54 protein-coding genes (2 of these 54 only partly in view) are annotated in these 57,671 nt (G+C 51.2%); 17 read left to right on the top strand and 37 right to left on the bottom strand.

The genetic code is table 11. The annotated features are described in order from the left end of the window. Both glpK and ACX1C1_RS10095 read right to left on the bottom strand, forming a co-directional pair. A protein-coding gene (gene glpK / locus ACX1C1_RS10100) for a glycerol kinase GlpK (protein ID WP_458956949.1) crosses the window boundary here: on the bottom strand, positions 1-25 show its 5' end (the start). 1,469 nt of this gene lie to the left of the window's left edge; the window shows 25 of its 1,494 coding nt (coding positions 1-25); the start codon lies at positions 23-25; its stop codon lies beyond the left edge, outside the window. 38 nt (positions 26-63) lie between these two features. Next, a complete protein-coding gene (locus ACX1C1_RS10095) occupies positions 64-618 on the bottom strand; it encodes a glycerol-3-phosphate responsive antiterminator (protein ID WP_458956948.1) in 555 nt (184 codons plus the stop codon). A 171-nt stretch (positions 619-789) separates the two neighbouring features. Between ACX1C1_RS10095 and udk the strand changes: the two genes are divergently transcribed. Beyond that, positions 790-1,407 carry a uridine kinase gene (gene udk / locus ACX1C1_RS10090; RefSeq protein WP_458957649.1) on the top strand — a complete coding sequence of 206 codons (618 nt, stop codon included), beginning with the start codon at positions 790-792 and terminating at the stop codon, positions 1,405-1,407. A 253-nt stretch (positions 1,408-1,660) separates the two neighbouring features. On the opposite strand, the gene ACX1C1_RS10085 is transcribed toward udk, so the two are convergent. The 7 genes from ACX1C1_RS10085 to aroC form a co-directional block, all read right to left on the bottom strand. Then, the gene (locus ACX1C1_RS10085) at positions 1,661-2,143 is read right to left on the bottom strand and encodes a DsrE/DsrF/DrsH-like family protein (RefSeq protein WP_458956947.1); all 483 of its coding nucleotides are present in this window, start codon (positions 2,141-2,143) and stop codon (positions 1,661-1,663) included. A 153-nt stretch (positions 2,144-2,296) separates the two neighbouring features. After that, on the bottom strand, positions 2,297-2,560 hold the full coding sequence (locus tag ACX1C1_RS10080) for a metal-sensitive transcriptional regulator (RefSeq protein WP_458956946.1): 264 nt from the start codon (positions 2,558-2,560) through the stop codon (positions 2,297-2,299). A 125-nt stretch (positions 2,561-2,685) separates the two neighbouring features. Further along, positions 2,686-3,813, bottom strand: a complete 1,128-nt coding sequence (locus ACX1C1_RS10075; RefSeq protein ID WP_458956945.1) for an MBL fold metallo-hydrolase — start codon at positions 3,811-3,813, stop codon at positions 2,686-2,688. Positions 3,814-3,863: 50 nt separating this feature from the next. Next, positions 3,864-4,448 (bottom strand): sulfurtransferase TusA family protein, encoded by a 585-nt coding sequence (locus ACX1C1_RS10070; protein WP_458956944.1) that lies wholly within the window; start codon positions 4,446-4,448, stop codon positions 3,864-3,866. A gap of 300 nt (positions 4,449-4,748) precedes the next feature. Then, entirely contained in the window at positions 4,749-5,009 is a 261-nt protein-coding gene (locus ACX1C1_RS10065; RefSeq protein WP_458956943.1) for a hypothetical protein, read from the bottom strand. A gap of 145 nt (positions 5,010-5,154) precedes the next feature. Next, entirely contained in the window at positions 5,155-6,606 is a 1,452-nt protein-coding gene (locus ACX1C1_RS10060) for an FAD/NAD(P)-binding protein (protein WP_458956942.1), read from the bottom strand. Positions 6,607-7,362: 756 nt separating this feature from the next. Beyond that, positions 7,363-8,418, bottom strand: coding sequence for a chorismate synthase (gene aroC / locus ACX1C1_RS10055; RefSeq protein ID WP_458956941.1), 1,056 nt, complete (start codon positions 8,416-8,418; stop codon positions 7,363-7,365). Positions 8,419-8,535: 117 nt separating this feature from the next. Between aroC and ACX1C1_RS10050 the strand changes: the two genes are divergently transcribed. Next, the gene (locus ACX1C1_RS10050) at positions 8,536-9,417 is read left to right on the top strand and encodes a LysR family transcriptional regulator (RefSeq protein WP_458956940.1); all 882 of its coding nucleotides are present in this window, start codon (positions 8,536-8,538) and stop codon (positions 9,415-9,417) included. Between the two features lie 128 nt (positions 9,418-9,545). Here the strand turns inward: ACX1C1_RS10050 and ACX1C1_RS10045 are convergent, their stop codons facing one another. Further along, the gene (locus tag ACX1C1_RS10045; RefSeq protein WP_458956939.1) at positions 9,546-9,833 is read right to left on the bottom strand and encodes a hypothetical protein; all 288 of its coding nucleotides are present in this window, start codon (positions 9,831-9,833) and stop codon (positions 9,546-9,548) included. Between the two features lie 96 nt (positions 9,834-9,929). Between ACX1C1_RS10045 and ACX1C1_RS10040 the strand changes: the two genes are divergently transcribed. The 4 genes from ACX1C1_RS10040 to ACX1C1_RS10025 all read left to right on the top strand — a co-directional run bounded on the left by ACX1C1_RS10040 (position 9,930) and on the right by ACX1C1_RS10025 (position 13,910). Further along, the gene (locus ACX1C1_RS10040) at positions 9,930-11,732 is read left to right on the top strand and encodes a helix-turn-helix domain-containing protein (protein ID WP_458956938.1); all 1,803 of its coding nucleotides are present in this window, start codon (positions 9,930-9,932) and stop codon (positions 11,730-11,732) included. A gap of 98 nt (positions 11,733-11,830) precedes the next feature. After that, positions 11,831-12,262 carry a hypothetical protein gene (locus ACX1C1_RS10035; protein ID WP_458956937.1) on the top strand — a complete coding sequence of 144 codons (432 nt, stop codon included), beginning with the start codon at positions 11,831-11,833 and terminating at the stop codon, positions 12,260-12,262. Then, positions 12,256-12,846, top strand: a complete 591-nt coding sequence (locus ACX1C1_RS10030; RefSeq protein WP_458957648.1) for an ABC transporter substrate-binding protein — start codon at positions 12,256-12,258, stop codon at positions 12,844-12,846. Before ACX1C1_RS10035 ends, ACX1C1_RS10030 begins: the two co-directional genes overlap by 7 nt. Next, on the top strand, positions 12,846-13,910 hold the full coding sequence (locus tag ACX1C1_RS10025; protein ID WP_458956936.1) for an NAD(P)/FAD-dependent oxidoreductase: 1,065 nt from the start codon (positions 12,846-12,848) through the stop codon (positions 13,908-13,910). The genes ACX1C1_RS10030 and ACX1C1_RS10025 overlap by 1 nt, the downstream gene beginning before the upstream one ends. Before the next feature lie 225 nt (positions 13,911-14,135). Here the strand turns inward: ACX1C1_RS10025 and ACX1C1_RS10020 are convergent, their stop codons facing one another. The 6 genes from ACX1C1_RS10020 to ACX1C1_RS09995 all read right to left on the bottom strand — a co-directional run bounded on the left by ACX1C1_RS10020 (position 14,136) and on the right by ACX1C1_RS09995 (position 22,194). Continuing rightward, positions 14,136-15,788, bottom strand: coding sequence for a transposase (locus ACX1C1_RS10020; protein WP_458955523.1), 1,653 nt, complete (start codon positions 15,786-15,788; stop codon positions 14,136-14,138). 174 nt (positions 15,789-15,962) lie between these two features. Beyond that, entirely contained in the window at positions 15,963-17,138 is a 1,176-nt protein-coding gene (locus ACX1C1_RS10015) for a response regulator (RefSeq protein WP_458956935.1), read from the bottom strand. After that, positions 17,135-18,973, bottom strand: coding sequence for a cache domain-containing sensor histidine kinase (locus ACX1C1_RS10010; protein WP_458956934.1), 1,839 nt, complete (start codon positions 18,971-18,973; stop codon positions 17,135-17,137). The genes ACX1C1_RS10015 and ACX1C1_RS10010 overlap by 4 nt, the downstream gene beginning before the upstream one ends. 9 nt (positions 18,974-18,982) lie before the next feature. Further along, positions 18,983-19,843 carry a carbohydrate ABC transporter permease gene (locus ACX1C1_RS10005; RefSeq protein WP_458956933.1) on the bottom strand — a complete coding sequence of 287 codons (861 nt, stop codon included), beginning with the start codon at positions 19,841-19,843 and terminating at the stop codon, positions 18,983-18,985. 16 nt (positions 19,844-19,859) lie between these two features. Then, complete coding sequence (locus ACX1C1_RS10000; protein ID WP_458956932.1) at positions 19,860-20,753, bottom strand: carbohydrate ABC transporter permease; 894 nt, start codon at positions 20,751-20,753, stop codon at positions 19,860-19,862. Between the two features lie 112 nt (positions 20,754-20,865). Further along, a complete protein-coding gene (locus tag ACX1C1_RS09995) occupies positions 20,866-22,194 on the bottom strand; it encodes an extracellular solute-binding protein (RefSeq protein WP_458956931.1) in 1,329 nt (442 codons plus the stop codon). Between the two features lie 329 nt (positions 22,195-22,523). Here ACX1C1_RS09995 and ACX1C1_RS09990 point away from each other — a divergent pair, with 329 nt between their 5' ends. Then, the gene (locus ACX1C1_RS09990) at positions 22,524-23,897 is read left to right on the top strand and encodes an IS110 family RNA-guided transposase (protein WP_458952756.1); all 1,374 of its coding nucleotides are present in this window, start codon (positions 22,524-22,526) and stop codon (positions 23,895-23,897) included. Between the two features lie 368 nt (positions 23,898-24,265). Here ACX1C1_RS09990 and ACX1C1_RS09985 read toward each other — a convergent pair whose 3' ends face one another. The 8 genes from ACX1C1_RS09985 to ACX1C1_RS09950 form a co-directional block, all read right to left on the bottom strand. Further along, on the bottom strand, positions 24,266-24,973 hold the full coding sequence (locus ACX1C1_RS09985) for a peptide-methionine (S)-S-oxide reductase MsrA (protein ID WP_458956930.1): 708 nt from the start codon (positions 24,971-24,973) through the stop codon (positions 24,266-24,268). Positions 24,974-25,008: 35 nt separating this feature from the next. Next, the gene (locus tag ACX1C1_RS09980) at positions 25,009-25,866 is read right to left on the bottom strand and encodes a patatin-like phospholipase family protein (protein ID WP_458956929.1); all 858 of its coding nucleotides are present in this window, start codon (positions 25,864-25,866) and stop codon (positions 25,009-25,011) included. 740 nt (positions 25,867-26,606) lie between these two features. Continuing rightward, positions 26,607-27,236, bottom strand: coding sequence for a glycerol-3-phosphate acyltransferase (locus ACX1C1_RS09975; protein ID WP_458956928.1), 630 nt, complete (start codon positions 27,234-27,236; stop codon positions 26,607-26,609). Continuing rightward, positions 27,233-28,330 (bottom strand): glycosyltransferase, encoded by a 1,098-nt coding sequence (locus tag ACX1C1_RS09970; RefSeq protein ID WP_458956927.1) that lies wholly within the window; start codon positions 28,328-28,330, stop codon positions 27,233-27,235. The genes ACX1C1_RS09975 and ACX1C1_RS09970 overlap by 4 nt, the downstream gene beginning before the upstream one ends. Positions 28,331-28,573: 243 nt before the next feature. Further along, positions 28,574-29,830, bottom strand: a complete 1,257-nt coding sequence (locus ACX1C1_RS09965) for an FAD-dependent oxidoreductase (RefSeq protein ID WP_458956926.1) — start codon at positions 29,828-29,830, stop codon at positions 28,574-28,576. A 355-nt stretch (positions 29,831-30,185) separates the two neighbouring features. Beyond that, positions 30,186-30,941, bottom strand: a complete 756-nt coding sequence (locus tag ACX1C1_RS09960; protein ID WP_458956925.1) for an arylamine N-acetyltransferase family protein — start codon at positions 30,939-30,941, stop codon at positions 30,186-30,188. A 38-nt stretch (positions 30,942-30,979) separates the two neighbouring features. After that, positions 30,980-32,215, bottom strand: coding sequence for an aminopeptidase (locus tag ACX1C1_RS09955; protein ID WP_458956924.1), 1,236 nt, complete (start codon positions 32,213-32,215; stop codon positions 30,980-30,982). Positions 32,216-32,431: 216 nt separating this feature from the next. Beyond that, positions 32,432-33,019, bottom strand: a complete 588-nt coding sequence (locus ACX1C1_RS09950; RefSeq protein WP_458956923.1) for a ribonuclease H-like YkuK family protein — start codon at positions 33,017-33,019, stop codon at positions 32,432-32,434. Positions 33,020-33,492: 473 nt separating this feature from the next. On the opposite strand from ACX1C1_RS09950, the gene ACX1C1_RS09945 reads away from it, so the two are divergent. The 5 genes from ACX1C1_RS09945 (at position 33,493) to ACX1C1_RS09925 (ending at position 38,657) form a co-directional block, all read left to right on the top strand. Continuing rightward, complete coding sequence (locus tag ACX1C1_RS09945; protein WP_458957647.1) at positions 33,493-35,019, top strand: spore germination protein; 1,527 nt, start codon at positions 33,493-33,495, stop codon at positions 35,017-35,019. A 5-nt stretch (positions 35,020-35,024) separates the two neighbouring features. Continuing rightward, a complete protein-coding gene (locus ACX1C1_RS09940) occupies positions 35,025-36,242 on the top strand; it encodes a Ger(x)C family spore germination protein (protein ID WP_458956922.1) in 1,218 nt (405 codons plus the stop codon). Between the two features lie 139 nt (positions 36,243-36,381). Next, a complete protein-coding gene (locus ACX1C1_RS09935) occupies positions 36,382-36,621 on the top strand; it encodes a hypothetical protein (RefSeq protein WP_458956921.1) in 240 nt (79 codons plus the stop codon). Between the two features lie 9 nt (positions 36,622-36,630). Beyond that, entirely contained in the window at positions 36,631-37,749 is a 1,119-nt protein-coding gene (locus ACX1C1_RS09930; protein ID WP_458956920.1) for a GerAB/ArcD/ProY family transporter, read from the top strand. 77 nt (positions 37,750-37,826) lie between these two features. Then, positions 37,827-38,657: a DUF2935 domain-containing protein gene (locus ACX1C1_RS09925; RefSeq protein WP_458956919.1), complete on the top strand. Its 831-nt coding sequence runs from the start codon at positions 37,827-37,829 to the stop codon at positions 38,655-38,657. 42 nt (positions 38,658-38,699) lie between these two features. Here ACX1C1_RS09925 and ligD read toward each other — a convergent pair whose 3' ends face one another. Next, entirely contained in the window at positions 38,700-40,007 is a 1,308-nt protein-coding gene (ligD, locus tag ACX1C1_RS09920; protein ID WP_458956918.1) for a non-homologous end-joining DNA ligase, read from the bottom strand. A gap of 198 nt (positions 40,008-40,205) precedes the next feature. On the opposite strand from ligD, the gene ACX1C1_RS09915 reads away from it, so the two are divergent. After that, positions 40,206-41,417 (top strand): patatin-like phospholipase family protein, encoded by a 1,212-nt coding sequence (locus ACX1C1_RS09915; RefSeq protein WP_458956917.1) that lies wholly within the window; start codon positions 40,206-40,208, stop codon positions 41,415-41,417. Between the two features lie 85 nt (positions 41,418-41,502). Next, positions 41,503-42,708, top strand: a complete 1,206-nt coding sequence (locus tag ACX1C1_RS09910) for an MFS transporter (protein ID WP_458956916.1) — start codon at positions 41,503-41,505, stop codon at positions 42,706-42,708. Between the two features lie 241 nt (positions 42,709-42,949). Here the strand turns inward: ACX1C1_RS09910 and ACX1C1_RS09905 are convergent, their stop codons facing one another. From ACX1C1_RS09905 to ACX1C1_RS09865, 9 genes are all read right to left on the bottom strand, one after another. Continuing rightward, a complete protein-coding gene (locus ACX1C1_RS09905) occupies positions 42,950-43,954 on the bottom strand; it encodes an SPFH domain-containing protein (protein ID WP_458956915.1) in 1,005 nt (334 codons plus the stop codon). A gap of 20 nt (positions 43,955-43,974) precedes the next feature. Next, positions 43,975-44,796: a TPM domain-containing protein gene (locus ACX1C1_RS09900; protein ID WP_458956914.1), complete on the bottom strand. Its 822-nt coding sequence runs from the start codon at positions 44,794-44,796 to the stop codon at positions 43,975-43,977. After that, positions 44,787-45,821, bottom strand: coding sequence for a TFIIB-type zinc ribbon-containing protein (locus tag ACX1C1_RS09895; RefSeq protein WP_458956913.1), 1,035 nt, complete (start codon positions 45,819-45,821; stop codon positions 44,787-44,789). The genes ACX1C1_RS09900 and ACX1C1_RS09895 overlap by 10 nt, the downstream gene beginning before the upstream one ends. A 46-nt stretch (positions 45,822-45,867) precedes the next feature. Beyond that, positions 45,868-46,548 (bottom strand): PspA/IM30 family protein, encoded by a 681-nt coding sequence (locus ACX1C1_RS09890; protein WP_458956912.1) that lies wholly within the window; start codon positions 46,546-46,548, stop codon positions 45,868-45,870. Positions 46,549-46,778: 230 nt separating this feature from the next. Continuing rightward, positions 46,779-47,414, bottom strand: coding sequence for a ThuA domain-containing protein (locus ACX1C1_RS09885; RefSeq protein WP_458956911.1), 636 nt, complete (start codon positions 47,412-47,414; stop codon positions 46,779-46,781). 94 nt (positions 47,415-47,508) lie between these two features. After that, positions 47,509-48,549: a tRNA 2-selenouridine(34) synthase MnmH gene (gene mnmH / locus ACX1C1_RS09880; RefSeq protein WP_458956910.1), complete on the bottom strand. Its 1,041-nt coding sequence runs from the start codon at positions 48,547-48,549 to the stop codon at positions 47,509-47,511. A gap of 33 nt (positions 48,550-48,582) precedes the next feature. Next, on the bottom strand, positions 48,583-49,629 hold the full coding sequence (selD, locus tag ACX1C1_RS09875) for a selenide, water dikinase SelD (protein ID WP_458956909.1): 1,047 nt from the start codon (positions 49,627-49,629) through the stop codon (positions 48,583-48,585). 105 nt (positions 49,630-49,734) lie between these two features. Then, positions 49,735-50,412, bottom strand: a complete 678-nt coding sequence (locus ACX1C1_RS09870) for a uracil-DNA glycosylase (RefSeq protein ID WP_458956908.1) — start codon at positions 50,410-50,412, stop codon at positions 49,735-49,737. Further along, on the bottom strand, positions 50,409-50,744 hold the full coding sequence (locus tag ACX1C1_RS09865; RefSeq protein ID WP_458956907.1) for an antibiotic biosynthesis monooxygenase family protein: 336 nt from the start codon (positions 50,742-50,744) through the stop codon (positions 50,409-50,411). The genes ACX1C1_RS09870 and ACX1C1_RS09865 overlap by 4 nt, the downstream gene beginning before the upstream one ends. Positions 50,745-50,844: 100 nt before the next feature. On the opposite strand from ACX1C1_RS09865, the gene ACX1C1_RS09860 reads away from it, so the two are divergent. From ACX1C1_RS09860 to ACX1C1_RS09850, 3 genes are all read left to right on the top strand, one after another. After that, entirely contained in the window at positions 50,845-50,973 is a 129-nt protein-coding gene (locus ACX1C1_RS09860) for a hypothetical protein (protein WP_458956906.1), read from the top strand. Between the two features lie 146 nt (positions 50,974-51,119). Next, complete coding sequence (locus tag ACX1C1_RS09855; RefSeq protein WP_458956905.1) at positions 51,120-51,440, top strand: ArsR/SmtB family transcription factor; 321 nt, start codon at positions 51,120-51,122, stop codon at positions 51,438-51,440. 94 nt (positions 51,441-51,534) lie between these two features. Beyond that, positions 51,535-52,644, top strand: a complete 1,110-nt coding sequence (locus ACX1C1_RS09850) for a saccharopine dehydrogenase family protein (RefSeq protein ID WP_458956904.1) — start codon at positions 51,535-51,537, stop codon at positions 52,642-52,644. Between the two features lie 537 nt (positions 52,645-53,181). Here the strand turns inward: ACX1C1_RS09850 and ACX1C1_RS09845 are convergent. The 3 genes from ACX1C1_RS09845 to ACX1C1_RS09835 form a co-directional block, all read right to left on the bottom strand. After that, on the bottom strand, positions 53,182-53,289 hold the full coding sequence (locus ACX1C1_RS09845) for a putative holin-like toxin (protein ID WP_458956903.1): 108 nt from the start codon (positions 53,287-53,289) through the stop codon (positions 53,182-53,184). A gap of 173 nt (positions 53,290-53,462) precedes the next feature. Beyond that, positions 53,463-56,621 carry a DUF3427 domain-containing protein gene (locus ACX1C1_RS09840; RefSeq protein WP_458956902.1) on the bottom strand — a complete coding sequence of 1,053 codons (3,159 nt, stop codon included), beginning with the start codon at positions 56,619-56,621 and terminating at the stop codon, positions 53,463-53,465. A gap of 57 nt (positions 56,622-56,678) precedes the next feature. Then, a protein-coding gene (locus ACX1C1_RS09835; RefSeq protein WP_458956901.1) for a DEAD/DEAH box helicase crosses the window boundary here: on the bottom strand, positions 56,679-57,671 show its 3' portion. It continues 504 nt past the right edge of the window; 993 of the gene's 1,497 nt are visible here — the last part of the coding sequence; its start codon lies beyond the right edge, outside the window — the gene reads right to left on this strand; its stop codon occupies positions 56,679-56,681.

Genomic DNA, 57,671 nt, shown 5'->3' with positions numbered 1-57,671 from the left:
CCAGCGACAGCATATACTTCTCCATCACATTTTCCCCCTCGTCCATTCCGTCCTTCTTATTGATCAATCCTGCCAAAGCTCGCTTCGCGAAGTCGTAATCGCCGCCGCTCCTGCCTCTAGCGCCTGCCGCACATGCTCCTTGGTCCTAATCAGACCGCCTGCAATAACCGGAACGCCCGTACGCGCTTTCACCTCGGCTATAATCTCCGGCATGATGCCCGGCAATACTTCCACATAGTCAGGCTGCGTCTTCTCGAGCAGCTTGTAGCTCTTCTCCAGCGCGTCCGAATCCAGCAGGAACAGGCGCTGAATTGCGATAAGCCCTGCTTGTTTCGTCCTCGCGATCACACCTGTACGAGTCGAGATCAAGCCTGCTGGCCGGATACTCTGACACAAATATTCAGCCGCATATTCGTCATTTTTAAGTCCGTCAATGAGATCGGCGTGGAGCAGCACTTTTTTGCCTCCGGCTTGCGCCAAATCGACGAGGCCCTTCACATGACCCAAGTGCCCGCCTAGCAGCACCATGTATGTATATGGCGAAGCGATCACTCTCTCCACTTCCTTCGGCTTGCGCGCAGCAGGAAGAATATGTTGTCCCGTCGTCAACAGCGGCATGACTGCCACCTCCCATTCTCACCTTAAGGTAAACGATGAGTTGTGTTTGTGCAAATGTCCAAATTGAGGATAACTCGCTATGCTGAATCGTGCAAGATGAAAGTTGTGTCCTGCTGTGCTACAATACGGAGATTGCAATCGCATATAGAAGCAGGATGGTGAAGCTTGCCCATGTTAATAATCGGAATCGCAGGGGGCACAGGCTCCGGGAAATCAACGGTAGCACGCTCTGTTATCGACCGGATTGGACCCGATAAAGTGACCTTTATTTCACAAGATAATTATTATAAAAATTTCCCTGAGCTTAGTATGTCAGAACGTGAGGGACTCAACTACGACCACCCTCTCGCTTTCGATAATGATCTTATGATCCGCGACCTCAAGCTGCTCCGCGAAGGCCGGACAGCGTACGCTCCTGTATATGATTTCTCGCTCCACGCACGCTCCGAGACGCAGCAGGCGGAGCTGTTGCCGAACCGTATCGTTGTGCTGGAAGGGCTTCTCGTATTAGCGGACGAGAAGGTGCGCGAGCTGCTCGATATCAAGGTATTCGTAGATACGGATCCCGATGTGCGTATCCTGCGCAGAGTGCTTCGCGATATCGAGGAGCGCGGGCGGACCATTCAGTCTATCCATGATCAATATTTGGGTACCGTGAAACCTATGCATGAGGCCTTTATCGAGCCCTCCAAAAAATATGCCGACCTAATCATCCCCGAAGGCGGGCATAATCAAGTCGGCATCCAATTGCTCTCCGCGCTTATGGAGAACGTGCTAGCAGAAGCTTAGTCTGCGGCCGTTCTCTTTTCTTTTGGAGCTGCGACTCCACTTAAAGTGCGCTCCAAGATGAAACGGCTATCGCCGTCTTTGGCGGCGCAGCGCGTTTCATTCCGAGAATTCTAAGCTCAGATAAGATGCAAAAACTTATAAATTCTTAGAATTCAAGGTGAAACGGCTATCGCCGTCTTTGGCGGCGCAGCGCGTTTCATTCCGAGAATTCTAAGCTCAGATAAGATGCAAAAACTTATAAATTCTTAGAATTTTAAATAAACAAGTTCACCTTGGCTTCCGTGGCATCGCCCAGATAAGCGGCGACTCCCGCATACTCCATACCGTCCAGCAACTCCTCCTGCTGCAGTCCCAACAAATCCATCGTCATTGTACAAGCTACCAGCTTCACACCCTGCTCTTGTGCCAGCTCAATGAGCTGAGGCAGTGTCAGCGCATTGTGTTTTTTCATCACATGTTTAATCATCATTGGCCCCATACCTGCCATATGCATCTTCGATAGACCTAATCGCTTTGCACCTCGCGGCATCATACGTCCGAACATCCGCTCGAGCCACCCTTTATCCGTCTTCACGATTTCATCCTTGCGCATCGTATTCAGACCCCAGAAGGTAAAGAAGATCGTCACGTCATGGTCGTAGGCGGCCGCCCCGTTAGCTATAATAAAAGCCGCAATAGCCTTGTCCAGATCACCGCTGAATAACACGATCGTTGTTTTCTCTTTTGTTTCCGTCATGATTTGATCCCCTCTCACCGCATATATACCCATACGGGTATTAAAATGGACGCAGAAAGCCATACCCCAAGCAGACGCAACAGCCGAACTGCGGTCGGATGACACGAAGCTTGATGTCTTTCTGCATTTCTGCCATCTACGAATGATATACGCTTATCTGCTTTTCACCAAAAGCTCGACCGCTTCCTTGACCAGCTTGCCGGTATCGCCGCCCCGTTCCTTCTCGTCCATGATACATTGCTCGAGATTCATCGCGACAATGTATGCCATGGCTTTGTCCGCCGCACTGCGAACCGCGGAGAGCTGAGTGACCACTTCCTTACAATCCTTGCCCTCTTCCATCATGCGCATGACGCCTCGGAGCTGCCCTTCCATCCGTTTCAATCTTCTCATGACGCTCTCGTCGTATACTTCCATGACTGAGCCCTCCCGTATGCCGCGTTCATTCCGATCTCTATGAAAGAAGCGGCCTTATTTCGTTCTTAGAGGTATGATATCGGGTTTAGGACGCAATATCAATCCGGTCAGGTCAATTAAAGCTTTTAACGATCATGAACCGCACAACGATTCGGGCCAATTTCCATCTCGCGTTGCTCGTCGTCAGTCGGAATCAGCTTTCCCATATTGGTCTCTCTAATTTCTTTGTACGCATTGGGCTGCGGAGGCAAATCAGATGTAACCACCATACGGAATTCATTTTCATCCTCTATCTTTAAGCCCTTGTTGTCCCTATATAACTGTCCGAGCGACGCCGAGACCAAGCCAGCTTCTCCAATCTCGGTTACGCTCCCATAGTGCGCGGGCATGACAACTAGGTGATCAGGCAAGGAGCGATAACGCTCATATAGCGTAGCCCTGAGATCGCCTGCCCAATCCTCCGCGCTTCCAGCCAGATCGGGACGGCCAATAGAGGCAACAAACAAGATGTCGCCGGTTAACAAATATCGGCGATCCACGACCAATGAAGTGCTTCCGATGGTGTGTCCAGGCGAATAGATTGCTTCGACGCCAATCTCATCCCCGCCTACATGGATTGAGCTTCCACCCTCCAATGGGCTATATCCGAACGTCACCTCCAAGGCATCTCTTGGCGGCAAGTAATAAACCGCGCCTGTCTCCTCAGCGAGCTTGCGACCACCGGAAATATGGTCCGCATGAAGATGCGTATCGAGCGCATACCGGATAACAGCTCCTTTTTTTGCTGCAAATCGTGTATACACATCCGTCATCCGCATGGAATCAATTACTGCCGCTTCTCCTCCGGAGAGAACCATGTAGGACAAACAGCCTTTGCCAGGACGTATAAACTGGTACAATTCGCCTCCACCGCTCAAGTCGCCTGCTTTAACTGGCTGCAGATGCTCACTCCACGCTTTCATGCCCCCTTGTAGATAAGCCGCATCCACTCCCGCTTCTGCAAGCTGCTCTGCCACGAAAATGGATGAACCCTCCTTCGCGCATAACACCAGTACAGCTTCTCCGTGCGGAATAACCTTTAGTGCCTCTTCGACTCCTTCCAACAGCTCGAAGTAAGGAATATTGACGCTTGTAACCGTTGTCCCTTCCACCTTCCAGTCGCTATAATCGGCAGCGTTTCGAACGTCCAGAATAAATATTGGTTTGTGGTTCAGCACTGTATCAGCCAGCTCGGCCGGACTCATACCTTTCATAATGGGATGACCTCCTTCTTCTTGTCGTTGATAACCTACAGTGTAATCGATTATACGATGTTTACCGTCTGACCCTGCCAACCAATCATACCAGGCAGCACATTATATACCTCGCCGAAACCTTGCTCCGTAAGCAATTGGCAAGCAAGATCACTGCGAGCTCCCGTCCGGCAGATGATATATATCGGACTCGACAATGACAAGGTGTTTGAAGCATTCGCTAGCTCTCCCAGTGGAATGGATACCGCGCCAGGTATATGCCCAAAGGCGTATTCTGCGGGCTCACGAACATCCAGCACCATAAAGGCCTCCGATGTACTCAACGTTTCTAGAAGCTCCTCGTTGGTGACGGTCAAAGGATGTCTTGGCTGTGCCTTCGCTTCGCTCGCACTGCCCTTTCGCACGAAATGTCTTAATAATTGACCTTCCGGCTTCGTGCCCAAATAATGATGCCCCGCGCTGCGCGCCCAAGCTTGCAAGTCTGCAATCGAACCTTTGTCGGTCGCTTGAACCTCCAGCACATGTCCTTCTTCCATCGTTTCTATCGTTTTTTGTGTTTTCACGATCGGCATCGGGCAGGCAAGTCCCGCACAATCCAGTGTCCGATCCACACTTAACGCATATTCCTTCGTCATTACAATCCCTCCATCATCGTTTGTTTTGCTAAGTCTGCTATCGCAGCAAATCGAACCATCAAGCCTGAAAGAATCCATTACAGCGCCTTTTGGCTCACTAATTACACTTTATACCCTGCAGGGTATTTAATACCCCAGTGGGTATTACTATACGGGCCGTACCCGGTTCTGTCAACCTCGTACTGTAATTCCAACGCAAAAAACTCCGGCATGATCGCAGGTCGCGACAGCATGCTGGAGCATTTCACGTTTTTGATATAGAGACGACGAAGACTGCCTCGTCGGCAGTCTTCGTCGTCCTTAACTATTTGCTTCTCGCCGGGCCTCGGTAAAGTAGAACGCTCCGGTCGTATGACCCGAGCTATGAATCCGATCCATCACTCGGCATACGTATTGCATGGAATCTCCATCCTTCAGTGTGGAGGCGATTTGATGTAACGTATTTAAGCCCCCAAGCGCATGTTCCTTGCCTACGACCCCGTTCTTCAAGTTGGACACTACACGCTCGATCTCCTTACGGATAAACCATGCCGTCCGTTTCTTCAGCGATTCTTGATTCAAATCGTGACCCTCCGTATTCGATAGTTTCATCACATGTTAAGTATAAATGGAACGATCTCGAAGGGGTGTCGAAGTACGTAGTCGAAACTTAATTCTTTCTGACATAGTTCTACTTTTGCCCGAATGACTTTGTGCCTGCCCGAGCCTATCCCGCAGTACTGATCCCGTCTTGCAGCTTCTGACTATCAGGTGCCCACTCGCCTGTGAACTCAGCTTCGTCATACGTATAGAAGTCCGTTAATACCGACTCTCGGTCATCCAAAAAGAGTTGATCCGAGATCGCCGCCGAAAGCCTTGGGATGGCAAATCGCATCCCCGAAATCGCAGAAGCAGACAATCCGCAGCTCACCATGACGGAGTAATTAAAGACGAACAAACCATGCAGCCTCTTGCCCCCTTCTTCAGAGCGCCCGGTAAATGCAAAGCCTGAAGTCAAATAAGGATGAGCATCCAGCATATCATTCGCCACATCCTTCGGCGCCGTATAACGATCACTCCACCGTGCAATATCGGATTCGACCAGTGCAAGCTCCGGTCGCAGTCCGGGATCGGACACAAGACCTGTACTGATGATCAGGAAATCAAAGTGAAACTCGCCATGCGGCGTCTGTACGGTAACCCCGCCCTCCTCCGGCCTTGCATCCGTCCATGGCGAAGCCAGATGAAGATGAAAGCCCGGATACGCCGCAGCTCGTGCAAAGGTATCGTTCGTAGGCGGCTGATTATGCCCGTAGAAGTGGGCCATCACCGCATATTTGTCCGCATCCGGGAGTGCTGAGTATCGTTCGATCATTCCCGAACGCTCCATCTGACGAATGGGGTTAATCGCTGGAAGTTTGGCTCGCCGAACGAATACATGTGCTTCGGCGACCCCTGCCGCCAAGGCATATTGGGCATTGTCGAATGCAGAGGCGCCGCCTCCAAGTACAGCAACACGTTTGCCGTGCAGCTTGGTGAAGTCTATCGGTTCTGACGTATGCGCGTAGAAGCGGCGAGGCACCTTGCTCTTGATCAAGGATGGCACATGCCACTCGCCTCCTCCCTGAATGCCGGTCGCAAGTACAACCTTGCGAGCGAGAATCGTATCAGCAGGGGCGCCTGCTCCCGCCAGATGCAAGCGGTGCAGCCCTTCACGTTCCGGTTCGATCAGCTTAAGCTTCGTGTCGTTAACGACCGGCAGCCTCAGCACTTTTCTGTACCAGCGTAGATAGTTCATCCAATCGCCACGCGGTATTTTGTCCACCTTGGCCCAGCCTTCCTCACCGGTCTGCGCTTCCCACCATGCGCGGAATGTTAAGGACGGGATGCCGAGATCGATCGAGGTCAGATGCTTGGGCGTGCGCAGTGTCATCATTCTCGCATACGTGTCCCATGGACCCTCGAGTCCTTCCGGGTTCTCGTCGATGACAAGCATATTCGGGACCCGTTCGCGCAACAACCCAAACGCCAAGCCCAGCCCGCTCTGCCCGCCGCCTACGATGACGACATCGTAGACATGACCTTCCTCGTGTTGCATGGTCCGAACCCATTCCGCTCCTCCATATGCCAAATAGGATAAATCCTGCTGTACCCGCTCGTTTAACACATCGATGCTCATACGGATCCTGTCCTTCCATTATGGAATGTTGTTTGCGTTGCGTCATATTAAATAACATAAGTAGATATGCCAAATATTTAATGTATATAACGGCGCTATCGAGCACTGACACACAGGCGCTTTCGAGCACTGACACACTGACAGGCACATTCGGGCACTGACAATCGCAAGTTTGCGCCAATCCAACCCAATCCCGACATGCTTCGCCTTCTATTTATGTCATATTTTATAACGTATTCACGTCATTTAAAAGCGTTTCAAGACGATCTGGACAATGCAAACAAACGATACAAAATGCAATGTGCAACATCACCGACAATTCGAAATTGTTGCTGCCGTTCCTCTTACATATCGTCTAGCAGAATCTCCCTATACCCCGCAACTACTCGCGCCTCGCATGAGCTTGAGCACTCCCGATTCATGCGCATGCAGAATCCTCTCCGCCACGGTGGCACGGCTACGCCATCCTTGCGCGGCGGGGCGCGTTTCATGCTTGCATACCGAGAATTCCATGTTCAAATAATTAGTGAACAGCGTCGACAATACAATGTGCTGCGATACAAACATTTGGCCCGAACGTATGTGAAATTCTACATACGATGTGCTTGGATCCAAGCATACGGCCCAAACGTATGTGAAATTCTACATACGTTGTGCTTGGATCCAAGAACTCCAAAAAAAAGGCGATCAAACTGTTGTCAGTTTGACCGCCATTTCGTATGTTATTGCTTTGTTATGCCCCTGAACGGCCTCCCATTAATCCAGCAAAGCAGCCTGACGCTTGTAGTAATCCTCGATAACCATACAAGCCATCGCCTCGATGACAGGCACGACGCGCGGGCAAATACAAGGATCATGTCTGCCGATCGTCTGGATCGACCGTTCGTTGCCCTCGGAGTCCACTGTCTGTTGGACAGACGAGATCGACGAAGTTGGTTTAACCGCTACACGGAACACGATGTCCGCGCCGCTGCTGATGCCGCCGATAATACCGCCGGCATTGTTGGTTTTGAAGCCGTTCGCATCCATCGCATCGTTGTGCTGGCTTCCGCGCATCGAAGCCGCGGCGAATCCTGCGCCGAACTCGATACCTTTAATAGCGCCGACTGACAGCATCGCCTTCGCCAGCTCGGCGTCAAGCTTATCGAATACCGGCTCGCCCAAACCTGGCGCAACGCCGCGAATTCTGCATTCGACGATACCGCCGCAGCTGTCGCCGTCCTTAGCCAGTTGCTCAATACGCTCGATCATACGGACAGCTGCCGCCGGATCGCATGCTCTTACCACATTGCTCTCGATCGCCGCTTCGTCGAACGTCTCGCATTTGATGCCGTCAACCTCTGTCGTGTACGCCACGACAGAAACGTTACGACCTTCGAGCAGTTTGCGCGCAACGGCACCAGCGGCTACCCGGCCGGCCGTCTCTCTGCCAGATGCTCTGCCGCTTCCGCGATAGTCGCGGAAGCCGTACTTTTTGTCGTACGTATAATCGGCATGGCCTGGGCGGTACATCGACTTAATATCATCATAAGCAGATGGACGCATGTCCGTGTTGTTCAGCATAATACACAGCGGCGTGCCCGTTGTGCGTCCTTCGAACGTCCCGGACACAATACGAATTTTGTCATACTCTTTTCTAGGTGTTGTTACGGACGATTGCCCCGGTCTTCTGCGGTCCATCTGAACCTGTATATAGGCTTCGTCCAGTTCAACGCCTGGCGTCACGCCCTCCACGATAACGCCTACAGCCTCACCGTGCGATTCTCCAAATGTCGTCATTTTAAGCCGTTCTCCAAATGTGCTGCCTGCCATTGCGCAAGCCCCCTTCTTCGTCCGTTCTCCGAATATCTTATTTTCTAGTTTACAGGTATAATTGAAATAAATGAAATCACAATTTTCGACGTTTGTCATAGAGAGGATTGATGTCAAATGGTATCCAATACAGAATGGTATCGGATCTTCCTCCACGCTGCCGAGGAACTCAATCTCACCAAAGCCGCACAAAAGCTGCACATGACGCAGCCGTCCGTCAGCTATGCGATGAAGCAGCTCGAAGAGACGCTCGGTGTCGCATTGTTCGAACGGCTATCCAAAGGCGTCCGGCTCACGGTGGAAGGTCAAGCGTTATACCGGCATGTACGCATGGCGTTCGAAGAGCTGGGAGCAGCCGAGCAGCGCATCCACAACCTTAAAACCATGCACGAAGGTCAGCTTCGAATCGGCGCCAATGGCGCGATCATTCGTGACTACCTTCTCCCGACCCTAGATGCTTTCCATGATTTGTATCCCCATATTCGCATCCAGTTATCCCAGGATCGATCCGGCAGTATCGTGGAGCGATTGAAGCAAGGCGTCCTTGATCTCGGATTTGTCCATCTCCCCGTCGCGGACGAGGAGATCGAAGTATTGAATTCACGCGTTTCGCCTTACTGCGCGGTGGTGGGAACGGCATTCGCCAAGCAGGCTTCCGAGCCGCTGACGGCTGAGCAACTCGCGCGGCTTCCGCTATTGTTGTTGTCTCCTGGCAGCTCGACGCGCAACTTCATCGAGCATTGGTTCCGCGATCAGGGGGCAGAGGCCGGCGCCGACTTCGAATTAAACAGCTTGGAGATGCTCGTCGAGTTCGCAGAGCGCGGTTATGGCGTTGCTTTCTTGCCGCGCTCCTTCATCACCTCCCGCCTCGCGAGCGGCACGCTGCTAGAGCTGCGAACAGAGGTCGCTCTGCCGGAGCGCCATATCGGCATTGCCGCGCGCAAACACGGCTCCCTCTCGATCGCAGCCGATACATTTTTACGTATGCTGCAGATTTGACAACTTATTGTGACTAAGCGGTCTATTCTGACAGCATATGAACGCCCTACAATATCATAAAAGCCGCCAGAGTGTCCGGTATCCGGCACTTTTAGCGGCTTCTTATTTATTGTGATCATTTCATTAGTTTAAGCAACGACGTGTGGATACAGAAAAGCGTAGACGATCAGCGCCAGGACGATGAACATAAGCCCGAGCAGCGCCCACTTGAGAACAGGGAACAAGCGGAACTTCACCATCCCATAACATACAAAATACACCGCAAGTCCACAGCCAGCCCCCCAGTAGAAGAGGGGCTTCGCCCGAATCACAAAGTATTCGTCAAAGTGGGAACGATAACCTTTATTGCACGCGGCTGCGCCCCAGCGTTTCGTACCGAGCAGGCTGCGAGGAGAGCGCTCTTTTGAAACAGGCATTGTAGGCTTCCCAGCGTACCTCCTATAATAGATAGAAAGTGTAGAGTGCTGCACACGACCGGTTTGGGATCCATTCATCATCGAGGAGGTTACATCATGCGTAATACGCAAAGCACCGACTATGACATCGGCGCTACAGGAGTGCTAAATTCCGCATCGTCATTTCCTTATGCGACCAATACGGGTTACATGCATACGGACATGTCTCCAATCTCACTACAGCCGGCACTTGGCGAACGCACCATCAAAGGCGATGGCGGACCACTCGCGTTTCTTAGACGAACCATTCATTTTGTCGGCAAATGGTCCTCTACCCCAAGAAGGCGTCGCGTTCAAACCTTCGTTCTGCTATATATCAAGCAAGGAAGCGGCGAATTAGTCGTAAATAGTACAACCATTCCCATTCGCGACGGACTACTGCTGCTTCTTGCACCTGGCTCGCACATCACAGAACGTGCAGATGCCCACGCCGACTGGGATGTGCATTATATTGGATTTAAGCTTTTGCAGCCGGTCCGATCAGACGACAGTTGGATGCTGGATAACTTCGATCGTATGCCGCTTCCAGTAGGTCGCGAACTGCCAGTCACCGATCTGCCCGCAATCGAACGCCTTCTCGAAAGGCTATACGAAGGACATGATCACGATGTAAGCCAAAGAGATTCTAACGCTCTGCTTCGCTGGAAACGCCAGCTAGCCTTGTCAGAGCTGTTATATACAATCGTATTGGAGCAACAATCACAACAAGGACCTTATTCAGCAACAGATGCGGTTCGCAGATGCGCGGCTTATATCGACCGAAACTATACGGACAACATTCGTATGGACAAGCTGGCAAAGTGGTGCGGTCTCCATCCCAGCACGTTTTCGCGTCATTTCAAAGGAACGATTGGAATGCTTCCCAGCGACTACTTAATTCAAGCACGCATCGAGGCCGCCAAAACAATATTGCCCGGTCCTGGTCCGCTCAGGGAAGTTGCTCGGCGGGTAGGATTTTGCGACGAATATTATTTTAGCCGCATGTTCAAAAAAATCACCGGAGTTTCTCCTTCTGTATACGTCCGTACAGCTGGCGAACGCACACACGGTAAAGAACGGAATGGACGTGTGCTGCAGCCCGTCAATATCGCCGTTACTTATATAGACGAAGTCGATCATCTGATCTCCCTCGGACTACTCCCAGTTGCTGTTCCTGCCGATCATCTGATGAACGGCGATCAAACGGTAATTCCTTATCTGAAGCAGCATATCGCCCACTTGCCTCAGCTTGGCTGCGAGGAAGCGATCAATCTTGAGCTGCTCCGCAAGCTCTCTCCCGAGCTTATTATAGCGGGCAACTTCATGAAGAGCTGGGGCGTTGCCGGACTCGGCGACATTGCCCCGACCCATTATTATATGTGGGAGGTGGATTGGCGCAATGTTCACCGCCAGCTCGCAGCAGTGCTTGGACGAGAAGCCCACGCCGAGCAAAATATCGCCCAATTCGATCGACTCATCCGTTCTGCACGCGACAGAATGTTTGCGGCTTGCTCACGCAAGTCGTTTGTTTTCCTAGAGTCAACGAGGGAAGGAATTCGCGTTAGCCCCTATATGAGCAATGGAGGCTGGCTCCTGTATCAGCAGCTGGGCCTAAACCCTGCGCCGATCGTCAGCGTCAACGGCTGGGAGCATTTTGTGACTCCGGAGGAAGTAGCCGCGATTCAAGCTGACTACCTGTTCATCGGACAACGCAGCGGTGCAGAAGAAGTTCATCGAGCGCTGATGAGTCATCCGGACATTCGGCGTCTTGGCAACCGTCTGATCGAGCTTCCCAGATACCCCTGGAGCAAAGGCGGCCCACTCGCCTTCTCTCAAGGCGTTAAGCTGACTTTGTCCCATTTTGCAAATCTACACAAATAATCTGTGAAAATCGTACATGGCTTTCCATCTTAAAATAAGTTACTCTTCTTGTTGAGAAGAATTATCATTATCGATACAGGACAAGGAGAGAACAAGCAGTGAAACAAAAACAAAGATGGGGACTTCTTTTGGCAATAACGCTTTTAATCGGACTGCTATCCGCGTGCGGTGGAGGCAATACGAATGCAAATAACGGAGGTTCTGCAAGCACGACCGAAGCAAGCGCCAGCCCTACGGCAGAGGCAAGCGCGACAACTCAACCAGAAGCAACGCCGTCGACACGTTCCGTAACGACGCTCGCTGGCACGATCGATATTCCATCCGATCCTAAACGTATCGTACTAACGTACGACGATGACATCGACCACTTTATGGCGCTTGGCCTTAAGCCCGTGGCCGCTCCGGTCTATGACCGAGCAGATAACGTGAATGGATTTTTGCCGTATTTGGCTGATCAGTTGGAAGGTATGGCAACCTTCCCTCTATCCCCTGACTTCGAGCCGATCCTGCAGGCGAGCCTGACCTGCTAGTCGCGGGTTATCACCACCGGGATTATCTGCAGGAGCTGCAGAAAATCGCGCCAACCATTTATTTCGAATGGGTCGTAGATTGGAGAGAGACGCATCTGGAGATGGGTCGCGTACTTAATCTAGAGGAAAAAGCTCAGGCGAATGTTGACGCCTTTAACGCGGAAACGGAGAAAACGAAAGCACATCTCTCTGGAACGATCGGTGACGAGCCTGTCGCTTTCATGCGTGTTCGCGAAAACCAATTAGAGCTCTATGGCGGCGCTGGCACAGGCTCCTCTGCCTCTTTTATTCTCTATGACCTGCTTGGTCTGACACCTGTAAAAGATGCCTCCACGGACACTTGGGGCGCACAATATTCGCTCGAAAGCTTCACCAATTCGGAAGCTGAGCATCTCGTTTTGTTAATTCAAGAAAATGAGGAAAATCTGAAGCTAGTTGATGACCTGCTGGCTAATCCGCTCTATAAGAATGTGCCCGCGATTCAGAAAGGTCAAGTGTACAAGGTCCATAGCTTCCCATGGGAACGAGGCGGTCCGATCGCCTTCACGCAAGGCATGAAGGATATTCGGGAGATGTTTAAATAATGAACAGCGAAGCCGATCGCAAGGATGAAGAACCGGAATTGTACGATTTGACCATTGTCGGCGGCGGTCCGGCAGGCATGTATGCGGCTTTTTATGCTGGAATGCGAGATATGAAGGTCAAGCTCATAGAAGGCAAGGAGTACCTTGGGGGCTTCCTTCATACCTATGCCGAAAAAACGATCTGGGATGTTGGCGGCATCCCTCCTCTCCGCTGCGAAAATTTGATCCAATGGCTCGATGGTCAAGCCAGAACGTTCGATCCAACAATCGTACTAGGTCAACGCGTCGATGGTCTGGAGAAACTTCATGACGGAACGTATAGACTGCGTACGGCTAATGGAGAAGCACACGACACCAAAACGATTCTTGTAGCAGTAGGCCGTGGCATTACCGAGATGACCAAGCTTAACGTGCAAGGTGCAGACCGTTATGAGTTAACAAATCTGCACTACACCGTTCAGAACCCGGAGTCCTTCAGGGGCAAGCGAGTGTTAATTTCCGGCGGTGGCAATTCTGCAGTGGATTGGGCAAACGAACTCGCGGATGTGGCGAGCCAAGTGATCGTCGTGCATCGGCGCGAGGAGTTCCAAGCGATGGAGCGAAGCGTGTCTCGTATGCTGGAGAGTGTGGATGTTCGTACGCCTTATGTGCTGCAAGAGCTGCATGGAGAAGGCGACGCTATTGTTGCAGTCAGCATTGAGCATGCTGAAGGAGGTCGCTCGGAGCGGATCGATGTTGATGCTGTCGTCGTCAGTCATGGCTATTCCCGAAGTTACGGCGATTTGCTGGCTTGGGGCCTCGATATCGGATCTCATGGCATCCACGTCTCCGATCACACCATTACAAATCTGCCCGGCATCTTTGCGGCCGGTGACTGCGCCAGCTACTCTAACAAGGTCAAGCTGATTGCCGGCGCCTTCACTGACGCGGTCCTTGCCGTCAACAGCGCGATGAGTCACATTGACGCCGAAGCGCATGAAATGGCCTACGTCTCCTCCCACAACGAAAAGTTCCGTGAGATGAACAAACAACTTTACAGCTCCAGCCAGAAGACCGGAGCATGAACGACAAACAAACCCTTGCCGTGAGGCGGCGCGGGTTTCTTTTGTTTGCAAGCCCTGCGGCGGCGGCAGCGCTGCCAGGGCTGCAATAGCCCGATTTTCGAGACTGTCGATTAAACAGTCACCAGACTTGCCCTCAACTATCATTCTGTTAAATTTTTGCATTTCATGCCTTTCAACGTCCAACTTCGGTCAAGTCAGCCCGTTTTTCTGTTCCTTTTGCTGCCCTTAACCGTAAATCGGCCACAGTGAGCCAGGGCCTCGCTTACGTTGAAAACTAAGTGTAAGCGAACCCTGCGCGTGTTTCACGATTTGCTTCAGATTTGTCACCACGGCTACAAGCTTCGTGTCTATACGGCGCTTCTCCCGAGAACGTAATCGTGTTCTGCCTAGCCCATTGTGATTTTTCATTTCATTGCATTTCCGTTCAATGTTCGCGCGTTTTTGTAGCAGTGCCTTTCCCGCATCGGTTGCGTTAAATGCTCCTGCTTGCTTGAATTCTGCATAATAGTCACTGATGAAAATGGTTCTCCCGGTCCTTTTGCTCGTGGTACACTCCGATCTGATCGGACAGCTCTTGCATTGGGCTTTGCTGAATATATACTGTTTGCCTGAGTCTTCTCGCATATCGTTAATATAAGCATTTACTTGGCCTTGCGGGCAAGTGACCGACGCCGCATCGGGGTCGTAAAGGAATAAGTCGCTGGACATGAGCCCCTTCGTATTGACGCCAATGGATTTTAACGGCGACACAAGTTGAATGCCGTCTTTAGCCAACGTCTGACGGTGTACCCCGTATCCATACGCTGAATCGCCCAAGACGTACTCCGGTTTGACGTTATGCTCTTCCATCACAACGTTCAAGAGCTCCTGCAGACGGTCGCCATCGGGCTCATTGCCCGCAATCGGTTCCGCATGGAGCACGATGCCATTGGTTTCGGACATGACCACCTGCACCTTGTCGCCAAAGAACTGTAAGGTTTTGCTTTTGAAACCATTTCGCTTCTCTGGATCGACTGCGCTGCCGATCCGGTCTTTCAGCCGCTTTTTACGCTCGATCTTCTTGAATGGGGTCTTGGGATCATTCGGATCTTCCGGGTACACATTCTCCATTAAAGTCTGGTACAGAATCGCTTGAAGCTCTAAAGAATCCACTCGGCGCTCCGGATGGGACCACGACCAGAAGAGGTTGCGGATCGCATCCTTTTCGAACCAGTGTAACAGTTCGTAAGCCATAAGAATCAATTGACTAAACGCAACACCGAGATCCTCCGCGGTCGCATCGGGAGGAAGCTTTGTGGTCAACGGACGCAAGTCAAGCTCCGTTTGGGCACGGTCAAACAAGTGCCGATATGCACGCTTCAGGTGGTTCAGCACGCGGACGAAGGCATGCTTGATGAGGCGATAAGAGGAGCGGTAAACGGCATTGCCCTGCGTGATAAAGGAATCCACAATCCAAATGTCCTTGTTATCGCCCCAAAGCCCTTTTTGCTTCGCTTGCGCGAGAATGTGATGGTGACAGGCATCGAATAAAGCAGAGCCGAGACGGTCGCGATCAAGCCCGATCGTACTGTGGTCGAACCCCATAAAGCTGACCGGAACGCCTAAAAATCGCTTAATGAAGAGATCGCCAATGACGCGCTCCTCCATCTCGCGATCCGAAAGGTTGTAATAGCGCTGGACAACGTGAAGTTTAAATTTGATGGATGGGGCATAGGGTCTAGGACCGCGCGAGGAATACAGATGAGCACAAATGCGGTCAGTGAAGCTAAAGTCCACGAGATCCGCTACTTTGCTCCAAATGGGATGCTCAGGCAACACAGAATAAACCTCGATATCCGCAAATGAAAGCTGCTCAAACTGTTTAAACGCGACTGCCATGACAAATCTCTCCCCTCAGTATAAGTCTATTATACCACGAAATCGGGAGATATTCGGTGATTTATCGAGTAAAAAGGTTATTTTATATAGAATTTGACCATTTTTATTTATAGATTCTTTAGAATTAATCGACAGTCTCTCTTCTCGGGCTATTGGGCGCGGCTGCGCCGCCAGCTACCGTACCGGTGCAGTCGCACCGATACGATACTCAGAAGGCGTGCAGCCCGCCTTCTTGCGGAAGATCTGCGAGAAGTGGCGCACATCGGGGTAGCCGACGCGCTCCGCGATCTCTCCGATCTTGAGCTCCGATTGGCGCAGCAGTTCCATTGCGCGGTCAAGGCGCAGCTGCGTCACATATTCCTTGAAGCCGCCGCCCGTCTTCTGCTTGAACAGCTGGCTGAAATATACCGGGTTCAAGTACACGATCGAGGCTACCTTCTCCAGCGTCAGCTCCGCGGCCAAGTGTGAGCCGATATATTGAATGGCTACCTCCACCGCCTTCTCTCCGCCGCTCGCATAATGGTCATATACCTGCGACTCCGAAGACTTGTGCATCAGCTTAACCTGCTCAGGCACAGCGACCAAATCCGTAATCCGCTCCGAATGGACGACCTGGAACGGGATTTTGAGATACCGCTTGAGATGCGACCTAAGATGTTCGATTAGCTGCATTAGACCTCCCTCTTCACGAAGCGTGACGAGACCGAGCAAGCTCTTGGAGTCTATGCTCGCAACGAATCCTTCACCAGCCGAATCAATGAGCTCCGACATGACGTTCTCGACGATAAAGTGCTCCAGACGCAGATCCGACTCACTATCCAGCCTCAGCATGATCAGATGAAAGTAAGGGTGGTTGCCGACAAATGGAGCCAGATCGATGCCCCCGAGATCCAGATCGGATGCCCATCTCGCAAAGATCGCCTCGCGCAGAAAACGTAAGTTCCGGCTGAGCAGCTGCTCCTCCTTATTGCGCTCGTTTTCCCTCGCGATCTCGCTCTCCATCTCGTGGATCTTGGCGATTAACTTATCCTTGCCGATCGGCTTGAGCAAATAATCCTTCGCCCCGAGACGTACCGCCTCCTGCGCATAAGCAAATTCGGAATAGGCCGAGATCACGACCCATTTGATATGCGAATGACGGCCTCGCGAAATCTCGATCAGCTCCAGCCCCGTCATACCTGGCATAAGCACATCGGTCAAGACAAGATCGATAGGCAAGGTCTGGAGAAGCTCCACCGCCTCCTCCGGGCTGCCCGCCACCATGACGCGATGCTTCGGAAACTGTGTACGTATCGTCCTTGCGATGCCGTTTCTGATCACTTCTTCATCGTCGACTACGAGTATGTTCATCCACCTGCCTCCTCTCTGTCCCGTCCGGGGAACGACGCGATGACACTCGTCCCTCGTCCCTTCTCACTTTCTATCCGCAGACCGTAACCTTCTCCGAATAATAATCGGATCCGCCTATGTACATTTAGCAGTCCGATGCCCCTCCGCGCTTTCTCCTCGCCAGCAAAGTTTTCTTCGGAAGCACCATTCGATAACAACGTGACATCGTTGTGTTCGGGTCGATCCTCCAGCGTCTGCTGTATTCGCTCCAGCGTGATGCCATCCATGCCGACCCCATCATCCTCTACGACGATCTCTAGCTTGCCATCTTCGGTTTCTCTGGAGAATACGCGCAAAGACCCTTCACGATTAAGAGGCTCCAATCCGTATTTCACTGCATTCTCTACAATTGGCTGCAGAATCATCTTAGGCACCTCAAGGGCCAGCCACTTCTCCTCGACCTCGATAGAAGTATGCACACGACCCCCGAGCCGCGTCTCAATAATCGTAAAATAATGCCTGAACTGCTCCAGCTCCGTCCTCAGCTTCGCCATCGAAGCTTCTTCCCAGTCGCTGCTATAACGGAAAATATGTGACAAAGCCAGAATAACGCGACCAAGCCGGTCATTCTCGCGCTCGTCGAGCATCCAGTAGATCATATCCAGCGTATTGAACAGAAAATGCGGATTCACTTGCGATTGCAACGCCTGCAGCTGCGCGTTTTTTTCGCTGATGGAAGCCAGCTTGATCCGCTCGATCAGCTCATCCATTTGATGCACCATTCGGTTAAAGGAACCTACGAGAACGTTGATTTCATAATAGGACTGAACGTGCAAGCCGCCTTTGAAATTACCCAACTCCACCATCTTCATCTGCTGGATCAAACGCTTGAATGGCGAAGAGAACGACCGCGATACTAACGATGCAAGTACCGTTGCAGCCACGATTAGAATCAGCGCCAACGTAATGAGGAATTGCTGCGTATCCTTCAGCTCCAGCTGCAGCTCCTTATTGGGCGTAATCCCGACCATGGTCCAGTCAGCGATGCCGATCTGCGCCGCTGTCATCATGGATCCGGAAGCACTGCGAGTGACGATCTTTCCCGAAGCGAGCTTGCCCGGCCAGCCATGCGGTATAACGCCGATTATAGCTGGCTCAGCGACCTTTGACCGAATAATGTCGTCACCGTCCGCATCGCGAATGACCACCTGGCTATCCGGTCCGAGACTCGCGTTCGTAAGCGCGGATGCGATGGCATCGGCGTCCGTCTCGATGAGCACGATGCCGATTGATTTGAGCGAGGAGAGCTCATATAATTGGCGGCCGAACGCAAAAACAGGCCGTTGTATACCCGTGCTCATTAGCGATTCCGGATAAACTCCCAGCCATTTCATTTCTCCTGTCGAGCCCTTCAATTCCGTGAACCAGCTCGTCTCCGAATATCCCCGAACGGATGCGCCGTTTGTCCGGTCAAAGCTGAACACCTTATCGTAGTTTGTTACGATATGAATGCCGACTGTATCGTTGCGCGAATAGAAAATCGCGCCGATAATGTCGCTGATTTGTTTCTCCAGTTGAACCGCTCCGACGGATTCCGCCGAATTGTATTGCTGAAGCAGACGGATCAACTCATTGTTGCTGTTAAGCGACTTGGTGACGCTGTCATAGCTTCTGAGCAGTAGATCGAATAGATCTACCGTCTGTGATATATTTTTTTCGGCGATGGCACTGACTTTGTCTCTGACTTGCTCCGTCGCACGGTGATAGAACACCACCGTAACGACGAGCAATAGTCCTAGCATGCTGAGCAAGAACATCGGGAATAATCTGCCGTGAATGGATTGGAATGGTTTCATAATGCTATCTTACCCTTTAACGGCGCCCGCTACCATCCCTTTCGTAATGCGCTCGGAGAGCAAGAAATAGATGATAATTACAGGCAAAGCACCTAGAACCAGATAAGCGCCGATTGCACCGTAGTTAACGGAATATTGACCAACAAAGCTGTTAACGCCAAACGGTAATGTCTTCAACCTCTCCGACGAGATGAATGTCGCAGCCAGAATGTATTCATTCCAGATGTTGATGAACGTCAGGATACACACCGTCACAACCGGTGGAACCGACACGGGCAATATGATGCTGCGGAATATGCGGAAAACGCCCGCTCCGTCGATGATCGCGGATTCCTCGATCTCATTCGGTATCGATTTCATAAAGCCGCTCAGGATAAAGACAGAGATCGGCGTCTGGAAAGCGATATACGGCAAAATCAAGGATAGATGCGTGTTCAAGATATCCATGTTTTTGAAAATAATCATCAGGGGCAGCAACGTGCTCTGCAATGGAATCATCATGCCAAGCAAGAACAGCAGAAGTACCATCTGACCATATTTCCACCGGAAACGTGTAATGGCGAAGGCCGCCAAAGAAGCCAGAAGGATTACGCTGACCATCGTGATCGAGGTAACGATCAGGCTGTTACTGAGATATTTCCAGTAGTTGCCCCCTTCGATGGCTGCTCTATAATTTTCTACCTGCCAAACGTCGGGAAGCGAGAAGAAGCTGCCTGACAATATCTCATCGTTCGTCTTGAACGAATACAAGAACAACCAAACAAGCGGATAAAGCTGTGTGATGAGCAAGATGCCCAGCACCAGATAAATAAATGGTTTGGCTACCGAGAAGCGTCTGCTTCTATCGGGTAAAGTCGCGGATCGGCTCATTCGAAGCGCCTCCTTCTTACGAATACTTTTTGTCCAGACGAGTGAACAGGAAGTTGATGATAACGGTGGCTAGCAAGCAGACGACGACAAGGAAGGTCGCAATGGTGCTTCCGTATCCGAACTTCTGCGATAGGATCGACATTTTGTACATATGGCTGGCGATAACGTCCGTTGCGTTGCCAGGGCCGCCGCCTGTCATAACCATGATCAGGTCAAATGACTGGAGGGAACCGATAAAGGACAGCACCACGGAAATTTTGAAGATCGGGATGATCATCGGCAGCGTTATATAACGATCGGCCTTGAAGCCCTCTGCGCCATCAATCTTGGCAGCTTCATAAATATCAGCCGGAATGTTCTGTACCCCAGTGAACTGAATGAGAATGTGGTAACCCAGGTATTGCCATAGTCCTACCAAAATAATCGCAAAAATCGCGTATTTAGGCTCGGTCAACCATGCATGGGCCCAGCTTTCCAGTCCAATTTTCTCAAGAATTTGGTTAATCATCCCGCCCATAGAGGCTGGATTGTAAATCGTCTTCCACAATTGACCAATAACGACAACCGACAAAATGACCGGCAAGAAATAGCTGGAAACTAGAAAGTTTGCCTTGCGTACGTAACGGCTAATCAAGATTGAAACAAATAATGCGAGTGGTAATTGAATGATCATTGAAAATCCTGCAAGCAGGAAAGTACGTCCGACCGCTGACCAGAATACGGAGTCGTCCATCAACATGTACTTATAGTTGTCGAGACCGATAAAGGTCGATTCCCCTATCCCATTCCAATCCAGCAATGAGGTATATACCGATACAAGAATCGGCACGAATACCAGTCCGACATATAACAGAACGCAGGGCAGCACAAACGCCGCGATGGTCCACTTGGACACTTTCAGTACGTTCAAGGCATCCATCTCCTTCTCCAAAACCTTCGTCGAATGACGCAAGCAGGAGGGCGCGCTTGACTGGCAAGTCGCTCCCTCCGCCATACGTTAACGGTTATTCTTTATCTAGGCGTTATTTTTTATTGTTTTCTTCATAAGCTTTTTGATGTTCTTTCGCTACAGCTGCGCCGTCCTTTTTCGAAACGAACAGGTTTTGAATGCTCGTCAGGTGCGCTTGCGATGTGCCAGGGTTCATCGTGTTGTCGAAGGAGATGTCTCCGCCTTTTACATCCTTGAACAGATCCAGAACTTGAACTGCCATGTTGGAGTAGCCAGCCGCCTTGAAGTCCTCGTCAATCGTTTGGGCTACGCCGACAGCACCTTTTACTTTGAACGCCTCAAGCGGGTAATTCAGCATGAAGTAGTTCAAGAAATCAAGTGTAACATCCAGATGTTTGCTGTTCTTGGATACTGCGAAAGCAGAACCAGGAGCCAGCATGAACTCGTCAGGGTTACCTTTGCCATTCACTGTAGGGAATTTGAAGACGCCGATGTTGTCGTCTTTGTTCACTTCAGATGTCTCGATACCGCCAGTTGCCCAGCTGCCCATGTAGTACATAGCCGATTTGCCAGTCTTAAACAGGTTTTCGCCGGCATTGTAGTCAAAGGAAGTCGCGCCTTCTTGGAAAGCTCCTGCTTGAACCAGGCTTTGCAATGCGTCAACCGCTTCTGCGAACGCTGGATCTTCGAACGTTTTCTCTCCATCAACAATGGACTGCAGGAAGCCAGGGCCGCTCGTACGGAGCAAGATGTTCATGAACAAGAACGATCCCGTCCAGGAGTCCTTCTCGCCGATCGCGATTGGCGTAATGCCAGCTGCTTTTAATGTTTTGGAAGCTTCAACCATTTCTTCGAATGTCGTTGGAACTTCTACGCCAGCTTGTTTGAACAATGCTTTGTTGTAGTACACAAGACCGATGTTGTTGCCATCAGGCAGTGCATACAGGTTTCCGTCGAATGTGTAGTAGTCCAGGATCCCTTCTTGGAACGTGTCTTTCAGACCGTTCTGCGTGATCATATCGTTCAGAGGAGCGAACAGGTCCGCCTCTACGAATGGCTGCATTTGCGCTGCAGGGTTTACGATTGTGATGTCCGGCATTTCTTTGGAAGCCGCTTGCGTTTTCAGCTTTTGCTTTTGTTGATCCGTGTTCAGGGAGTCAAGCTCGATTTTTACGTTTGGATGATCCTTTTCGTAGTTAGCAACGATTGTACGGATCATTTGGTATTTCGGATCAGATGAATCTGGGTAAATGTTCTGGAACGTGATCGTCGCTTTTTCTCCGCCTTTGTCGCCAGTTCCTTCGTTCGTGCCCGAGTTGTTATCATTTCCGCATGCTGTAAGGCCGACAGCCAGTGTGCCTGCCATAAGAACGCTCAGCATTTTTGTAGTTTTGTTAGCCATTTGTATTTCCCCCTTAATGGTTATGGGGTTATTATGCTCCAGATTCGGTAGTCTAACAATGAAGTAAATTAGGAGGTCATGTTTGTTTTTTTAAGGTGGTGCACGAAGGAGGTAGAGGTTTTCAATCAAGGTGAAACGGCTATCGCCGTCTTTCGCGGCGCAGCGCGTTTCATTCCGAGAATTCTAAGCTCAGATAAGATGCAAAAACTTATAAATTCTGGCGTGTAATATACTCCTTTTATAAAGGAAAATCCCCAGCGACTATCGAAGAAAGAAGCACCTGACGAAGAGCTTCAATCTAACCACCCACCACAGGAGGTTGAAGTCACATGGGGAAATCCCAACATATTCAAGGCTTAAAGGGAACAAAGTTCAGTCAACAACTGCGAGGTGTTAACCTGGAGCAAGTACTCATCGTAGCGATCGATGCGGCAAAGCTCCACCAAAAAGCACTCATATGCAATTATTTCGGCGACGTGATTGAGAAACCCTTCTTTTTTTCCGTCAGTCAATCCGGAATGAAACTCCTATACGACACGATTGAAAGAGCCATTCGAGACACGGAAGCCGTACGCTTGTTTCTTGGCATTGAAGCAACCGGCCACTACTACGAGGACATTGTCAGACAGATGACCATGCATGGGTACCACGTTCAAATTCTCAACGCCTACACGACCTCTGAAGAGCGTGCCAGCGCTCTTAGTTGGTGCAAAACCGATGACCTCGACCTCGTCGCCATTGCTCACGCCATTCGTAACAATAAAGCGACGGAGTATCGTTTAACGGAAGGCCTGCAAAGACAGTTGCGCGTCCTAACTCGTGCAAAGCGCTCAGAAATTCGCAAGCGTTCTAGCCTTCGTATGGAGATCCGAAACATCCTGGATATCGTCTGGCGAGAGTATCAAGGTTACGCCGAACACCAGAATGGAAGAGCTAAGAAAATAAAAGTGTTTAGCGACTTGTGGGGGAAAGCATCTCTCTACTTCATGGAGTACTACCCGCACCCCGCTCTCGTTTTGCAACTTGGTGAGATGGGGCTACGGAAGCTTTCCGTTCAGCACAACTTGAAGTTGCGTACGAACGCAATCGGCAAGCTGCTTCATGTGGCAAAGGAATCACTTGCCTCAGACGTGCAGACGCTCCGTCCCGAGCTCATGGTGCTACGTATGAAGCTACAGGACCTCCGCGCCTTCGATGCCAAAATCAATACGCTGGACAATGAGATTGAAAACCTGTTGCTTCAGACCGACGGTAGCTTACTCCTTACGGTTCCTGGACTCGGCGTATCCTTGGCGGCAGAGCTCTACGCGGAGATCGGTAATGTCTTGGATTATCAGCATGCCGGGCAACTCATCAAGAAGGCCGGTACCAATCCGATCGTCAAGCAGTCAGGCGGCGGCGCGGGCTCTTATCGCAAAATCTCCAAGCAGGGCAATACTCACTTACGCTATGTCACTTATCTAGCTGGGCGGAGCCTCTGCTTGCATAATGAGGACCTGAAGCCGTTTTACGAACGTCTCAGAAGCCGAGGCAAGCACGAACGCGCAACCTTTGTAGCAATGGGCAACAAGATGCTTAAGATCGCTTTTGCCATGTTACGCGATAAGCAGCCGTTCCATTCCTCCAAGCCAGCTTATCGGCTCGTGCAGGAAATCAACAAAAAGCTCGCCTTTAATTGCATGATCACATCAAGCGCTGCCTAGATACAAAGAAAAATGATGAAGTCGGTATGTCTGGGACCGAGGGAAGATCGGATCAAATTCTGGAGGCCCAGACCTCGTACTAAAGCGTTATCCACCTCGTCCTGTCAATGCGAATTGTACGTTAGAACAGCTATCTGCACTCAGCCAGATTGCATACAGGATTGAAACGAGGCTATTTCTTCAGATTCGAGACATACCGCTTTCGTCCACCGCTTTTCGTCAGTTGGTAACCCTATTTTTAAAATTCTACAGGTTAGGTGTGTTTGGGGTGCTCTAAAGTCCGTAAAAAGTAGTTGACATAGTACGCTTAGAATTTAAAAAAGCAGCCAATGACCATCGCGTCACTGACTGCCTTGTTATTTCCGTTCTCACCAACGGATTGCTGTTAATGCTGTGAGGAGCTCGTCTCGTTCCGTTCTGCCGAGGTTCCACTCCGCAATCTCTGCCTTCAACCGCTCCATGCTGGAGAAACCTTTGGCAATGCCGTTCAAGCGTGCGGCGATCGTCGAATCCTGCCAGGACATTCCATCACCGATCCTATCCTCGAAGAGAGATATCAGCGCCGCAACTGCATGAGGGAATCGTTTCACATTATATTTCTGATGCCTCTCCTCTGCTGGATACCATGTCGATTCCGCCGCTGCCACAATTTCCGTATCCGGTCTAACCAACCCTGTTTGTACCCTGCGGGCCAACTCGTCATCGATTATTTGCTTCTGGCTCTCATCATGATAGAACAGAAGCGACTGATATTGTCTGCCTTTGTACTCATTGATATTAACAGGGTTATGCTTGTCCCAGAATTCTCGAATGATCTCAGCGTAAGAGAGGATATGCTCGTCAAATTGCAGCTGCACCATCTCCGTATGATCACCCATCTCCCGATAGGTCGGATCAACCTTGCTGCCGCCGCCATAGCCAACACGCGTGCGGATCACGCCAGGCAACGCCCCGAACATCGCTTCGGGACCCCAGAAACAGCCCATCCCGAACGTTGCAACATTAGAGGAACACTCGCGAGCGCTCGACCTGAAGCCTTGAGATCGTTGTTCCGCATCAGTTTCACCCTGCCTCATGATGCCTTTCCCCCTATGTCAGTTTTAGTAGATGCTTATACCCGTTCCATCCAACTCTTCAACTGAGGGAGCTGTCGCTTCGCATCGTCATAACCTTGCTTGTAGAGCGCGCCAAGCTTCTGCGGATCTCGTTCCATGCGACCGACAGACAATGTCTCAATTGGACGAATGACAAATGCAGCACCAGATCTCTCACGCTCCTCAATCAATCTGAGCGTATTGTTATAGACATCATGTCTGCGCAGCATCGTGTCCACCAATTTGGGATATTGGCCATAAATCCGGCGTACCATCCACCCCATCCGGTTCGGAGACTTGCGGTAAGATTCGTTGCGCGTTAGGATGAGCACATTGCGCGCATTCCCGTCTCGCTCCGACTGCAAGAGCGGGATAGGATCAGAAAGTCCGCCATCCAGCAGCTTGCGTCCCCCGAACTCCACAATCCTCGCAATAAACGGTAACGAGCTTGACGCCCTAAGCAGCGTAAGGAGCTCGAAGCCGGTTGTGCCTTTCTCGTAATAAACGCTCTCTCCCGTTTCACAATCCGTTGTACCAATGACGAAACGCTCGCCGCTTGCTTCGTAGGCATCATAATCGAAAGGAACGAGCCTATTCGGAATGTCGTCGAATATAAAATCCATCCCGAACATCTCTCGCTTCTTAATCAGGTTGCCCCAAGAGATATAACGCGGATCACTGACATACTCCACATTTACTTTTCGATTACGTCCTGCCTGTCTGGACAAATAACTTGCCCCCATACAGGCCCCCGCCGACACTCCGATATTATATGTAAAGTAGATATCTTCCTCCATCAAACATTCCAGCACGCCAGCCGTATAAACTGCCCGCATGCCGCCGCCCTCCAGCACCAGTCCGATTGCCTCCGACATCAGAAATCCCCTCCAGTTATACGCAATTGCTCCTAGTATACACCTGCGGGGGAGTAGCGCAAATATGGCGAATGCGATTGTTCGATACATCGGAGCGCATAGCGAATATGCGAATCCATGCGATTCCTTGCGATTCCTTGCGATTTCATGCGATTCCTTGCGATTCCTGCATTTCATACATCAATCCTGCCTCCGATCCTCGAATATATGAATATTCCTGTACTTTGTACATCAATTTTGATCAGTTCGCTCTGATTTACCGTTGCTATCCTTATTATTCCTGTATGAAATACATGAATCGCACCTATTCGACTTCGAACCAAGAAATATTACTGTACGGAATGCATCATTCTACGCGAAACCACGCACACCACTTCGAACTTCATAACCTAACCTGACTGTATCCCTAAGGTGAAACGGCTACGCCGTCCTTTGGCGGCGGGGCGCGTTTCATTCCGAGAATTCTAAGTCCAGATAAGGTGCGAAACTTATAAATTCTTAGAATTCAAGGTGAAACGGCTACGCCGTCCTTTGGCGGTGGGGCGCGTTTCATTCCGAGAATTCTAAGTCCAGATAAGGTGCGAAACTTATAAATTCTTAGAATTTAAAAAAATCGCCGCGGGGACCGGCGCCCGGTCTCAACACGGCGATTCAACTTTGGCGCATGTGCCTGCTTTGGCGAATATGCCTGCTTTGGCGCGCTTGCCCGCTTTTGGCAAACTCATTGTCGCACTGTACCGCTATCGCACTCTAGCACGCTTCGATGATAGCGGTTTCACTTCTCTGCGATGCGCATACGCGAGAAGGAACGCATTCACGAGCCCAAATAAGACAAGATGGAACGCCTCCAAACCGCCCCAGACCAGCACGCCCACCGTCAAGAGCAGCATGCCGAGCACAACCTGAAAGCCGTCCGATTGCGGAGTAGACGTACTCCCTCCTCGCAGAGCTTTGCTTCCGACCAGCAGCACAGCCAATATAATCGCATACGCCAACGTCGCCGCAAATCCGGTGAGTGCGCTCCAGACACCAAATGTGACGGCAATCGCTTTACCTCCTTTGCCACGTAGAAACGGTGAGAACATATGACCGAGCAGCACAGCTGCGGAAGGCAGCAAGAGGCCGAGCCCTCCGATGGCATTCGTCTGAAGCAGCAGCAGGATCGGGATATACCCTTTGAGCGAGTCGAGTGCAATACCAAGCAGACCATAACCCGGTCCTGCCGTCTTCCACAAATTGATGGCGCCGGGATTGCCGTCTCCAACCTTCCTCACATTACGATTCAGGAGCAAGCCAATCCAGTACGAAAACATAAGCGAACCCGACAAGAAACAGAGCGCCGTCCATCCCGCGAATGCGCCAACCGTCATGATTCCTTCCCCCCCACCTTCACTTGTCTGCCTTTCCATGCAACTCGCCCATACACCGCAACTTGAAATCCGGAATATGCCATGACATACAGGAAAAAGAGCATGCTTATCAAATGAAACGCCGGGAGCCATCGACCGAACCAGCCCGTATACCGGACAAAATAATAAATTTGCACCGTATACATCACATATGCAGCGACAAGCGGAGCGGCCCAATCTGTTCCGAGGAAAAATGGGAATGACTCCGCCGCGATAAGCCCAACCAGCCAAATCGCAACGAACAGCGTCGTCCAGCGACTCAGCTTGCCCGTGCTTAATACGGCTCCCTTGCTGAAGCCCTCCACTTCGCTTCGGATACCGCCAGGATACATACGGAACGAAACGAGCCCATAGCCAATATAATTGTGGACTGAGATGCCAGCCTCCCTGAACTTCGCCCCGAGATTCAGATCGTCGAGCAGTTCTCCCTTCACCCCCTCATGTCCGCCTGATTTCACATAATCCTCTCGTGTCGTCACGATACATGCCCCGTACAGTCCCTGCGCAGGATTGCTTCGTTCCATCGGAGAAGTAAAAGCAAATAACCCGAGAAGGTTCGGAATGAGCGCTAACCGTTCGTACCACCGTTCCGTATGATGGAACGGGACAACAGATAATACGCCTCCCCGCCTTTCTCTTGCCGCAAGAAGAGAAAGAAGCGCATCTTGAGCCAGCCTGACATCCGCATCCAAAAAGACGAGAATATCTCCGTCCGCTGCCGCAAAGCCGCTCGTAACCGCCCAGTTTTTGCCCGTCCACCCAACTGGCAACGGCTGGCTTTCGATCACGCGCACGCCAAAGCTCTTCGCGATCGCTTGGGTCCCATCCTCGGATTGATCGTCGACGACAATTATGTCTAGTCCTTGAATGGACTGAAGCTGTAAGGAGCCTAGCAAATAGGGAAGGTTACTCTCCTCGTTGCGAGCTGGAATGATAATCGACACCTTCCCGGCAGCCGCAAATGATTCGGGTCCTGGCGCAACCGTATTCCGGCGAAACAGCAGAAAACCCGCCACGCAAGCGGCGGCAAGCAGTGTAACGATCACGATTTCCATGCCGTCCCCTCCCTCCGAGCTTCGTGCCGAGCCATATATGTTTCATTATATGGCGACCCCTCCACCTGATATGAACAACGCTTCAAAAACATCCAAAAACATCGAATACAAATAAAATAGCCCGAAAAAATCTCGGGCTACTGCGTTGCCTGCCTCCGCGAGGGACAGCTCCATAGTAATCAATAATCTATAACTCATAACAAGCTCATACCCTGATTCCCTTGACCCGCATCCCTATTAGTTTTAGTAACTGAGGAGTCTGGCATCCTGATGCATAAGCTCCGTCTGAACCTTGTCGACGGCTACTGCTCGAACGGATACACCGTCCTCAAGCGCGATAGCCGCAGCAATTCCCGCCGCATGCCCCAGCGCATAACAAGTAGCTTGCACCCGCATCGATGACATTGCGACATGCGTCGCAGAGATTGACCGACCCGCTACTAGCAGATTGTCGATGTCGCTCACTGGCACCATCGTACGGTAAGGAATGTCGTATCCGTCAACACGACGCTCGTCAGTCGTCTTAGCGGCGTCCGGGCTATGAATATCAATTTCGTAGTTGGTCTGCGCCACCACATCATGGAAACGTGTGCCACTCACGACATCTGCTTCGGTCAACGTATAAAGCCCTTCGATTTGATTGGTTTCTCTTACGCCCGTCTGCGGCGCGATATGCGCTATGGCATAGTTCTCGAAGCCCGTTCTCTGCAAATAATGTGCGATGGAGAATACTTGCTTCAGCGCTTCTGTCTCCGCGTAGTTAACCTGCTCCATGTCGGCTCCATTCGCTTTGACACGCGACATATTGACTAGCAGCACCCCATCGTCACGCTGCTTCCAGTATAGTCTGCGCCCTTGCGGCAAATCGGATATTTCCTCATAATGATAGCAGCCTTCCGGGAGGAACGGATTGACCGGCTTGCCCGTGTCCTGCATCGTAAACATAAGCGTCATAGGCTGTGTAAGTCCATCCGATTCTCGACCAGTACGGTATGGCACACCTGCATCAATAGCTACACGTGCGTCGCCCGTACAGTCGATGATAACATCGCCTTCGATCGCCCTGAGACCTTCGCGTGTAGAAACGATAACGGCGCCGATTCTATTGCCGCTTCGGATCGTGCCGACGAATTCACAATGGAAGTATACCGACACGCCTTCCTTCTTCATTTTGTCATTCAAATATTGGCGAAGCAAGAATGGCGAATATTGTGGTGCAATGGACTTGTCATGAACAGCAGGCAGATAATCGGCCAGCATCTCTTTGACGATCTCCCGGTAAATGCCCGTGACGTTGCCGACAGGCATAAACACACTGACGTTTGCGAGTGTTCCCATCCCCCCGAGCTGTGCTGACTTCTCTAGCAGGATTACCTTCTTCCCGCATCTCGCCGCGCCGATCGCCGCCGCCGTACCCGCCGGACCGCCTCCTATCACAACTACTTCTGCCTTCGCATGTGTTTTCACTTGACGTTGGAACGAATACGTATTGTTGTTCATATATTCTCTCCTTTATCGTGCAAGAAAGCGGCTAGCGCCTTCAAGCTGCGTGGATTCCTCCAGACTGGAAGGGAAGGTCAGAGAATCTGCATCTGTCTTGTCTCTTCATTGTTATTGTAGAGGAGACTCTTGGCAGGGAGTAGTAGACGATCCTTTTATTTCTGGTCTTTTTCAACACAGATTGGGATTGCGGTAATTGAGATTGCGGTTGATCACCCTGCTCGCCATTCCGTTCTGCTTTATATCCATCTATTTCTGATATCCATCTATATCTGATATCCAACTATTTCTGCATAAGAAAACGCAGAGCCAAGGCTCTGCGTCCATTTCGATAGCTGCCTGTATATTCATGACTCTAGATCACCAGACCAAAATAAGTCCGCAGCGCTTCCCTGTCCTCCGCTTCAGATTGCGGGACGAATACTTGAACACCTTCCGGCCGGAACAATCGGAACTCTCCGTTCCAAACCGAATTCCGTCCCTCCTCCGTAAGAATCGCGACGATCCGGTTGTTCTTGAACACTGAATCAGGCGCATGCTCGCACCAATAGGATGCCATCAGATAGTCCTTCGCGAACTGCGATTCCTCCGTGAACGAGAATACGCGGGACCAACCTTCCTTCTTGCGTTCCATGACCATCCAGCCAAATTCAGCGTCCCGATCCAGCCGGTAACACTCATTACCTTGCTCCTGCTCCATCCCTTCCTGCAGCAGCAGCGGACGGCGCGGCACAACGCCCCCTACTCCTACATCGCACACATATACGCTTCCTTCCGCTGCTACCCGAAGGACATGATGCCTGCGTTTAGGCGGCGTATCCACCTCATCACGCCAGAACCTCGCGAAACAGCCCGTCACCTCATATCCAAGCTCCCGAAGCAGCCAGCCAAACAGTGCATTAAGTTCGAAGCAATAGCCGCCGCGTCCACGCCCGACAATCTTGGCGTAAATATCCTCCACCTTCAGCGACAAGGGGACGCCTTGAATAATGTCCAGATTTTCGTATGGTACTGCTTGCAAATGTAATTGCTGAAGCTCCGACAGCGCCGCCGCGCTGCCGTCCGGCAACCCCGTGAAACCAATTCGATCCAGATAAGCCTGTACATCCATCCCCTATTCCTCCCCAACATCATTAGCTCCATTAATTCCTACAAATCGCACCAATTACCCTGACGGAATACCGGCTCAATCGAGCCATCCGGCAGTTCCCCATCGATATCGAGGTCCGCACACCCGATCATGAAGTCAACATGCGTCAGGCTGACGTTGGCGCCGCGAGTCAGCAATTCCTCCGAAGACAGTTTCGTCCCGCCTTCCAGGTTAACGGGATATGCGCTGCCGAGCGCAAAATGGCAGGATGCGTTTTCGTCGATCCCCGTGTTGTAGAAGACACGATTCAAATTCGAGATTGGAGAGTCATGCGGCACTAACGCCATCTCTCCAAGGTAGGAGGCGCCTTCGTCCGTGTCCAGCAGCGTCGTCAAGTGCTCCCGTCCCGACTCCGCATCGTAGTCCGTCACTTTGCCGTCCTTGAACGTCAACGTGATGCCTTCCACAAGTCGACCATTCAAATTCAGCGGCTTTGTGCTTCTGACCGTCCCGTTCACGCCGAGACGATGCGGCATCGTGTACACCTCTTCCGTCGGCATATTCGCTACGAAATAGACGCCTTTCTCGTTCTCGCCGCCCCCGCCGCGCCAAATATGACCCTCAGGCAGCTCTACATGCAGATCTGTGCCCGGCGCCTTGTAATGCAAGCTCTTGTACCGCTTGCCGTTGAGATGGTTCTGCCATTTCTTTAGCTCGCCGATATGCTCCCGCCAGGCCGCGACCGGGTTCTCCGCGTTCACTCTCGCCATCTGGAACACGGCCTCCCACATCGCATCGATGCGCTGCTCCTTCGGCAGATCGCTGTAAACCTTGTCGGCCCAAGCCATAGTTGGCGCCTTGATCAATGACCAGCTGATCCGACTGTTGCGCGTGTAGGCCGAATATGCCTTGCGCGCTATAGCAGCAGCCTTAGTCGCGGCCGCAACCTTGGAAGAATCGATGCCGCGGAACAGCTCCGGATTCGGCACCTTAATATGTAAGATCGCCCCGCCCTCTTCGGCGAAACGCTCCATCCGGTCCGCCTCCCATTGCGGATAATAGTCGAAGGAGTCGTCTCCCGCCTTCTCGTACCGAATCCGCGTTATTTCTTCGTCGTCCCACTCTACGATAACGTATTTGGCGCCGGACTCGTAGGCCTGGGCGACAATCAGTCTCGTGAGCTCTGCCGTCTCGATTGGCGCATGTACGATCAGTACTTGTCCTGGCTGTATGTTGACGCCAACCTTTATGACTAACTCCGCATATTTTTTCAATTTCGTTTCGAATGATTCCATGTTGTAGTTTCCTCCTTCTATCTTCAACCATTGAACGTCTACTCAACAACTAAAGGTAGAGTAGTTGCACTGCCTTCCTCTAACGATACAGCTTTCGCAGCCTTCTGGCAAAAGTTCACGATTGCCATTCTATTATTCAAAGCTCATACAGAGCTTGTCTCCATTCGGGGTAAGCCAAGTTAGCAGACATGAAATTGGAACACACGCTCCCTCCCCTCAACTGGTGCGGTTAACGGTCGTATATCCACGATAAGGCGTCTTGGTGAAGCGGTTAGAGACCGATGAAGCGACGATCGCATCCGGCTTAACCCTCGCGGACAATCCCATGGCTTCGATCCTTCCCACCATATCGGACACATAGGCGGCTGTCTGATTCCGCTTGGCGTCGGTGCCCGCGTCGATATCGATAAACATGCTTAGTTCGGCGCCTTGATACACATGGGGCATAATGATATCCTCCAGCTGGGAGCGTTTGTCCGCATCGAAGAAAGTCGCGATCTCCTGGCTGAACGTCGTCTCAAGCGTCAGCTTCTCCTGAATCGAATAAATCTCGCGTGGCAATATGACCTGCCGATAGCAGAACCATGCTCCTCTTCCCGGACGAATGATGACGACCGAGGTGATGAATTTCGTGTGACCCGCGTGTACCTGAGCATCTGTGCCAATGACCAGCTGATAGGTCGAGCGGGTATCGCTCCTCATGAAACAAGCAATCCGGTCAAATACATCGCCCAGTGTCATATCTTTGTCCGTCATGTTGCGGAACACCGATTCGTGAATCAACGCATATTGTCTATTCTTCATATGGATCACCTGTGAAGCTTCGTCGGCTTCATCCTTTCACCATTGACTCTTCTTCATCATACGCTTCCCTCTGTCCACTCGTGTGGCACGAATGCCCTGATGCACCAATTAGATATGTACGATACCACTATGCAAAAAAGACCCCATTTCTATATTTGGAATGATTTGAATAACTGGGGGCTTCTACGCTCAAACTGTACTTGTATTTCAGCTGACTCTTCCATGCACACCATACACTATTAATTAGATGCATGAATGTAGCTAGAAAATAGAGATGCTCTCTCAGAACTAGTATCTGTTATTACCCAGCGTACTATTCCACTCATTCCCACGTAGGACTTCCATGTCATCATGTTTGAACGTTTACGTATAATCTTTTCCTGTTTAGTGAAAAACGAGTAATAATACGACACCATTCGACAGATCATCACGAGGAGGTGACGCTGATTATAACGTTGACTGCCCCCGATGAAATGACAGCTGAACTGGTGCAGAATATTGCCCAGATCCGTTCTCAGCTTGGGAACAGCAAAGATGTGATCATTCGACAGATCCGAATTGGCAAGGATCCAGGTCTCTCTGCAGCCGTGATATACATCGATGGCCTGACAGACGTCGAATCGATACAACATTTCTTGTTGGAATCGTTACTGCTCGATATTCACAACGATGACTTCGACAATATCCTGCGTGAGGGACAAGATTTGATACGCATGCTGGAAGAGCGAATTCTGAAAGTTGGAGCCATCTCTCACGTGGAGCAATTCTCTGGTCTGTTCAATCACCTCTTATCCGGAGACGTTATTCTGATGCTAGATCGTCACCATACGAGTATCTCGATCGGCAGCATGCGGGACTGGAAGGAACGCGGTGTTACGGAATCGTCAACGGAGACAGTCATACGCGGACCCAAAGAGAGTTTTACAGAGAGCTTGCGCATCAACACCTCCCTAATCAGACGCAAGATCAAGGATCCGAATCTATGGATGGATACCAAGTCCATCGGCAAAGTCACACATACGGATGTTGCAATTATGTATGTGAACGGCATCGCGAACGAGGATGTGCTGAAAGAAGTTCATCTCCGGCTGGACCGCATAGACATCGATAGCATACTAGAAAGTGGATATATTGAGGAGTTTATCGAGGATACGCCTTATACTCCGTTTCCCACCATCTATCATTCCGAGCGTCCCGACGTCATAGCAGCCGAGCTTCTGGAAGGGAAGATCGCCATTCTGATCGACGGGACGCCGTTGGTTATGATCGTACCGGCTTTATTCGTTTCATTCATGCATGCCGCGGAGGATTATTACCAACGTGCTGTCATCGCTTCGCTCATTCGGATTCTCAGGTTTATATGTATCGGTATTGCGCTCACGGGACCTTCGTTGTATATCGCCGTTACAACCTTTCACCAAGAGATGCTCCCGACCCAACTGCTGATTGGTCTTGCCTCACAACGGGAGGGAACACCGTTCCCGGCATTTATAGAAGCTTTTATGATGGAGGTAACCTTCGAAATTTTGCGGGAAGCCGGTCTGCGTATGCCCAAGGCCATCGCCCAGACCGTCTCCATCGTAGGGACTCTTGTCATAGGCACGGCTGCCGTCGAAGCCGGCATCATCTCCGCCGCCATGGTTATTGTTGTAGCCATAACAGCGATTTCGAGCTTCGTGCTTCCCGCCTTCGACATGTCGCTGTCGTTCCGGATGCTGCGCTTTCCGCTGATGATGCTCGCCGCATCCTTTGGTTTGTTCGGAATAATCGTTGGCCTTATCGCCATCGTGCTGCATATGTGCAGCTTAAAATCCTTTGGCGTACCTTATATGAGTCCCCTTGCCCCATTCAATGCCGAGGGTAATCGGGACAGCGTCATACGCCTGCCATGGTGGACGATGTGGACGAGACCTCTCATAATCGGAAAGTCCAATCGAGTGCGAGGACGCAATCGGCCTCCACATCCTTCATCTTCGCCGCAGAACGAATCGAAAGGTTGAACATCATGCGCCATATTCGCACGATCATGCTTCCTCTGCTGCTCCTTCTCTCCATGTTTCAAATTACGGGATGCTGGGATCGTCGGGAACTCAATGAACTTGCGATCGCCGTGGGGCTTGCCATCGACAAGTCGGGTGATAACTACCGGATTTCCGTGCAGGTTGTAGAGCCCAATGAAATAGCAGGCAAAAAGGGGAGCAACGTTACACCAGTTACCTTGTTCCAGAGTACGGGCCGAAGCGTCTTCGAGGCTGCTCGGCGCATGACAACCACAAGCCCGCGCAAAATCTACTTTTCTCACCTGAGGATGATGGTCATCAGCGAAACGGTCGCCCGCGAGGGTATACGCAATACGCTCGATTTCTTGTCTAGAGACCACGAGCTTCGAATGGATTATTATATCGCTGTCTCCAGAAACTCGAACGCCGATGATACCCTAAAGATATTAACCTCTATCGAAAGAATACCGGCCTTCAAGCTCTCGTCTACACTCGAATCATCTGAGAAAGCCTGGGCCCCCACAACGACCGTCACGCTGGACGAGTTACTTACGACGCTCGTCAGCCAAGGCAGGCAAGCTGTATTAACCGGATTACAAGTGAAAGGCGATCAGGAAACCGGAGAAACAAGCGCAAATGTGAACATGGTCAAGAGCAGCGCTCAGCTCCAGTATTCCGGCCTGGCCGTCTTCAAGAACGATCGGCTGATTGGTTGGCTGAACGAAGATGAAAGCAAAGGATATACCTATATTAACAACGAGATTCGGAGTACATCGGACAGCATCAATTGCCCGGACGGCGGCCTCATTACGGGCGAAACCATCAGATCCAATACAACCGTAAAGGGCGAGCTGATTGACGATCTGCCTCATATCTTCATCAAGGTCCGCTCCCAGATTAATATTGCCGAGGTGCAATGTTCACTCGATCTAACAAATTCAGCAACAATCTCTGCACTGGAAGATGCCGCAAACACAGAATTAACCGACATCATCGAACGCAGTATCAAGGCCGTGCAGCAGAAATATGGAACCGACATTTTCGGTTTTGGCGAGATTATCCGTCGGGCATATCCCAAGGCTTGGAAGACTTTGAAGAAAAACTGGGATAAGTCCTTCAAACAAGCGGTGATCCACGTGCAGGCCGAGAATAAGATCCACCTCCTTGGAACAGTCAATAACTCTTTCATTGAAGAGCTAGAGCATGAGGAAGAGTCGAAATGAGGGGCAGGAACGACGACCGGAATTGCCTCCGCACTTCGCCTGCAGGAGTACCGCAGTATCACGTTTCCACTTGCGATGCTCCTGCTTACGAGCTCAATCATCATCTTTCCGTTAACGCCGATCAAAGGAGCGCTCGATTATGACTCTCGTCATTACTGTCGTTGTGCTGGCCGTCGCACTAGCCTGGTATGAGATATCAAGACTTCGCAAGCGCAAATGGATCAGAGAGTCCTGGGCCTTCAGCGTGTTCCTGCTCTGCGGCGTCGTCTTGTGCGTGCTCTACCTGTTGCAAGTGCCTATCCCGAGTCCTATCAAGTGGATCAAGATGATGTTCACTCCTGTCAGCGATGCGATTAACCGATTACTTGGATTGAAATGAGGAATCATTATGCCAAAAACATTTATTGCGCCCCTACAATTCGGCATTCTAATCATCATGTTCGTCATCAGCAGTTCGACGTTGATCCTGCCAAAGCTGCTGGCGAAGCAAGCACATCAAGACGCATGGCTTTCCGCGCTGATCGGCACCGTCTGCTCCTTGTTTCTCGTATTCATCTTCGGCAAGCTTGGAGCTCGCTTCCCCCAAATGACATTCGTACAATACAGTGAACGGCTGCTCGGCAGAACATCAGGAAAAGCGCTCATGGTACTGTACCTCGGTTACCTGTTCATCATCACTTCCGGACTATTGAGTCAGGTCGGCACGCTGGCCACTTCCTTATTTCTGACACAGACGCCCATTATTGCCGTTAATATTCTTTTTCTTTGTATAATCGTTTTTGCTGTTTCTCTCGGACTAGAGACGTTCGCCAGAGCGGCAGAGCTGTTTTTCCCCTTTATCATACTGTTGCTTCTGATTCTGCTGGTTTTCTTGTTTCCTCTCATTGAATTCAAGAATCTGTCTCCGTTCCTCGAATACGGAGCCGGTCCTGTGATGAAGGGAACCCTCTCCGTCATTGGTATCCCCTTCTTAGACCTGGTCATTCTACTGATGGTGTTTCCCTCCGTATCGGATAGCAAAGCTGCATACCGGATGTACTTCACCGCTACTATGGTCGGAGGCATCATGCTAATCGTCGTCGTTTTGTTCACAACGCTCATTCTAGGGCCTTTTGTATCTGCCATTACCGAATACCCCTTCTATGTGCTAACTCAGAAGGTCAATTTAGGCCATTTCGTTCAACGAATTGAATCCATTGTTATCATGATTTGGATCGTTTCCCTCTTCTTCAAGATCACGATTTGTTATTACGCATTGCTGCTCTCGACCAGCCAAATCTTGAATCTCAAGAGCTATAAGCCGCTTGTCATACCACTCTCGCTTATCGTTGCTGTGTTGTCGGTCACCCTCTTCCCGGCTAGCGTATCGTTCTGGGAGTATATATCGGAGCAATGGACACCTAGCGTTCTGCTGTTCGGACTAATTATCCCAGCCGTTCTGCTGCTGATCGCCAAGTTTAAAGGTGACGGCTCCCAAGCGTCCCCTAAGGAAAATCCATCCAAGTAGAGTTGGACTATGAATATTAGACTTCAAACCCACATACAATCTACGGATTAGGACAACTACCAATGGAGGGAAAACCATTGCATTCTGTTCGTACGATTACGGTCTGGGAGGAGCATATGTTTTGGCTGGAAATCCTGCAGGACCATGCCTATTTCGTCTATGATTATACGGCGCCTTATGAGAAGCAGTGGGTAGCAGAAGCGGAGCAATTCATAACGAGGTTCCAATTGCTGATCGATAGGCTGAACGAGATCCCCCGGAATGAGACGTTCGACTCCGCCGTGATGATTCTGATGGCGAAAGAAATTTGGCCAGTTGCGCATGGTTATTATCTTTTCGAAGGACGACTGCAAAGTCTGCGAATTGATAACCAGATCCAGGTTGCGCTCTCGCCAGCCTTCTTTAATGGAACGCTCAGTGAGAATCAGGAATATTTGCGACTATTAACCTTCTATATGCAAGGAAAACATCCGGAGCGCTTGCCGCTAGTTCAATTGCTGGATTTGTGGCTGGAGGATCAGCTCGGACATGCGGTGTTGCTTCGCAATGCGCTGGATCCCATGGAGCTGGAGATTATTCGGGAGACGGATCGTTACGCAGAAATCTTCCAGGGATTTATGATTCAGAACTTGCAAATCAAAGGATACCTGCGATTCTCCCCGCCTGGCATGAATAGACAGCAACTGCTCGCGCGGCAAGTCGGGGACGCTGTGCTGAACATGAACGCATTTATCTTTAAGGTCGTGAATTTGTATCAGAATACCGAGTTGATGAACAAAACGACGCTGCGTTTTCTGGAGCATCACTTCCCGGAAACCTGTTACTTCATCTGCAAGCTTAGCGAATATGCGCCCGAACTGCAGGAAGCTGCAACTCATTGCTCGCTCAAGAAGCCGTCTTTCCAATAGGAGGACGGCTTCTTGTTGTCCGTACCCCGCTCTAAAGCAACGTTATATTGGCCCGCGGACGGATTGCACTCTCAACTGCTCAATCAGTAAGCCGATTGCTTCATTCGTTTGATCATAATAGTCGCGCATGGGGCAAGGTCGTTCGAACAGCCCCTTCAACACTTTCGGAATCGTGAATTGTTCTGGGGAGAGCCTCTCATTCACTTCGTTCCATTCAAGCGGGGCCGCAACGGTCCCCTCCGTCGTGCCTCTGGCAGAGTAAGGACATATGATGGTTTTGCCTTGTGCATGCTGGATATAATCAACGTACAATCTGCCGCCTCGCTTTTTCTTGAGCCGTTCGATCGTGAACAACGCCGGGTGCTTCTGCACCAAATATTCCGCGACAAAAGAGAGAAACACTCGCGTATCATTATAGGTGAGCTGCAGCCTTGACCCTAGCGGAATATGAATTTGGAGTCCCTTTCCTCCGGAAAGCTTCGGATATCCAACGATGCCAAAGGACTCCAGCACGAGATGTATTTCGAGCGCGGCTCGCACCGCCAGTCCAAATTCATTCGGGCTTGGCGGGTCGAGATCGAACACGATTTCGAGTGGATTAGGTTCGTTGACAGTCTGGAATGGGACATGCAGTTCTATCGCACTCTGATTGCCGAGCCAGACCAAGGTGGACAAATCATCACAGACGATATGCCGAATCCCTTCTACCAGCTCCGCCCGCACAAATTCCGGCGCATATGCTGGGCAATTCTTCTGGTAGAACGACTCGCCAGGCACGCCGTGAGGGTAGCGGATCACCGTCAACGCCCGGTCTTGCAGAAAAGGAAGCATTCGCGGCGCTATCTCGGTTAAATAAGCGGCGTAGGACTCCTTGTCCAGATCAGCGGCCGACCAAAGCGCTTTGCGAGGATGAGAGATCTTAGCTTTCGGACGGGTATCGGCGTTCTCGAGCAACAGCCTGTTCCACGTGCAAGACTCCGCCTTCTCCTTGAAACGAAAAGCACGGAATACAGGCTTCTCCCAAACCGTATCAGGCATTTGCTCCACGAGCTGCCTCCATCGTGCTCCGCCCGGCATTAAGAACGACAGTTCCACACTGATGCCTGGCTGGATAGGAGCATATCCCACGCAATCCCCATCCCCTTCCGTTCGACTCTGAATCGCCTGCGCCAGCGCCGCCCTCTCTTCACTTTGCAGCCCCTCCCGAAACGATCCCACGGCAACCCACTCATTCCCGACTCGAAGGCCTGCCATAAATCGTTCATCCGTCTCTCGATAACCGACAATAACAAAGTGCCCCAGAAACGTTCCTTCCTTAGTCCTGGGCGATGTTGGCACAAATGCTGGCACATTATCCCTCCTCCTCTTTCCTTTAGCATGCGTAAATATCGGGCTTCCATTCTATGAACCAATCGGAACGGCCTGATCCTATCCAGTATGTAAGCGTTGTATGCCGAGTTGTCCCGCCGTTATAATATCCTTAACTTTCCTTAAACGGATACGAACATAACAAGATCAACCTGAAACAATAAGGAGGTGTGTGGATTCGTGACAACAAACCATACAACCAAGCTTGGACTCGCACTCGAAGGAGGCGGGGCCAAGGGTGCTTACCATATGGGAGTTGTAAAGGCCTACTTGGAGGCAGGCCATACTTTCGACGCTATTACCGGTACTTCAATCGGTGCGCTTAATGCGGCCGTTATAGCACAGGGGGATTTCGAGCTCGGATTCAAGCTGTGGGAGAAGCTCGACGCCCGTATGATCTTCGACATAAGCGAAGAAGAATACCGCTTGCTGATGCGGCGCAAACGGAGTACCGCATCCTTGCGCCAACTGACCGCACATACGAAGAAGCTGATTGCAAGCAGAGGCATCGACACACGCAAGATACGCAAGCTGATCCAATCCCTCATTGACGAACATCGTTTGCGTGCTGCTTCCACCGATTTCGGTCTCGTGACTGTATCCTTGAGCGATCGGGTCCCGCATGAGCTGTATAAGGAGGATATTCCGCAGGGTCGGTTATTGGATTATCTAATGGCCAGCGCCTCCTTCCCTGGCTTCCAGACGACCTTCATCGACGATAAAGCTTTTATCGACGGCGGTCTGTACGATAATTGTCCGATTAATATGCTGGCGGGCAAAGGGTATACGCAAATTATTGCAGTCAGAACGCTCGGGCTTGGGATCACGCAAAAAATTCGTTATCCCGCTCTCACGATTACAACGATATCCCCCTCCGAGCCGCTCGGCGGGATGATGAGCTTTAACCCAGAGACCATCCACCGCAGCATGAGTATGGGGTATTACGACGCACTCCGTCAGCTAAGGGGCTTGCAGGGCCAAACCTACTGCATCGATATGGACAAAGTAACCGAAGAGATATGCTGCGAAATGCTGAAGTCTATTCAAGGGGACAAGTTGCTAGCGTTAGGTCGTATGTTAGGAGTTAGCCGCGGGTTCCCTCCCCATGAGCTGTGGAGCAAAGCTATTATGCCGCGGTTGTCGGACAGCATGCGGCTGCCTGCGAATGCTACCGCCATGACCTTTATCGTGCGGTTAGCCGAGAAGCTCGCTCATGCCAAGGGAATCGAGAAATATACCGTCTACTCCTTCCGCGAATGGATTACTATCATTATTAACGGACCACTTAGAAACGTGCAGGGATTTGGATTCAGCCAAGTGGAGCTTTGTATGGCCGCACAGCGAATTCTGGAAGGGCTGCAATGGCCCTCTGATCGCAACTCTGCCCGCTGAGGTTACGTTTAACACGGAAATTAATGTTAATGGTATACTCGTAACTAGCATGATTACCCATCATTAAGGCCAAGGAGCGATTTGATTGACAGTATGGAAAGATTTGCGAGCGTTTGCCGCCGTATCCGGCGCTCGTCTGCTCTTGGGAGCTTTATTCTGCTACGGCATCGGCCTTGGCATATTGGCGCCAATGAACTCTATCTACCTAAGTGAGAGCATCGGACTTAGCAAGGGGCAGATCGTGTCCATTTTCGCCGTCTCGGCTCTGCTTAACTTGATCGTCACAATTACGGTTGGCGTATTCAGCGACAGAATGAAAAGCAAGAAACAAATTGCGATCGTTGCAGCAATCATTTGTATGGCAGGGCTCCTGCTTTACATGCGCGCGGATTCCTACATCGAAGCGCTTCTCTTTATGTGTATCGCATCCGCACCCTCAGGCCTGATCATGGGTCAGCTATTCGCGCTGTCACGCAACCACTTCGCGCGTCTCGCACCCACTTTAGTTGAGATGGCTCAAATTTGGCTCAGATCCTCTCTTAGCGTCGGTTTCTTCGCCGGTCTGCTGATCGGTGCCAATCTCTATGTCATCGCAACGTTCCAAGGCGTATTGTGGGGCAACCTTGCGGGATACTTGGCTTTGATGCTGCTGCTTCTGGCGCACCGCGAGCTGGATCCCGACTCGCCAAGCGGCTCCAAACCTGCTGCCGCTGCCCTCGGCGAGCCCTTCTCACTGCTCATGCTGCTGGCTATTCTGATGATCGCGTGCGCAGATGCGGTACGGGGATTATATCTCCCTCTTGTCGTGAAGGAACTTTTCGGTCGAGCGGAGATCGCCTCCTACATCTGGAGCGTACAAGCCGTGTTCGAGCTTCTGCTCATGACGGTATCCGGTTATTGGGCGGCGCGATACGGGACCAAACGTATTCTGGCCGCAGGTGGAATCTGTGCTGTCCTATGCTACGGAGTTTACCTTTCGTCACCGCCGCTTGCGTTCTTTTTTGTCGTCCAGCCTATCTATTCGTTGTTCGTCTCGATCAAATTCGGCGTCGCGATGGGCTACGTGCAGCGTATGTTCATTGGTCGCAGCGGCTTTGGCGCCAGCTTGTACGAGGCCATTATCCTCATGGCTACTTTGCTGGGATATGTGCTCCCGCTATTCGTCGAAGGTTATCATCCAATGTTATTCCTGATTCCTACAGCCATGATCGTCTTGGCGCTCGCATTGATCGGCTGGTCGATGGCAGGCGATCGCAAGCGGCTTCAGCCTTCGAGTGCCAGGGCCATGTAGAGTTAAACAATGGATGAGTAGAATCTGCTTCAAACAACCGATTGGACGGCGAGGTTGTCCGTCGATTACAAGTTTTATGGGTGGAAGCCATTCAGCCGCAGCATTTGACTTGGTAGCCAGCGCCGGCTTAGCCTGGTGTTGGCATCGAATACGCAATATGCTGTCCGTCTAACTAAACAAAGAAGTCATCGCAAAGGGCTGCGATGACTTCTTTGTTATCTGTTGCTCATGTGATCTTGGCTTAACCCAGCTTCTGGCCGCAGTTCGGACAGAAGTTGGCGCCTTCGTTCTTCGAGCCGCAGTTCGGGCAGAAGTTCGGCTTCTGGCCGTTGCCTGCCGGAGCGGAGCCCTCCGCCTGCGAACCCCCGCCATTAGCGCCGCCCTGCTGACCGCCTCCTTGCGGCGAGTTCATGTTCTGCATCATTTCTTTGGCGATATTCATGCCCATCATCATGCCGGCCATATCCGCAGCGGCCCCGCCGCCGTTCACTTTGCCGGAAGCGATGCCGTCGGTCATGGACGCCTGCTGGTATCGCTGCAAGTCCCCGATCATGCTATGGGAAGCCGTCTTCGTGATCATGGCCTGAATTTCCGGCGGATAATTGAAGCTCATCACTTGGAAGCCCGTCACCGTTATGCCGCTGTCCAGCATCTCCATATCCAGATCCTCGCGGATACCTCTGGCGATATCGCCCGCATTGGCCTGCAGGTTGAACATGTCCTTGCCTTCTGTGCTAATCCACTTCATAAGTAATTGGTCCAGTACCGACGTTAATCTCAGCTTTACGTCCTCGACCAAGAAGCTCTCGCGCACTCCAGCGATTTTGTCAATAAAGGCCACATAGTCCTTCACCTTGAATACAAACGTCCCGTTAGCGCGGATCGGCATGCCGCCAGGCAGCTGCGGAGTCGGAATTAACACCGGATTTTGAGTACCCCAGCGAACCGTAAATTCTTTGGTATTGACGAACACAACCTCGACGCGCATACCGCTGTTAAAGCCGAACTTGAAGCCCTTCAGCGTGGAGAGGAAGGGAACGATCTGAGAATCGACGGCGTACTCCCCTTCATCATGGAAGATGCCTTCGATCCGCCCGTTGTGTACGAATACCGCGTCTTGCCCCGGTCTGATGATGAGCTTGCTCCCTTTTTTGATCTCCTTGTTGCTCCACTTCCAGAAGATCATATCGTCGCGGAATTCTTCCCACTCTACCACGTTCGCGAACTGGTTTCTGAAAAACGCCATTTGCCCTCATCCTTTCCCTTCTAAAATGATCCCCTGCTCCCGCTATGAGAATGGCCGCCGGATGTTGTGCCCCCGCCTCCCCGGCCACCGCCTCCGCCTCCGCTCGAGGGCTTCGGAATATGCCTCTTTGTCACCGTCGTGCGAATATACTGATCGCGATGGCCCACGATGCCCGAAGAGCCGGTATTCTCGTACGTCCGATTGTGAACCGTGACACGACCTCCCGAATTGGCCACCAACCGCCAGACGACCAGAAGTGCAACCACTCCTGCGACGCCAACTTGGAACCACCACTTAAATAAAATAAGATCGGGATTGACGCCAGGCTTGTAGCCCATGTACCGATGCGCCGTTTCGATATAAGCCGAGAACGCGCCGTAATAGTCGCCTGCCGACAAGTCCGGGCTTATTTGATTGCGGATCCGGTCCAGCCGTCCATCGTCCAGATAAGTCTCCGCCTTGTAGAAGCCACCTAAGTAAGTCTGCCTGTTCTTCATATCTACGGTCAAAATGACCGTGTTGCCATGTGCTTTGTCGTACCCGGGCGCTTCCTTGTCGTAGAAGTCCTGCATGAGCTTCATTACATCAACGCCGGCATCATTCTTGGAGGTGTAGATCATAATATCCGTCTCCCGCTCGGCTCCAAGCTTGTTCGCCTTGATATTAAGCTTCGCCCGCTCATCCTCGTTCAGCAGCCCCGCTTCATCGTACACGAGCTTCCTGATCGGCACATCCTCCGCATAAGCCGTACCGAGGGGATGCAGCAACGATAAGAGAGGGATCACAAGCGTCAGCAGCAAGACAAAAACAAGGCGCGATCTTATAGGCCCTCTCACCACCACCAACCGCCTCCCAGCGCAACTTGTATGCCTTTCATGATGGCGAACCCCGCCGCGAAGATACCAGCGAACCAGCCGAGCGTCTTGGCATTGCTGATCGGCGGCTTCCCTGCCACCTTGCCCGTCTGTCCGTTCATGGCGAATGTATACCGTTTCTTATTGTAATCGTAATGGACGACCCATACCGGCAGCAGCGCGTAGTTCGCCTGCAGCGTAGTCGTGTTCACATTTTTGTTCGTATATGTAACGGTGGCGTAACCCGACATGGAGGAACGGATATACGATTCGATGTAATCATCGACCTTTCCCCTAGCGCGCGGGTAGGACTCGCCGTCGTTATAATTGTATTTTTCTGCGATGTAGCCCGTCAGATATGGCGCCTTGAACTCCTTCAGCTGATCGTACGGAAATGGCTCAAGTTTGTCCATCAGCTCGTCGTTCATCTTCTCCGATGCGTCTACCGGTATCTTGGCGTAATCCAGCACGATGCCCCGATAGACGTCGTAATGCTGCGTCTCGGTGTATATGTAGTCGCCGCTCGTGTAAGTTCGAACCTTTGTGCCATGCGCTTGAACCTCAATGTCGTTGTGCAGATCGAATAACCAGAAGGGCACGTACAAGCCTGTAATGTTTTGGATCCGGTCCGCCGTCATGAACCCGCCTGGCGTCATCAAACCGTTTTTGCACCATTTCTTGAAGGCGGCCTGAGCTTCTTGTTTGCTGATTGCAAAAGGAATCACCTTATCCGGCGCCAGCTGGCCCGTCAACCGATCGCTGAGAACGACATTCGAGCCGCAGAAGCTGCAGGAAGTCGCCACCGTGTCCGCATCCGTCATCAGCACCGCTCCGCAGCTGCCGCATTGATACTGCTGAGCCTCGTTCCCCTCGAATACCGTCTGCTTGAGCGATCCGGAAAACCCCTCAATATCGTCCTTCCTGCCGCAGCTCGCACAGGATAACTTGCCCGACTCACTATCGAAGCCCATGCCGCCTCCGCAGTTCGGACACTTATATGTAATAACCGACATACGTCCGCTCACCTCCGTCAAACTAATGACATCATGCTCAGTCTGCTTACTCCGTCTGCCCCAGCTTCTTCTTAAGCTCCGCCAACTCGTCCTCCGGCTTCGATGTTGCCGAATCCTCCTTGCTGTACGGCTCGAACTCGGCGTCCAGATCATCCTTCGTGCCCTTTCGCAGCTCCGCCAGCGCCATGGCTTCGTCGTAAGCACGATCCGCCTTCTCCTCGAGCGCATCTAACACAGACGCGCCGCCCGCGTCGACCGAACCTGCCGCGTTCAGCTTCTGCTGAGCATCAGCCGCCGCAAGCTTGCCTCTGATCGCTGCTCTGCGAGACTCCAGCTCGCCGATGTCGGCGCTCAGCTTCGCTTGCAGCTGCTTCATGTTCGCGGCATTAAGCGCCGCAGCGTCATAAGCCGCCTGCAGCGAAGTCACCCGCTCCGACTCCGCCGCCTTCTGTTCCAGAAACTTCAGCGCCTGCGCTTCGTTCCCCGATTGCGCGGACTTCTCGGCGTAGCGCTGCAGCTTGGCGATCTCGGAGCTGCACTCGTCCAGTGCCCGCTTGGTCCGGCTCTCCGCGGCGAGAATAGCCGCCGTCTCCGCTTTGAGTTCACCGAGATCTTTATTTATGCTTCGCATATATTCGTCTAGCGTCTTCTCCACGTTGTGCGAACGGTCCAATACTGCATTGATATTGCTCATCATCAAATCCCTGAATCTTTCCAGAATTCCCATGGGGCAACCTCCTTGTACAACGATTTCCTGCTCTAATAGTACCTTATTTCCAGTCAAAATGATTCATTTTCCGGCGAAAAGGTTGTCGACTCCCGGCGAGGCCCACGTTCACAACCCATATTCGCCCCCGAATTCGAATAAGAGAGCGCCACGAGGCGCTCTCTTGTGATAACTCGTATTTTACGGACGCCAGGAGACGTATTGGACATCAAGGATACCCTCGTTCAGCGTCACAATACTTTGGCCGCCCATTGACCGGCTTGCTTAATCAGCTGCCGGAACGGCTGTGACTCGAAACATGACAATTTATGGCCATTCATAAGATAAACTACGCGTCCGAGGCCATACTCATGCGCCCATGCAGCCGGCCAAGTCCGGTCCTCATGACTGTATTCGGCCAGAATCGCCGTCTCAAAATGCGGCATCATGTCGAAGCGATAAGGCTCGTCGTCGATGACATATTCCGGTACGCCTCGCGTAATGGGATGATCGACGCTAGTCCAACTAACCGGCAATGACGTAAAAGGCGGATGGCTCGTAAACTTCCCGCCAATCATCGTCATCAATTCTTTGTTGCGCTGCATCGAGATGCCGTTGTGAATGACGAGCAGTCCTCCCCCGCCGGCTACATATTGCAGCAAGGCTGCCACTTGCTCCTGTGGCAGCGGCTCGTTCGCAAAATCCGTATAAGAGATGAACAGCTCGTATTCGCTCAGCGTCTCCTTGTTCAGCACGCCGTAATCGCCCGTGCACCGTACTATCGCGACGTCTTCCAGACACGCTTCGATTTCGCGGTCCACTCCCTCGAAGGGATGAAATTTCACGTTGGTGTAGTTGCCTAATGCCAATGCTTTGAAAGTCGTCATGTGTCTCTCCTTCTATCTTTGCTAGCAGTCTATTATTCATTACTATACCAATGCCGAACGCTGGCGTCCATATTCAAACATAAGACCGCGGAAATCACTCGTCGTCGCCGCGGCTTGCAACAAACGCCCTCACCTGCCGCCCCGCTTCTTCCACGCTATCCGCTACAATGTCGATTCGATCCTGCTCGTATTGCTCCATCGCATGTTCGTACCGCGGATCATAATAATGCTCCAGCAGAAGCCGGACAGCATGTTCGAATTGATTCTCCTCCAGGCTGACCTGAATTTCCTTGGCAATTGGCGTATGGATGCGGCTCTTAATACGCGCAAAACCCTGCAGGAGCTCTTCCTTATGCTGGAGCGGTCGGTATTCCTCGATAATATGGCGCACGCGTTCCTTAATCGGCAAGTGGATGAATAGCTGCTTCCCTGCTTCCTTCTTTCTCATGATCATATCCGGTAGAACAGCCTTGCCAATGCGCTTGCTCTCACCTTCCATTAGCACGTAAGGAGCATGCTGCAGCTTAAGCAGATCGGTTACTAACAACGACTCGAAGGACTTCTGGTTGTGTGCCTTCACACCGACATGTCCGAAGATGGAGCCGCGATGTCCCGCCATCCTCTCCAGATCAAGGACAGGATAACCTTCCTCCGCCAGCTCTCTTAGAATCGCTGTCTTGCCCGTTCCGGTATGACCGATCAGCACGACAGACGGCGGTGTCAGCTCGAACGGCTCAAGCGTCTCCACCACCCATCTGCGGTAAGCGCGGAAGCCGCCAGTAAGTCGATGCGCCCTGATCCCCATCAATGACAACACCGTTGCCGTTGTTTTGCTCCGCATCCCGCCTCTCCAGCAGAATACAACCTTAGGCTCCTTGATCTCGCGGAATGTCTTGATAAAAGCAGGAAGCTTAGCCGATACAAGCTCCAAACCTTTATCCATGGCTGCTTGCACGCTGACCTGCTTATACGTTGTACCTACTTCCGCGCGTTCTGCATCATCGAACAATGGAATGTTCAAGCTGCCTGGAATCGTGGCATCTGCGAACTCGGATGGGGAGCGTACGTCGATCGTCACGATCTTCTTGTTCTGCTGCAGCTCCAATAACTGTTCTATGCTCATATCCTGGAACAAAAAAATCGTCTCCTTGACCTATGATGTCTGCTCTTATCGCACAACAATCCGTCCGGGATGGTCGGCTGTCGTCTCCCCGATGATGCCTGCTTCCACGCCTGCCTGCTTAAGCCTGCCGAGCAGTTCCTGCGCTTGCTCGCCTGCCACCGCGATCAGCAGCCCGCCCAAAGTCACAGCGTCGCACAGAATCCAGCGTCCGATTTCGTCGAGCGAATCCGCGAAATCGACGGAGCCGCTTACGTGCGCGAAGTTGTTTTTGGTACCGCCGGGGACAAATCCTGCTTCCGCCAACTCTCTGACCCTCGGCAATACAGGCACATCCGCCGCGTGCACGAGAATGCCGACTCCGCTGCCCTTCGCCATCTCCAGCGCGTGTCCCATCAGGCCAAAGCCGGTCACGTCCGTGCAAGCATGAACGCTGTACGGCTCCATTGTCTCGGCAGCCGTCTTGTTAAGCGTCGCCATCACTTCCGTCACGCGGCTCACTTCCTCCTGGCTCAGCTTGTCCTTCTTGATCGATGTCGTGAGGATGCCGACTCCGATCGGCTTGGTCAGGATCAGCTTGTCGCCGGGCCTCGCTCCCGCATTGGTGCGTACCTTACCGGGATGAATGAGACCCGTAACTGCCATTCCGAATTTAGGTTCGTTATCATCGATCGAATGTCCGCCTACAAGCGTAATTCCTGCTTCCTTCATCTTGTCGCCCGCCCCGCGCAGAATATCGGCGAGCACGCTCTTATCTAGTGTTTTGATCGGGAAAGCGACGATGTTTAATGCTGTTAACGGCTTGCCGCCCATGGCGTATATGTCGCTGATCGCATTGGCTGCCGCCACCTGACCGAACGAATATGGATCATCCACGATAGGCGTGAAGAAGTCGACCGTCTGCACAAGCGCGAGATCGTCATTAAGCTTATACACCCCTGCATCGTCGCTCGTATCGATTCCGACAAGCAGATTAGGGCTTGGCACGGAGGCCGGCAAGGAGCGGAGCACCTCGGAAAGCTCGCCCGGGCCGATCTTGCAGCCACAGCCTCCTTTGGAGGAATAGGAGGTTAGTTTGATAGGTTCCGTAGTCATCTTATATGTCTCCTTATAGATGAAGTTCAGCCGCTTATGTCATTCATGATAGCCGATTCGCGGCGGATTATCTAATCCACAGGTATCCGCCCATCTTAGAACGGATTACCTGTCGGGAATCTGCCAATCGATCTCCCCGCGTCCGTTCGCTCGCAGAAAGTCGTTCGCCTGCGAGAACGGCTTGCTGCCGAAGAAACCGCGGTACGACGACAACGGGCTGGGATGTGGAGCCCGCAGCTGCAGATGCCGCTTGTTCGTAATGAGCTCCGCCTTCTTATGCGCGTGACTGCCCCAAAGCACGAATACGACAGGCTCTTCTTTCTCGTTCACCATCTTAATGACTTGGTCCGTAAATGTCTCCCAGCCTTGACTCTTATGCGAATTCGCTTCATTGCCCCTTACGGTGAGCACCGTGTTAAGCAGCAGCACACCCTGCTTGGCCCACTCCAGCAAGTAGCCGTTGTTCGGCATGCTGCAGCCTAGATCGTCGCGCAGCTCCTTGAACATATTGAGCAGGGAAGGCGGCGTCGGTACGCCTTCCTTGACGGAGAAGCTCAAGCCGTGCGCTTGTCCCGGACCATGATAGGGATCTTGCCCCAGCACAACGACCTTGGTGTCCGCCAAGGAGGTGTAACGAAGCGCATTAAAGATATCCTCCCGCGCCGGATAAACCGTCTCCCGATCGTACTCCGAGTCAAGGAACCCGCTTAGCTTAACAAAGTAAGGTTGATTCATTTCATCCGCCAACACCGTCGCCCAATCGTTCTTCAAACCTTCCATCATTCTCCCCTCCCCGCAAAATGCTGCCGTTCTACCTTCGATACCCGCAAGCCGAACTGCTCGTACCATTCATTCTTGCCCTTATCTTGCGCTACTTTATGCAGGGAATGGCTCTTCCAAGCCTCGATCGCTTCCAGCGATGACCAGTAAGAAACCGTAATCCCGAAGCCGGTTCCACCACGAGCGCTTTCAACTCCAAGGAAACCTTCTTGCTGAGAGGCGAGCTCCACCATTTTGTCCCCCATGGCTCCGTATCCGATATTATCACCATCCGCCATCTGCGATGTAAAAATAACCGCGTAATACGGCGGCTCCGGCGTGCGCGCGATCGTCATCTCCATGCACTCTCCTTTGTTGTCTATGATCGTCATTATAACGCTAGATGAACGGACAAGGAACCCGCTGCCAGATGTAGTGTTAGATTAGAGCAATCTCGTGTCAGCAAGCAAAAACGCGCTGTCCGGACTCGCCGACGAAGGCGTCGCAGTGCGCATCAGGGGCAAAGGCACGTTCGTTGCGAGTACGCGGACGACTATAGGTATGAAGGGCAGCCTATCATCATGAGTCTAGGTATTATCAGTGGGCGGTTCCGATCCGGAGCCCGCTCATGATCATACCTTTTTTTCACTCTGGGGACTCGCGTCCTTGAATTGTTGAACGGGATAACGTACAATACGTTTAAACAATTAAACCTATCAACGGAGCATACCATGAGCGAATTTATTGGCAATCAGAAGGCGATCCACATTTTCGAACAGCTAAGCCCCTACTTCATGGGTCTCGGAGACCCTATTCGCCAGCAAATCGTTTCGTTGCTGATCGATCAAACGAGTATGAACGTGACTCAGATCGCAGCACATATTCCCGTATCGCGGCCTACCGTCTCTCATCATTTGAAGATTTTAAAGCAAGCAGGACTGATTACCGTGCAGAAAAAAGGCACTGAAATGTTCTACAGTCTAGAGATTACCGAAGCGATTACGCTTATGAAGCAATTGGTTCATTTTGTCGAAGAGGAATGCACGCACTAGCTGGAGTTTTGCCCGCTGGTTCCTGTCATTCTTTTTTTCGGGCATTATGTTGATAAGTTTAAACATTTAAACATTTAAATGGAGGGTGATTGGTTTGATTAGAAAGACGGTGCTTATTGTTGGCGGATACGGAGAGGTAGGTCGGCAGATCGCGCAAATCCTGCATGATCGGCATCCCGATATCCATATTTTATTAGGAGGACGAACCAAAGGTAAAGTCTCGCCTATTGAATCGACACGTATCCAAACGGTAGTCGTCGATAACCAAGCCGAGGATCCGCTGCACGTAATAAACGGCAATATTTCATTAATCATTAATGCTGTCAACGATCTGGAGGATCGACTGCTCCTCTCTGCCGTGCGCAACAAGATTCCCTTCATCGATCTGACGCGATGGACCGAACTGTTCCAACAATCGTTGTCCCGATTGACCAACGCCGAGCTTCACGCTCCCGTCATCCTGTCGTCTGGTTGGATGGCAGGCACAGCCTCGTTATTTGCGATGCTGCATTCGCATACCCTCAAGAACGTTTCCGTCCGCATCCATGCGTTATACTCATTAAAGGATAAAGCAGGACCGGACTCTGCCGCATACATGGATCGTATGAACATTCCGTTCCAGGTTACAGAGATGGACGGCAGTCGGCTCGTGCACCCCATGACTGACCCGATCACAGTTAAATTTCCCAATGGCTATTCGGCCCATTGTTATCGCCTTGACACTCCGGATCACGTGACCCTGCTCAAACCCGATCATATCGATGCCGCCAGCTTCCGCATCACCTTCGATAACAAAGCATCGACGTATGCGTTAGTTGGGCTCGTGAAAAGCGGTATTTGGCACAAAATCAGCGGTGATCGCTTCCGTTCGCTCAGACGTCGACTCCTCTATAATCCGGGCATTGGCAGCGCGCATCACATTCTGATCCAATTACAGGGACGAGCACCGGATGGCAAGCTGATCGATCTTGATGTTAAGATCACGGATCCGCTCGGTCAGACACATCTCACCGCCTTGGGCGCCGCCATTCAAGCGGAGAAGCTGCTAGGAGTGCTCGATGATAAACCATATCCACCGGGCATTTATTACCCGGAGGACCTTCCGGATCACAGCATGAGCAGCGACTTTATTCATCAATTCTATAAGGAATATGGTGTGCGGATTTCTACGAATATTTCGAGAATCGCGATACGGGGGTTGTAGAAGAAGAAATGACGGGAAAAGGCGGTGCTGGGGTATTATCCTTGCTTCGCCTTTTCAGGAGCGTGATCTGTCCAGAGCTTTAAAGATTCTTTCTCAAAAAAGAGGGGCGTGGCTTGTATATATATGCCGCTATTAAACATACTTCCGGATGCCTAGACCTACTAAAGCTGATTGGCGGGTGAGGTTTATATGCGCGCCACTTTCAGATCTGGCAAAATAATAATTTCTGCACAACCCGCCGGCCTTTTGAAGGTCAACGGGCTTCCTAGCAGAGATTATTTTGTTTTGACTGTATTCTTAATAAGACGGATCTACCGACATTAGTTACAAAGCTAATCAGGACAACCAAATTAATCGTCCGCAGGATGCGGTGGTTGCAAACGATTCCTGATTGCAGGCATAATCGTACGCAGTTATAATGAAACTAAAGAAGGAGCCGTGCGTCAACACGACTCCTTGGCACAGAAGACCGCTTCAAAGGCGGTCGGCTTCAGTTATTGAGTCAGAAATAGACCGTTAACCTAGCAGGGGGGCGGTCTATTTTTGTTGATTAAATACGGCTATGATGGCAACAACCAACGTCAGCAGCGCAATAATTAGCGCCCCGAAACCGATCATCAACGTCAAAGCATCTTTAACCTCCATGGGCATCCCTCCCTTCTGAGAGAGGTAGCCGACCACCCTTGCAAGCCGTTCCATGTGCTTGTATTATTATAGCATAATTCGCCAACAAAATAGATCGTATGTTCTTATTTTTACCTTCGTATTTAGATGCAACCAATGAATCGAGCTTGTTTTAAAACGGCCTTGCTCCCTTATTACACAATCGCCTTCTTCGCAGCAGGCACCATCGCCGGCGGCAACTCTTCTTTTAATCGCCATACGAAGCTGATAGGCTTGTTGCCTTCATGACTAACGTACTCCGCCTCTCCAAGGAACGTGAAAGGGCTTGTGAAGCCGCTGTCCTCCTTATACTCCCGCACGAATAATAGAATTCGCGATCCCTGTTCGCGGTGGCGAATATACCGCTGCGCCGTCTTCGATTCCTCAGAAGTTCGGCTCTGCGTCTGCCAATGGAATAACGTTTCATTAATTGCATAGTCCTCGTATTGCGTCGAGGGGGAAAAGTCCTTATCGGACTTGTTTAGCGTAATGAAGAAAATATCCGTCGCCTTTTCCTCAAAGTATTTGACTCCTTCGCGGAAGCTCGGCGCCGCCTTTTCGCTCCAATATCCAAATGCAGCCAACACTTGATCGAGGGAGTAACGACAATGCACGTCGAGCGGCAGCGAGTAGGGCAGGTGGTGAGGTTTGTCCACAAAATCAATTCTCGACAGATTGTACTTGATAATCGCATGTACCTCGTTACGGAAAGGCTCGCAAGCCATTATGGATTCCAACGCTTCTTCTATTCCTAGGAAACCTTGTTTCGCTGGCTCCGCTCTATAGAAGGTGTAATAGAACATAGCCAGCATGAGACGTTCATCCTCCGTCGCCGCGCCGCAGCCTTGCTCCAAATAACGAGCTAAAAATAGAAGCATTCGGCGTGAATTCAGATGAAGCAACGCAGGAAGACGTTTGGTCAATTCCTCTCCCTGCTCCCAATCATGCGGTTCCCTGAGACCGGCTTCGGCCATTAATCCATAGAAACTTCGCTTGCCTGTCCGACCCCCATAAAATTCTTGAAGCGTTAAGCCGTAATACTCGACGAAGTCGACTAACGTTAGAGGAAGTCCCGTATCGCTCTCAAAATATTTCATCCGATTAATAAGATTTCGCTTATTGACGGATAAACTTTTTAAGTTGCGCAAAATATAGCTCTTCGCCTGTTTCTCGAGTTGAATGAAGCTCCCTCGCGGCAAGCTGGAAAAACCGTTTTCCACGTAGTGCTGCACGGAATGTTTTGTTTTTCCCAATAAGGCTCTGTACTTCTCCTGAAAGTTATATTCTTGATGCGCTTGCCCGATAAAATCAAGCACCGTCAAACATTCTTTGCCCTCATACAGACGCAGACCCCTTCCAAGCTGCTGCAAGAAGACGGTCAAGCTCTCCGTCGGACGCAGAAACAAGATCGTGTTAACGGCTGGGATATCGACTCCTTCGTTGTAGAGATCGACAACAAAGATCATTTTGACCTCGCCTAGCTCCAGCAAACGTTTGGCCGATTGCCTCTCTGCATCGCTCGATCCGCCGTACAATGCTAGACTGGAAATGCCCGCCTCTCGAAATACGCCAGCCATATAATGCGCATGCTCCACTCCGACGCAGAACCCCAAGCCTTTGAGCCCGTCCATATCGGTCGCATACTTGCGCAAGCTGTTCAGAATTTGAACGGCTCTGATTTTGTTATGCGTATACAGATTTTCCAGCTCGTTTAGGTCATACCCCCGTCTCGACCAGCGAACCTGCGACAAATCCACTGCATCCGTTACGCCGAAATAATGAAACGGGCATAGCAACTTCCGGTCTATGGCATCCGTCAACCGAATCTCTGCCGCAATGCGGTTATCGAAGTACGCCAGCACATCCTTGCCATCCATGCGTTCTGGCGTTGCCGTCAGGCCCAGCAGAATTTGAGGCTGGTAATATTGAAGCAGCTTTTGATAGGTTGGCGCAGCCGCATGATGGAATTCATCTACTACGATATAGTCGTAATACTCCGGCGTCGTCCGTTCAGTCAGTTGCATCGAATTGAGGCTCTGAATGCTTATGAAGAGATGCTCCAAACTTTGTGCCTGATGACTGCCAACATGCAACTCTCCAAAGTTCATATTTTTTAGGATATAGCGGAACGTATCCCGGCTCTGCTTTAGGATCTCCTCTCGATGCGCGACGAATAGCAGCTTTGCATTCGGGTGATTTTGTGCAAAACGTTTGAAGTCGAACGCCGACACGACCGTCTTGCCGACTCCGGTCGCAGCCACTACAAGATTGCGGTAAAGACCGTACAACACTCTTTGAGCTTCGAGCTTTTCCAAGATCTCCTTTTGGTAATCGTAAGGGAGAATTTCGAACGGGAAGGTACCGCCGTCTGCTTGATCATAAGACTTGTTCTTCCGTAGTGCCTGCAGCAACAGTTCGCCATGCTCCTCATTCTCGGGTTCAAATAATCTAAATGACCGATCGTTCCAGTAGCTCTCGAATGTCGCATCGATTTTGCCCAAAATATCGTAAGAATCCTTCTCCGTCACTTTTAAATTCCACTCGAGTCCGCTGGTAAGCGCCGGATTAGATAGGTTTGATGAGCCAACATAGGCTGTCGTAAAACCGGTATCCCGCTTGAACATGTATGCCTTGGCATGAAGTCTCGTGCGATCTCCGTCGTACGATATTTTGATTTCCGTATTAGGCAGTGTGCTCAACTCTCGTATGGCTTTAAAGTCGGTCGCTTCCATATACGTCGTCGTAATAACGCGCAGCTTGCCGCCTCTCGCTGTAAATTGCTCCAACTGCTCCATCAAACAGCGCAGCCCGCTCCACTTGATGAAGGATACGAGCCAATCGATCCGGTCCGCCGTCAAAATTTCCTGTTGCAGCTCGTGCATCATGTTCGGTTCCGCATGCGCGCCCGTGAATAAGCTGCTCTGCGATAACGGCGTTGCAGGGCGGATTACCTTTTCGTCTTTGAAGGCGCGTATATGATTAATTTTGGAATAGATATACGTCAACACTTCGCCTTGTTCGTCAAGCCTTAACGCTTCTGCCTCTTCTGGCCCGAGACTCTCTCTTAAGGCCGCGATAATATCGTTGCAAGTTCGAACCTGGGCCAATATGGAGGCCCCGTCCTGTGTACCAGCTTGCTCCCTCACTAATTTTAGCGCCCGGCGCGTCACGAGACCGATGTAACTCGACAACACCTTCCGAGCTTCCTCGCTATCGAGCTTCTCTTTGCCAATCTCGTATTTGGACGCATCCAAACGAAGAAGCTGCTCTGCAGTCAAACCATTAATGACTTGCTCGTATAGGCCTTCTTTCATAGATTGCGGGGCCTCCTGATTCTCTCTATTCTCTATGACGATGGATATTCGGGATTATTAAGATTGGTCCCTCCGCTCAAAATGATAATGCAACCGATACAAACAAATATCCTTCGTCCATTGATATAGAGTTCCGGCGTCTTCAGAACGTACCGGCGATTCAATTTTCAGCGCAAAAACATTGTTTTCGAACGCGACTATACTCCCACGCGCTCCAGCCCACTTAGACATAGGCATCGTTGAGATAAGCTTGCTGACCCCATTTTCGTTAAAGTCCCACAACCGTTTAGATTCTTTATCCGAGAAATCGATTCTCTTCCGATATTCCTTGCTCATAAAGTAACGATGGAAAAACGGCGCAATCTCGCTCGGCGTAACCGAATTCATCCAGTCATCAGCGCCTCTCTCCAGCATTGCAAGTAATACAACCATTTTGTAGCTTTTGGTCATGACCGTTTTCTCAACGTCCTTAAGCCAGACATCGTAACGCTCATATAGCTCTTGTTCCCGCTCCGTTAACTCGTTTGCCCAATGCAGGAAGCCGATGTAGCTTCCAAACTCACCTGCATATTCACGGCTGTTCGCTCTTCCGTTAAGGTGAAGCTCCAGATACGTCGGAGTGCGCCCAAGCTCCTGCTTTAGTTGTCTATATGCGTTTAGTAGATGCTCTCGCCTAGGCAGCTTTTTGCGACTTAACTCCGCAAGCAAGTCGATAACTTTTGTATCCAGCTTTAATTCGCAGCCAACAGGAAGAACCGCGGTGCTCGCGACCGTTCCTGCTGCCGATGTATCTTCACGCTCATCGAACACTCGCAGCTTCACGTCAGCATTCCGGTAGTTGCCGATCAAGTCGATAATATGGCAATGCGTCTTCGACTGCGCCAATCTAAGCCCACGCCCCACCTGTTGAGTAAACACGGTTAACGACTCCGTCGGCCTAACGAATAACAGAGTATCGACGCTAGGAATATCAACACCTTCATTAAATAAGTCCACCGTAAATATAATGTCCAAGCTACCTTCGTCCAGCATGCGAATCGCTTCTCCACG

Source organism: Paenibacillus sp. strain BS8-2, assembly GCF_054483835.1.
The sequence above is the reverse complement of the archived record's forward strand: the minus strand, read 5'-3'. Positions and strand labels throughout refer to the sequence as shown.

Coding starts and splice junctions, on each gene's coding strand:
- ACX1C1_RS10095 (WP_458956948.1), bottom strand. CDS start 618: ATGCCGCTGTTGACGACGGGACAACATATTCTTCCTGCTGCGCGCAAG.
- udk (WP_458957649.1), top strand. CDS start 790: ATGTTAATAATCGGAATCGCAGGGGGCACAGGCTCCGGGAAATCAACG.
- ACX1C1_RS10085 (WP_458956947.1), bottom strand. CDS start 2,143: ATGACGGAAACAAAAGAGAAAACAACGATCGTGTTATTCAGCGGTGAT.
- ACX1C1_RS10080 (WP_458956946.1), bottom strand. CDS start 2,560: ATGGAAGTATACGACGAGAGCGTCATGAGAAGATTGAAACGGATGGAA.
- ACX1C1_RS10075 (WP_458956945.1), bottom strand. CDS start 3,813: ATGAAAGGTATGAGTCCGGCCGAGCTGGCTGATACAGTGCTGAACCAC.
- ACX1C1_RS10070 (WP_458956944.1), bottom strand. CDS start 4,448: ATGACGAAGGAATATGCGTTAAGTGTGGATCGGACACTGGATTGTGCG.
- ACX1C1_RS10060 (WP_458956942.1), bottom strand. CDS start 6,606: ATGAGCATCGATGTGTTAAACGAGCGGGTACAGCAGGATTTATCCTAT.
- aroC (WP_458956941.1), bottom strand. CDS start 8,418: ATGGCAGGCAGCACATTTGGAGAACGGCTTAAAATGACGACATTTGGA.
- ACX1C1_RS10050 (WP_458956940.1), top strand. CDS start 8,536: ATGGTATCCAATACAGAATGGTATCGGATCTTCCTCCACGCTGCCGAG.
- ACX1C1_RS10045 (WP_458956939.1), bottom strand. CDS start 9,833: ATGCCTGTTTCAAAAGAGCGCTCTCCTCGCAGCCTGCTCGGTACGAAA.
- ACX1C1_RS10040 (WP_458956938.1), top strand. CDS start 9,930: ATGCGTAATACGCAAAGCACCGACTATGACATCGGCGCTACAGGAGTG.
- ACX1C1_RS10025 (WP_458956936.1), top strand. CDS start 12,846: ATGAACAGCGAAGCCGATCGCAAGGATGAAGAACCGGAATTGTACGAT.
- ACX1C1_RS10020 (WP_458955523.1), bottom strand. CDS start 15,788: ATGGCAGTCGCGTTTAAACAGTTTGAGCAGCTTTCATTTGCGGATATC.
- ACX1C1_RS10015 (WP_458956935.1), bottom strand. CDS start 17,138: ATGAACATACTCGTAGTCGACGATGAAGAAGTGATCAGAAACGGCATC.
- ACX1C1_RS10010 (WP_458956934.1), bottom strand. CDS start 18,973: ATGAAACCATTCCAATCCATTCACGGCAGATTATTCCCGATGTTCTTG.
- ACX1C1_RS10005 (WP_458956933.1), bottom strand. CDS start 19,843: ATGAGCCGATCCGCGACTTTACCCGATAGAAGCAGACGCTTCTCGGTA.
- ACX1C1_RS09995 (WP_458956931.1), bottom strand. CDS start 22,194: ATGGCTAACAAAACTACAAAAATGCTGAGCGTTCTTATGGCAGGCACA.
- ACX1C1_RS09990 (WP_458952756.1), top strand. CDS start 22,524: ATGGGGAAATCCCAACATATTCAAGGCTTAAAGGGAACAAAGTTCAGT.
- ACX1C1_RS09985 (WP_458956930.1), bottom strand. CDS start 24,973: ATGAGGCAGGGTGAAACTGATGCGGAACAACGATCTCAAGGCTTCAGG.
- ACX1C1_RS09980 (WP_458956929.1), bottom strand. CDS start 25,866: ATGTCGGAGGCAATCGGACTGGTGCTGGAGGGCGGCGGCATGCGGGCA.
- ACX1C1_RS09975 (WP_458956928.1), bottom strand. CDS start 27,236: ATGACGGTTGGCGCATTCGCGGGATGGACGGCGCTCTGTTTCTTGTCG.
- ACX1C1_RS09970 (WP_458956927.1), bottom strand. CDS start 28,330: ATGGAAATCGTGATCGTTACACTGCTTGCCGCCGCTTGCGTGGCGGGT.
- ACX1C1_RS09965 (WP_458956926.1), bottom strand. CDS start 29,830: ATGAACAACAATACGTATTCGTTCCAACGTCAAGTGAAAACACATGCG.
- ACX1C1_RS09960 (WP_458956925.1), bottom strand. CDS start 30,941: ATGGATGTACAGGCTTATCTGGATCGAATTGGTTTCACGGGGTTGCCG.
- ACX1C1_RS09955 (WP_458956924.1), bottom strand. CDS start 32,215: ATGGAATCATTCGAAACGAAATTGAAAAAATATGCGGAGTTAGTCATA.
- ACX1C1_RS09950 (WP_458956923.1), bottom strand. CDS start 33,019: ATGAAGAATAGACAATATGCGTTGATTCACGAATCGGTGTTCCGCAAC.
- ACX1C1_RS09945 (WP_458957647.1), top strand. CDS start 33,493: ATGACAGCTGAACTGGTGCAGAATATTGCCCAGATCCGTTCTCAGCTT.
- ACX1C1_RS09940 (WP_458956922.1), top strand. CDS start 35,025: ATGCGCCATATTCGCACGATCATGCTTCCTCTGCTGCTCCTTCTCTCC.
- ACX1C1_RS09935 (WP_458956921.1), top strand. CDS start 36,382: ATGACTCTCGTCATTACTGTCGTTGTGCTGGCCGTCGCACTAGCCTGG.
- ACX1C1_RS09930 (WP_458956920.1), top strand. CDS start 36,631: ATGCCAAAAACATTTATTGCGCCCCTACAATTCGGCATTCTAATCATC.
- ACX1C1_RS09905 (WP_458956915.1), bottom strand. CDS start 43,954: ATGGCGTTTTTCAGAAACCAGTTCGCGAACGTGGTAGAGTGGGAAGAA.
- ACX1C1_RS09895 (WP_458956913.1), bottom strand. CDS start 45,821: ATGTCGGTTATTACATATAAGTGTCCGAACTGCGGAGGCGGCATGGGC.
- ACX1C1_RS09890 (WP_458956912.1), bottom strand. CDS start 46,548: ATGGGAATTCTGGAAAGATTCAGGGATTTGATGATGAGCAATATCAAT.
- ACX1C1_RS09885 (WP_458956911.1), bottom strand. CDS start 47,414: ATGACGACTTTCAAAGCATTGGCATTAGGCAACTACACCAACGTGAAA.
- selD (WP_458956909.1), bottom strand. CDS start 49,629: ATGACTACGGAACCTATCAAACTAACCTCCTATTCCTCCAAAGGAGGC.
- ACX1C1_RS09870 (WP_458956908.1), bottom strand. CDS start 50,412: ATGATGGAAGGTTTGAAGAACGATTGGGCGACGGTGTTGGCGGATGAA.
- ACX1C1_RS09865 (WP_458956907.1), bottom strand. CDS start 50,744: ATGACGATCGCGCGCACGCCGGAGCCGCCGTATTACGCGGTTATTTTT.
- ACX1C1_RS09855 (WP_458956905.1), top strand. CDS start 51,120: ATGAGCGAATTTATTGGCAATCAGAAGGCGATCCACATTTTCGAACAG.
- ACX1C1_RS09845 (WP_458956903.1), bottom strand. CDS start 53,289: ATGGAGGTTAAAGATGCTTTGACGTTGATGATCGGTTTCGGGGCGCTA.
- ACX1C1_RS09840 (WP_458956902.1), bottom strand. CDS start 56,621: ATGAAAGAAGGCCTATACGAGCAAGTCATTAATGGTTTGACTGCAGAG.